The sequence below is a fragment of the Serratia marcescens genome (genome assembly GCF_001902635.1).
Lineage (GTDB): Bacteria > Pseudomonadota > Gammaproteobacteria > Enterobacterales > Enterobacteriaceae > Serratia > Serratia marcescens_F.
This window is the reverse complement of record NZ_MJAO01000015.1, coordinates 1-55597: the sequence shown is the minus strand read 5'-3', so window position 1 is coordinate 55597 and position 55597 is coordinate 1. Positions and strand designations below refer to the sequence as shown.

The 55597-nt window shown below is 59.5% G+C and carries 59 protein-coding genes and 3 tRNA genes (1 of these 62 cut by a window edge); 29 read left to right on the top strand and 33 right to left on the bottom strand.

Annotation, left to right across the window (positions count from 1 at the left end; genetic code table 11):
* Nucleotides 1-2783 carry the 3' portion of an FAD-binding and (Fe-S)-binding domain-containing protein gene (locus tag BHU62_RS15855; protein WP_073532861.1) on the top strand. Its footprint begins 274 nt before the window's first position, so only the last 2783 of its 3057 coding nucleotides appear in the window; its start codon lies off the left edge, out of view; it ends in the stop codon at nt 2781-2783.
* On the top strand, nt 2780-3196 hold the full coding sequence (menI, locus tag BHU62_RS15850) for a 1,4-dihydroxy-2-naphthoyl-CoA hydrolase (protein WP_016927938.1): 417 nt from the start codon (nt 2780-2782) through the stop codon (nt 3194-3196). The genes BHU62_RS15855 and menI overlap by 4 nt, the downstream gene beginning before the upstream one ends.
* A 45-nt stretch (nt 3197-3241) precedes the next feature.
* Here the strand turns inward: menI and BHU62_RS15845 are convergent, their stop codons facing one another.
* The gene (locus tag BHU62_RS15845; protein ID WP_073532860.1) at nt 3242-3646 is read right to left on the bottom strand and encodes a hypothetical protein; all 405 of its coding nucleotides are present in this window, start codon (nt 3644-3646) and stop codon (nt 3242-3244) included.
* 528 nt (nt 3647-4174) lie between these two features.
* On the opposite strand from BHU62_RS15845, the gene sufA reads away from it, so the two are divergent.
* The 7 genes from sufA (at nt 4175) to BHU62_RS15810 (ending at nt 11092) form a co-directional block, all read left to right on the top strand.
* On the top strand, nt 4175-4546 hold the full coding sequence (gene sufA / locus BHU62_RS15840) for a Fe-S cluster assembly scaffold SufA (RefSeq protein WP_073532859.1): 372 nt from the start codon (nt 4175-4177) through the stop codon (nt 4544-4546).
* Between the two features lie 14 nt (nt 4547-4560).
* On the top strand, nt 4561-6057 hold the full coding sequence (gene sufB, locus BHU62_RS15835) for a Fe-S cluster assembly protein SufB (protein WP_073532858.1): 1497 nt from the start codon (nt 4561-4563) through the stop codon (nt 6055-6057).
* A gap of 43 nt (nt 6058-6100) precedes the next feature.
* Nucleotides 6101-6847, top strand: coding sequence for a Fe-S cluster assembly ATPase SufC (gene sufC, locus BHU62_RS15830; RefSeq protein ID WP_073532857.1), 747 nt, complete (start codon nt 6101-6103; stop codon nt 6845-6847).
* Nucleotides 6822-8108 carry a Fe-S cluster assembly protein SufD gene (sufD, locus tag BHU62_RS15825; RefSeq protein ID WP_073532856.1) on the top strand — a complete coding sequence of 429 codons (1287 nt, stop codon included), beginning with the start codon at nt 6822-6824 and terminating at the stop codon, nt 8106-8108. Before sufC ends, sufD begins: the two co-directional genes overlap by 26 nt.
* Nucleotides 8105-9331, top strand: coding sequence for a cysteine desulfurase SufS (gene sufS, locus BHU62_RS15820; protein ID WP_073532855.1), 1227 nt, complete (start codon nt 8105-8107; stop codon nt 9329-9331). Before sufD ends, sufS begins: the two co-directional genes overlap by 4 nt.
* A gap of 36 nt (nt 9332-9367) precedes the next feature.
* Nucleotides 9368-9784: a cysteine desulfuration protein SufE gene (gene sufE, locus BHU62_RS15815; protein ID WP_073532854.1), complete on the top strand. Its 417-nt coding sequence runs from the start codon at nt 9368-9370 to the stop codon at nt 9782-9784.
* A 294-nt stretch (nt 9785-10078) separates the two neighbouring features.
* Nucleotides 10079-11092, top strand: a complete 1014-nt coding sequence (locus BHU62_RS15810; RefSeq protein ID WP_073532853.1) for a L,D-transpeptidase family protein — start codon at nt 10079-10081, stop codon at nt 11090-11092.
* Between the two features lie 140 nt (nt 11093-11232).
* On the opposite strand, the gene BHU62_RS15805 is transcribed toward BHU62_RS15810, so the two are convergent.
* From BHU62_RS15805 to BHU62_RS15775, 7 genes are all read right to left on the bottom strand, one after another.
* On the bottom strand, nt 11233-11469 hold the full coding sequence (locus BHU62_RS15805; RefSeq protein WP_004931354.1) for a major outer membrane lipoprotein: 237 nt from the start codon (nt 11467-11469) through the stop codon (nt 11233-11235).
* Nucleotides 11470-11777: 308 nt separating this feature from the next.
* On the bottom strand, nt 11778-13190 hold the full coding sequence (gene pykF / locus BHU62_RS15800) for a pyruvate kinase PykF (protein WP_073532852.1): 1413 nt from the start codon (nt 13188-13190) through the stop codon (nt 11778-11780).
* A gap of 394 nt (nt 13191-13584) precedes the next feature.
* Nucleotides 13585-13890, bottom strand: a complete 306-nt coding sequence (locus tag BHU62_RS15795) for a cupin domain-containing protein (RefSeq protein ID WP_073532851.1) — start codon at nt 13888-13890, stop codon at nt 13585-13587.
* A 113-nt stretch (nt 13891-14003) separates the two neighbouring features.
* A tRNA-Val gene (locus tag BHU62_RS15790) sits at nt 14004-14080 on the bottom strand.
* Between the two features lie 20 nt (nt 14081-14100).
* A tRNA-Val gene (locus tag BHU62_RS15785) sits at nt 14101-14177 on the bottom strand.
* A 20-nt stretch (nt 14178-14197) separates the two neighbouring features.
* A tRNA-Val gene (locus tag BHU62_RS15780) sits at nt 14198-14274 on the bottom strand.
* Nucleotides 14275-14465: 191 nt separating this feature from the next.
* Nucleotides 14466-15842 (bottom strand): MATE family efflux transporter, encoded by a 1377-nt coding sequence (locus tag BHU62_RS15775; RefSeq protein ID WP_073532850.1) that lies wholly within the window; start codon nt 15840-15842, stop codon nt 14466-14468.
* Nucleotides 15843-16080: 238 nt separating this feature from the next.
* On the opposite strand from BHU62_RS15775, the gene BHU62_RS15770 reads away from it, so the two are divergent.
* Both BHU62_RS15770 and BHU62_RS15765 read left to right on the top strand, forming a co-directional pair.
* Nucleotides 16081-16731 (top strand): riboflavin synthase subunit alpha, encoded by a 651-nt coding sequence (locus tag BHU62_RS15770; RefSeq protein ID WP_073532849.1) that lies wholly within the window; start codon nt 16081-16083, stop codon nt 16729-16731.
* Between the two features lie 54 nt (nt 16732-16785).
* The gene (locus BHU62_RS15765; protein WP_073532848.1) at nt 16786-17079 is read left to right on the top strand and encodes an I78 family peptidase inhibitor; all 294 of its coding nucleotides are present in this window, start codon (nt 16786-16788) and stop codon (nt 17077-17079) included.
* A 72-nt stretch (nt 17080-17151) separates the two neighbouring features.
* Here the strand turns inward: BHU62_RS15765 and cfa are convergent, their stop codons facing one another.
* Nucleotides 17152-18303: a cyclopropane fatty acyl phospholipid synthase gene (gene cfa, locus BHU62_RS15760; protein WP_073532847.1), complete on the bottom strand. Its 1152-nt coding sequence runs from the start codon at nt 18301-18303 to the stop codon at nt 17152-17154.
* Between the two features lie 342 nt (nt 18304-18645).
* Nucleotides 18646-19857, bottom strand: a complete 1212-nt coding sequence (gene punC, locus BHU62_RS15755; RefSeq protein WP_073532846.1) for a purine nucleoside transporter PunC — start codon at nt 19855-19857, stop codon at nt 18646-18648.
* A gap of 123 nt (nt 19858-19980) precedes the next feature.
* Between punC and punR the strand changes: the two genes are divergently transcribed.
* A complete protein-coding gene (gene punR / locus BHU62_RS15750) occupies nt 19981-20925 on the top strand; it encodes a DNA-binding transcriptional activator PunR (protein WP_073532845.1) in 945 nt (314 codons plus the stop codon).
* On the opposite strand, the gene purR is transcribed toward punR, so the two are convergent.
* Entirely contained in the window at nt 20922-21947 is a 1026-nt protein-coding gene (purR, locus tag BHU62_RS15745; protein WP_004931336.1) for an HTH-type transcriptional repressor PurR, read from the bottom strand. The genes punR and purR overlap by 4 nt on opposite strands.
* Before the next feature lie 324 nt (nt 21948-22271).
* Between purR and BHU62_RS25005 the strand changes: the two genes are divergently transcribed.
* The gene (locus tag BHU62_RS25005) at nt 22272-22361 is read left to right on the top strand and encodes a YnhF family membrane protein (protein ID WP_019455989.1); all 90 of its coding nucleotides are present in this window, start codon (nt 22272-22274) and stop codon (nt 22359-22361) included.
* 61 nt (nt 22362-22422) lie between these two features.
* On the opposite strand, the gene sodB is transcribed toward BHU62_RS25005, so the two are convergent.
* Together sodB and BHU62_RS15735 are read right to left on the bottom strand one after the other, a co-directional pair.
* Nucleotides 22423-23001: a superoxide dismutase [Fe] gene (gene sodB / locus BHU62_RS15740; protein WP_073532844.1), complete on the bottom strand. Its 579-nt coding sequence runs from the start codon at nt 22999-23001 to the stop codon at nt 22423-22425.
* A 199-nt stretch (nt 23002-23200) separates the two neighbouring features.
* Entirely contained in the window at nt 23201-24019 is an 819-nt protein-coding gene (locus BHU62_RS15735) for a C40 family peptidase (RefSeq protein WP_073532843.1), read from the bottom strand.
* Between the two features lie 416 nt (nt 24020-24435).
* On the opposite strand from BHU62_RS15735, the gene BHU62_RS15730 reads away from it, so the two are divergent.
* Nucleotides 24436-24783, top strand: coding sequence for a Grx4 family monothiol glutaredoxin (locus BHU62_RS15730; protein WP_019455987.1), 348 nt, complete (start codon nt 24436-24438; stop codon nt 24781-24783).
* A 69-nt stretch (nt 24784-24852) separates the two neighbouring features.
* On the opposite strand, the gene rnt is transcribed toward BHU62_RS15730, so the two are convergent.
* The 6 genes from rnt to BHU62_RS15700 form a co-directional block, all read right to left on the bottom strand.
* Nucleotides 24853-25536, bottom strand: coding sequence for a ribonuclease T (gene rnt / locus BHU62_RS15725; protein ID WP_073532842.1), 684 nt, complete (start codon nt 25534-25536; stop codon nt 24853-24855).
* A gap of 78 nt (nt 25537-25614) precedes the next feature.
* Nucleotides 25615-26022 carry a lactoylglutathione lyase gene (gloA, locus tag BHU62_RS15720; RefSeq protein ID WP_004931325.1) on the bottom strand — a complete coding sequence of 136 codons (408 nt, stop codon included), beginning with the start codon at nt 26020-26022 and terminating at the stop codon, nt 25615-25617.
* Nucleotides 26023-26358: 336 nt separating this feature from the next.
* Entirely contained in the window at nt 26359-27462 is a 1104-nt protein-coding gene (locus BHU62_RS15715) for an alkene reductase (RefSeq protein WP_073532841.1), read from the bottom strand.
* A gap of 90 nt (nt 27463-27552) precedes the next feature.
* A complete protein-coding gene (locus tag BHU62_RS15710; protein ID WP_073532840.1) occupies nt 27553-28173 on the bottom strand; it encodes a TetR/AcrR family transcriptional regulator in 621 nt (206 codons plus the stop codon).
* A gap of 103 nt (nt 28174-28276) precedes the next feature.
* A complete protein-coding gene (gene eptA, locus BHU62_RS15705) occupies nt 28277-29914 on the bottom strand; it encodes a phosphoethanolamine transferase EptA (RefSeq protein WP_073532839.1) in 1638 nt (545 codons plus the stop codon).
* Between the two features lie 137 nt (nt 29915-30051).
* A complete protein-coding gene (locus tag BHU62_RS15700) occupies nt 30052-30693 on the bottom strand; it encodes an NAD(P)-dependent oxidoreductase (RefSeq protein ID WP_073532838.1) in 642 nt (213 codons plus the stop codon).
* 140 nt (nt 30694-30833) lie between these two features.
* Between BHU62_RS15700 and BHU62_RS15695 the strand changes: the two genes are divergently transcribed.
* The 3 genes from BHU62_RS15695 to BHU62_RS15685 all read left to right on the top strand — a co-directional run bounded on the left by BHU62_RS15695 (nt 30834) and on the right by BHU62_RS15685 (nt 33020).
* A complete protein-coding gene (locus BHU62_RS15695) occupies nt 30834-31763 on the top strand; it encodes a LysR substrate-binding domain-containing protein (protein ID WP_201788372.1) in 930 nt (309 codons plus the stop codon).
* 21 nt (nt 31764-31784) lie between these two features.
* Complete coding sequence (locus BHU62_RS15690; protein ID WP_049240184.1) at nt 31785-32024, top strand: DUF1289 domain-containing protein; 240 nt, start codon at nt 31785-31787, stop codon at nt 32022-32024.
* Nucleotides 32025-32123: 99 nt separating this feature from the next.
* A complete protein-coding gene (locus BHU62_RS15685) occupies nt 32124-33020 on the top strand; it encodes an aldo/keto reductase (RefSeq protein ID WP_073532836.1) in 897 nt (298 codons plus the stop codon).
* A gap of 57 nt (nt 33021-33077) precedes the next feature.
* Here the strand turns inward: BHU62_RS15685 and BHU62_RS15680 are convergent, their stop codons facing one another.
* The gene (locus tag BHU62_RS15680) at nt 33078-34922 is read right to left on the bottom strand and encodes a polyurethanase (protein WP_073532835.1); all 1845 of its coding nucleotides are present in this window, start codon (nt 34920-34922) and stop codon (nt 33078-33080) included.
* A 242-nt stretch (nt 34923-35164) separates the two neighbouring features.
* Between BHU62_RS15680 and sodC the strand changes: the two genes are divergently transcribed.
* Nucleotides 35165-35686, top strand: a complete 522-nt coding sequence (gene sodC, locus BHU62_RS15675; RefSeq protein WP_073532834.1) for a superoxide dismutase family protein — start codon at nt 35165-35167, stop codon at nt 35684-35686.
* On the opposite strand, the gene BHU62_RS15670 is transcribed toward sodC, so the two are convergent.
* Genes BHU62_RS15670 through BHU62_RS15660 form a run of 3 tightly spaced genes read right to left on the bottom strand, consistent with a single transcriptional unit; the run spans nt 35687 to nt 38824 of the window.
* Complete coding sequence (locus BHU62_RS15670; RefSeq protein WP_073532833.1) at nt 35687-37717, bottom strand: FUSC family protein; 2031 nt, start codon at nt 37715-37717, stop codon at nt 35687-35689. It lies immediately after the preceding gene.
* A gap of 3 nt (nt 37718-37720) precedes the next feature.
* Nucleotides 37721-38584, bottom strand: coding sequence for an HlyD family secretion protein (locus BHU62_RS15665; RefSeq protein WP_073532832.1), 864 nt, complete (start codon nt 38582-38584; stop codon nt 37721-37723).
* A 3-nt stretch (nt 38585-38587) separates the two neighbouring features.
* The gene (locus tag BHU62_RS15660) at nt 38588-38824 is read right to left on the bottom strand and encodes a DUF1656 domain-containing protein (RefSeq protein ID WP_073532831.1); all 237 of its coding nucleotides are present in this window, start codon (nt 38822-38824) and stop codon (nt 38588-38590) included.
* 180 nt (nt 38825-39004) lie between these two features.
* Here BHU62_RS15660 and slyA point away from each other — a divergent pair, with 180 nt between their 5' ends.
* Complete coding sequence (slyA, locus tag BHU62_RS15655; RefSeq protein ID WP_073532830.1) at nt 39005-39436, top strand: transcriptional regulator SlyA; 432 nt, start codon at nt 39005-39007, stop codon at nt 39434-39436.
* A gap of 89 nt (nt 39437-39525) precedes the next feature.
* Here the strand turns inward: slyA and BHU62_RS15650 are convergent, their stop codons facing one another.
* Nucleotides 39526-39990 carry a glycine zipper 2TM domain-containing protein gene (locus BHU62_RS15650; RefSeq protein WP_073532829.1) on the bottom strand — a complete coding sequence of 155 codons (465 nt, stop codon included), beginning with the start codon at nt 39988-39990 and terminating at the stop codon, nt 39526-39528.
* Between the two features lie 365 nt (nt 39991-40355).
* On the opposite strand from BHU62_RS15650, the gene anmK reads away from it, so the two are divergent.
* The 5 genes from anmK (at nt 40356) to pdxY (ending at nt 44935) form a co-directional block, all read left to right on the top strand.
* Entirely contained in the window at nt 40356-41477 is a 1122-nt protein-coding gene (anmK, locus tag BHU62_RS15645; protein ID WP_073532828.1) for an anhydro-N-acetylmuramic acid kinase, read from the top strand.
* Nucleotides 41478-41522: 45 nt separating this feature from the next.
* The gene (locus tag BHU62_RS15640; RefSeq protein WP_004931294.1) at nt 41523-41825 is read left to right on the top strand and encodes an MliC family protein; all 303 of its coding nucleotides are present in this window, start codon (nt 41523-41525) and stop codon (nt 41823-41825) included.
* Between the two features lie 89 nt (nt 41826-41914).
* On the top strand, nt 41915-42568 hold the full coding sequence (pdxH, locus tag BHU62_RS15635; RefSeq protein ID WP_073532827.1) for a pyridoxamine 5'-phosphate oxidase: 654 nt from the start codon (nt 41915-41917) through the stop codon (nt 42566-42568).
* Nucleotides 42569-42706: 138 nt separating this feature from the next.
* Nucleotides 42707-43981: a tyrosine--tRNA ligase gene (tyrS, locus tag BHU62_RS15630; protein ID WP_073532826.1), complete on the top strand. Its 1275-nt coding sequence runs from the start codon at nt 42707-42709 to the stop codon at nt 43979-43981.
* A gap of 93 nt (nt 43982-44074) precedes the next feature.
* Entirely contained in the window at nt 44075-44935 is an 861-nt protein-coding gene (gene pdxY / locus BHU62_RS15625) for a pyridoxal kinase PdxY (protein WP_073532825.1), read from the top strand.
* Between the two features lie 40 nt (nt 44936-44975).
* Here the strand turns inward: pdxY and gstA are convergent, their stop codons facing one another.
* The 5 genes from gstA to BHU62_RS15605 form a co-directional block, all read right to left on the bottom strand.
* On the bottom strand, nt 44976-45581 hold the full coding sequence (gene gstA, locus BHU62_RS15620) for a glutathione transferase GstA (RefSeq protein WP_073532824.1): 606 nt from the start codon (nt 45579-45581) through the stop codon (nt 44976-44978).
* Between the two features lie 92 nt (nt 45582-45673).
* The gene (gene dapA / locus BHU62_RS15615) at nt 45674-46558 is read right to left on the bottom strand and encodes a 4-hydroxy-tetrahydrodipicolinate synthase (RefSeq protein WP_073532823.1); all 885 of its coding nucleotides are present in this window, start codon (nt 46556-46558) and stop codon (nt 45674-45676) included.
* Between the two features lie 105 nt (nt 46559-46663).
* Entirely contained in the window at nt 46664-46807 is a 144-nt protein-coding gene (locus BHU62_RS25265) for a hypothetical protein (protein WP_171971325.1), read from the bottom strand.
* Between the two features lie 110 nt (nt 46808-46917).
* Complete coding sequence (locus tag BHU62_RS15610; RefSeq protein WP_073532822.1) at nt 46918-47181, bottom strand: DUF3811 domain-containing protein; 264 nt, start codon at nt 47179-47181, stop codon at nt 46918-46920.
* Nucleotides 47182-47266: 85 nt separating this feature from the next.
* Nucleotides 47267-47959: an HD domain-containing protein gene (locus BHU62_RS15605; RefSeq protein WP_073532821.1), complete on the bottom strand. Its 693-nt coding sequence runs from the start codon at nt 47957-47959 to the stop codon at nt 47267-47269.
* A gap of 204 nt (nt 47960-48163) precedes the next feature.
* On the opposite strand from BHU62_RS15605, the gene BHU62_RS15600 reads away from it, so the two are divergent.
* Nucleotides 48164-48556 carry a nuclear transport factor 2 family protein gene (locus tag BHU62_RS15600; protein ID WP_073532820.1) on the top strand — a complete coding sequence of 131 codons (393 nt, stop codon included), beginning with the start codon at nt 48164-48166 and terminating at the stop codon, nt 48554-48556.
* Here BHU62_RS15600 and BHU62_RS15595 read toward each other — a convergent pair.
* Entirely contained in the window at nt 48553-48822 is a 270-nt protein-coding gene (locus BHU62_RS15595) for a hypothetical protein (RefSeq protein WP_073532819.1), read from the bottom strand. The genes BHU62_RS15600 and BHU62_RS15595 overlap by 4 nt on opposite strands.
* 230 nt (nt 48823-49052) lie before the next feature.
* Between BHU62_RS15595 and BHU62_RS15590 the strand changes: the two genes are divergently transcribed.
* Entirely contained in the window at nt 49053-49433 is a 381-nt protein-coding gene (locus tag BHU62_RS15590; protein ID WP_073532818.1) for a nuclear transport factor 2 family protein, read from the top strand.
* Nucleotides 49434-49440: 7 nt separating this feature from the next.
* Here BHU62_RS15590 and BHU62_RS15585 read toward each other — a convergent pair whose 3' ends face one another.
* Nucleotides 49441-49821, bottom strand: coding sequence for a RidA family protein (locus tag BHU62_RS15585; RefSeq protein WP_073532817.1), 381 nt, complete (start codon nt 49819-49821; stop codon nt 49441-49443).
* A gap of 184 nt (nt 49822-50005) precedes the next feature.
* On the opposite strand from BHU62_RS15585, the gene BHU62_RS15580 reads away from it, so the two are divergent.
* Nucleotides 50006-50860 (top strand): aminoglycoside phosphotransferase family protein, encoded by an 855-nt coding sequence (locus tag BHU62_RS15580; RefSeq protein WP_073532816.1) that lies wholly within the window; start codon nt 50006-50008, stop codon nt 50858-50860.
* Here the strand turns inward: BHU62_RS15580 and BHU62_RS15575 are convergent.
* The gene (locus BHU62_RS15575) at nt 50825-51328 is read right to left on the bottom strand and encodes a cupin domain-containing protein (protein WP_073532815.1); all 504 of its coding nucleotides are present in this window, start codon (nt 51326-51328) and stop codon (nt 50825-50827) included. The two genes, BHU62_RS15580 and BHU62_RS15575, sit on opposite strands and share 36 nt — an antisense overlap.
* A 100-nt stretch (nt 51329-51428) precedes the next feature.
* Nucleotides 51429-52616: a benzoate/H(+) symporter BenE family transporter gene (locus tag BHU62_RS15570; RefSeq protein WP_073532814.1), complete on the bottom strand. Its 1188-nt coding sequence runs from the start codon at nt 52614-52616 to the stop codon at nt 51429-51431.
* Between the two features lie 114 nt (nt 52617-52730).
* Between BHU62_RS15570 and BHU62_RS15565 the strand changes: the two genes are divergently transcribed.
* Nucleotides 52731-53294 (top strand): helix-turn-helix domain-containing protein, encoded by a 564-nt coding sequence (locus tag BHU62_RS15565; protein ID WP_073532813.1) that lies wholly within the window; start codon nt 52731-52733, stop codon nt 53292-53294.
* Nucleotides 53295-53465: 171 nt separating this feature from the next.
* Nucleotides 53466-55553: a prolyl oligopeptidase family serine peptidase gene (locus BHU62_RS15560; protein ID WP_073532812.1), complete on the top strand. Its 2088-nt coding sequence runs from the start codon at nt 53466-53468 to the stop codon at nt 55551-55553.
* Nucleotides 55554-55597: the final 44 nt, after the last annotated feature.

Genomic DNA, 55597 nt, shown 5'->3' with positions numbered 1-55597 from the left:
GCCAGGCGCTCAATACCGGCATCGTGGTCGATATGTCGCGTCATATGAACCGCATCCTGGAAATCAACGTCGAGCAGGGCTGGGTGAAAGTCGAAGCCGGGGTGATCAAGGATCAGCTTAATCAATACCTGCGGCCGTTCGGCTACTTCTTTTCGCCGGAACTGTCCACCAGCAACCGCGCCACGTTGGGTGGCATGATCAACACGGACGCCTCTGGCCAGGGCTCGCTGGTGTACGGCAAAACCTCCGATCACGTGTTGGGCCTGCGGGCGGTGCTGCTGGGCGGCGAGATGATCGACACCCGCGCCATGCCGACGGCGCTGGCGGAAACGATTGCTCTGGAAGAGACCGCCGAAGGGCGTATCTACCGCACGGTGCTGCACCGTTGCCGCGACCGGCGCGCGCTGATCCTGGAAAAATTCCCCAAGCTCAACCGTTTCCTCACCGGTTACGATCTGCGCCACGTGCTGAGCGACGATCTGCAAACCTTCGATCTGACGCGCATCCTGACCGGCGCCGAGGGCACGTTGGCGTTTATCACCGAAGCGCGGCTGGATATCACGCCGCTGCCGCAGGTACGCCGCCTGGTCAATGTGAAGTACGACTCCTTCGACTCGGCGCTGCGCAATGCGCCCTTTATGGTCGAAGCCAAGGCGCTGTCGGTGGAAACCATCGATTCCAAGGTGCTGAACTTGGCGCGTGAAGACATCGTCTGGCACTCGGTGAACGAACTGATTGCCGACGTGCCGGATAAAGAAATGCTCGGGCTGAATATCGTCGAGTTCGCCGGCGACGACCGGGCGCTGATCGACGGCCAGATGGAGGCCCTGTGCCAACGGCTGGACGAATTGATTGCACAGCGGCAGGGCGGCGTAATCGGTTATCAGATCTGCGGCGATATGGCGGGCATTGAACGCATTTACAACATGCGCAAGAAGGCGGTCGGGCTGCTGGGCAATGCCAAAGGGCGCGCCAAGCCGATCCCGTTCGCCGAAGACACCTGCGTGCCGCCGCAGCACCTGGCGGACTATATCGTCGAGTTCCGTCAACTGCTCGACGACCATAACCTGAGCTACGGCATGTTCGGCCACGTCGATGCCGGGGTGCTGCATGTGCGCCCGGCGCTCGACATGTGCGATCCCCAGCAGGAAATGCTGATGAAGCAGATTTCCGATCAGGTGGTGGCGCTGACCGCCAAATATGGTGGCCTGCTGTGGGGTGAACACGGCAAGGGCTTCCGCGCCGAATACAGCCCCGAATTTTTTGGGGAAACGCTGTACGAGGAGCTGCGCCGTATCAAGGCGGCGTTCGATCCGGATAACCGTTTGAACCCAGGCAAGATCTGTGCGCCGCTGGCGGTGGATGCTCCGATGATGCAGGTGGACGCGGTCAAGCGCGGCACCTTCGATCGCCAAATCCCGGTCGAGGTGCGTACCGCGTTCCGCGGCGCGCTGGAGTGTAACGGCAACGGCCTGTGCTTCAACTTCGACGTGCGTAGCCCGATGTGCCCGTCGATGAAGATCAGCGGCAACCGCATTCATTCACCGAAAGGGCGGGCGACGCTGGTGCGCGAGTGGCTGCGTCTGTTGGCCGAGCAGGGCGTCGATCCGCTGGCGCTGGAGAAACAGCTGCCGCAGCAGCGCCTCAGCTTGCGCGGTGTGATCGAGAAGACCCGCAACAGCTGGCACGCCGGTAAGGGCGAGTACGACTTCTCGCACGAAGTGAAAGAGGCGATGTCCGGCTGCCTGGCCTGCAAAGCCTGCTCCACCCAGTGCCCGATCAAGATTGACGTGCCGGGGTTCCGTTCGCGCTTCCTGCAGCTCTACCACACCCGCTATCTGCGCCCGGTGAGCGACTATATGGTCGCCGGCGTGGAGAGCTATACCCCGTTGATGGCACGCGCGCCGAAGGTGTTCAACTTCTTCTTCCGCCAGCCGTGGCTGCGGGAGATGAGCCGCAACACCATCGGCATGGTCGACCTGCCGCTGTTGTCCAGCCCGACGCTGCGCCAGCAGCTGTCCGGCCACCGTGCAACCACCCTGACGCTTGAACAGTTGGAAGGGTTGAGTGCCGAGCAGCGTGAAGAACACGTGTTGATCGTCCAGGATCCGTTCACCAGCTATTACGACGCCAAAGTGGTGGCGGACTTTGTTCGGCTGGTGGAGAAGCTCGGCTATAAACCGGTGCTGCTGCCGTTCTCGCCGAACGGCAAGGCGCAGCATGTGAAAGGTTTCCTGACGCGTTTCGCCCGCACCGCGCGCAAGACCGCCGATTTCCTCAATCGCGTGGCGCAGCTCGGCATGCCGCTGGTGGGGGTCGATCCGGCGCTGGTGTTGTGTTACCGCGACGAATACCGCGAGATCCTCGGCACCGAGCGCGGCGATTTCCAGGTGCAGCTGGTGCATGAGTGGTTGCAACAGCGGATCGGGGAGCGCGCCGAACAGCCGGCGACCGGCGAGCCGTGGTATCTGTTCGGCCACTGCACCGAAACCACCGCGCTGCCAGCCAGTGGTCAACAGTGGGCGGCGATCTTCGCCCGCTTCGGCGCCAAACTGGAGAACGTCAGCGTCGGCTGCTGCGGCATGGCCGGCACGTACGGCCATGAAGCCAAGAACCTGCAAAACTCGCTTGGCATTTATGAGCTATCATGGCATCCGACGCTGCAGCGTTTGCCGCGGCAGCGCTGCCTGGCGACCGGCTATTCCTGCCGCAGCCAGGTGAAACGCATCGAGGGCAATGGCGTGCGCCACCCATTACAGGCACTTCTGGAGATGATTGAGTGAAATTGTGGAAACGTGAAACATCGCTGGAGCAGCTGAACCGCGCCGGTGACGGCTGCATGGTCAGCCATGTAGGCATCGAGTTTACCCAGCTGGGCGAAGATTTCCTGGAGGCCACCATGCCGGTGGACGGCCGCACTCGGCAACCGTTCGGGCTGCTGCACGGCGGGGCGTCGGTGGTGCTGGCGGAGTCGATGGGCTCGATGGCCGGTTACCTGTGCAGCGAGGGCGAGCAGAAAGTGGTGGGGCTGGAAATTAACGCCAACCATCTGCGCGCGGTGTTCGATGGCCAGGTACGCGGGGTATGCCGTGCGCTGCACGTTGGCCGCCGTCACCAGGTGTGGCAGATCGAAATCTTCGACGCGCGCGATCGGCTGTGCTGCACCTCGCGTCTGACCACGGCGGTCATCGACTGATTCTTGCCGGTTTCCGCAGGCCGTCGGCCTGCGGAGCGCTTCGCTTTACAGTTGAAACGGCACGCGTTTGACGAAGTCTTTCTGAAACGCGTTCGCCTTCTCCCAGATGCCTTCCATCGCGTATTTTTGGCAGATCAGCGTCAGCGTGTGGCGTGCAAAGTGGTAGCTTTGCACCCGAAACAGCTGGCAGCGCTGCGGGTTGTTGATCTCGACGATCAGCCGGTTATGCAGCTTGCTGAGCGCGTGCAGGTAGCTGTCGTCATCGCCGTTCTCCAGACACAGGTTGGCCATGGTGAGGCTGACGCTGTTGTACCGCTTCAGATGATCAATATTGCACTCCGGCCGCCGCAGCGCCGCTTCGGCCATATAAAAGTCCACCGTGGCGTCGCGCACGCTGAATTTGTATTCATCAATCTTGCCCAGCAACCATGCGTTGATCGAAAGAGTCATTGGCTTCGTGCCTACATTGAAATTGAATGATAATCATTATCATATAAACTGCCGCGCTACCAATCAATCCCCGGCGCGACGTTTTTTATTCGCACGGGGCGGCAATGGGCCGCCGCCGGCCCAACCTCATACAGAGCGACTAAACTTTAAACTGAAGGCCGTGTGTTCACTCAGCGGGGAGAAATGCCGATAAACGCACATTTACGACAGACAGAATGCAGAAATAGGTATTTTCTATGAATGTTTAGATCGGCAATGCACCGCGGCGCTGTAACGCTGGCGGGCCACCGGGAAACACGGTGCGGTGATGAAAAATGTAAAACAAATTCATATGGATGGAATAAATGTCTGGCCGCCTGACACCGCAAGCCGCCGCGGGTGTCCCGTTGGCTTGCCGCACGCCGCAGCGAAAAACCGCGCTCGCGGCGCATACCCCCGCAAAACAAACGGTTGAAGTGATAATCGTTATCACTAACATATAAGCAACCCAGAATGGCTGTGGCTAAACACGAGTGTGAGGTAGACCCTATGCAAACGGAAAATGTCGGCACTTTTTCTCTGGACGACCATGTCTGGCAAGGCATTTCGCTCAGCGACAGCGCCGTAAGACAAATAAGCAAACTGATGCAGCAGGATCCGCAGGTGAAAGGGCTGCAGCTAGGGGTGAAACAATCCGGCTGCGCCGGCTTTGCCTATGTGCTGGATCTCGCGCGCGAACCTGCCGATGACGATCTGCTGTTTGAACGCGACGGCGCCAAACTCTATGTGCCGCTGAAGGCCATGCCGTTTATCGATGGCACCACGGTAGATTATGTCCGCGAAGGGCTGAATCAGATATTCAAATTCAACAATCCTAAAGCTCAGCATGCCTGCGGGTGTGGCGAAAGCTTTGGCGTTTGAGCGATGCAATCAACATGACACGAAGCAATGTAGAAATGCCTAATGAAGTGCAGGCTTGGGTCAGCGAAGGTCGCTATAAAGAAGGTTTCTTCACCCAGCTGGCTACCGATGAGTTGGCCAAGGGCATCAACGAAGAGGTGGTGCGCGCCATCTCGGCCAAGCGCAATGAACCGGCGTGGATGTTGGAATTCCGCCTCGAGGCTTATCGCGCCTGGTTGCAGATGGAAGAACCACACTGGCTGAAGGCCAATTATGAACGCCTGAACTACCAGGACTACAGTTACTATTCGGCGCCGTCCTGCGGCAGCTGCGACGATGCCTGCGGTTCGCAACCCGGCGCCGAGCAGCAACCGGGCGCGGCGACGGAAAAAGATTACCTGACCAGTGAAGTTGAGCTGGCGTTCAACCAGCTCGGCGTGCCGGTGCGTGAGGGCAGCGAGGTGGCGGTGGACGCCATCTTCGACTCGGTCTCGGTCGCCACCACTTACCGCGAAAAACTGGCGGAGAGCGGGGTGATCTTCTGCTCGTTCGGCGAAGCTATCCAGGAATACCCGGATCTGGTGCGCCAGTATCTGGGGCGCGTAGTGCCGTCCAACGATAACTTCTTCGCCGCGCTGAACGCCGCGGTGGCCTCCGACGGCACTTTCGTCTATGTGCCGAAGGGCGTGCGCTGCCCGATGGAGCTGTCGACCTACTTCCGCATCAACGCCGCCAAAACCGGCCAGTTCGAGCGCACCATTCTGATCGCCGACGAAGGCAGCTATGTCAGCTACATCGAAGGCTGCTCCGCCCCGGTGCGCGACAGCTACCAGCTGCACGCGGCGGTGGTGGAAGTGATCCTGCATAAAGACGCCGAAGTGAAATACTCGACGGTGCAGAACTGGTTCTCCGGCGGCGACAGCCAGGGCGGCATTCTCAACTTTGTCACCAAGCGCGCGCTGTGCGAAGGCGCCGGCTCGAAAATGTCCTGGACCCAGTCGGAAACCGGCTCAGCCATCACCTGGAAATACCCGAGCGTGATCCTGCAGGGCGATAACTCGATCGGTGAATTCTTCTCGGTGGCGCTGACCAACGGCCATCAACAGGCGGATACCGGCACCAAGATGATCCACATCGGCAAAAACACCCGTTCGACCATCATCGCCAAAGGCATCTCCGCCGGCCACAGTGAGAACACCTATCGCGGCCTGGTGAAAATTCTGCCGGGGGCGGAAAACGCCCGCAACTTTACCCAGTGCGACTCGATGCTGATCGGGCCGGACAGCGGCGCCCACACGTTCCCTTACGTCGAAGCGCGCAACAACAGCGCACAGCTGGAGCACGAAGCCACCACCTCGAAGATCGGCGACGACCAGCTGTTCTACTGCCTGCAACGCGGCATCAGCGAGGATGACGCCATTTCGATGATCGTCAACGGTTTCTGTAAGGACGTTTTCTCCGAGTTGCCGCTGGAGTTCGCCGTTGAGGCGCAAAAACTTCTGGCCATCAGCCTGGAACACAGCGTGGGTTAATCGCCGCATTTTAAGCGCAGCCGGCGCTATTTGAGGACACAGCATGTTAAGCATCAAGAATTTGAAAGTCAGCGTGGAAGGCAACGAGATCCTCAAGGGATTGGATCTGGAGATCAAACCGGGCGAAGTGCACGCCATCATGGGGCCGAACGGCTCGGGCAAGAGCACGCTGTCCGCCACGCTGGCCGGGCGTGAAGAGTACGAAGTGACCGAGGGTGATGTCACCTTCAAAGGCAAGGATCTGCTGGCGTTGGATCCGGAAGATCGCGCCGGTGAAGGCGTGTTCCTGGCCTTCCAGTATCCGGTGGAGATCCCTGGCGTCAGCAACCACTTCTTCCTGCAAACCTCGGTCAACGCGGTGCGCAAATACCGCGAGCAAGAGCCGCTGGATCGTTTCGATTTCGCCGATTTCATCGAAGAGAAAATCGCGCTGCTGGATATGCCGGCCGACCTGCTGACCCGTTCGGTCAACGTCGGCTTCTCCGGCGGCGAGAAAAAGCGCAACGACATTTTGCAGATGGCGGCGCTGGAGCCGGATCTGTGCATTCTCGACGAAACCGACTCCGGTCTGGACATTGACGCGTTGAAGATCGTCGCCAACGGCGTCAATTCGCTGCGGGACGGCAAGCGCGCCTTTATCATCGTGACCCACTACCAACGCATTCTGGACTACATCAAACCGGATTACGTGCACGTGCTGTCGCAGGGGCGCATCGTCAAATCCGGCGATTTCTCGCTGGTGAAACAGTTGGAGGAGCAGGGCTATGGCTGGCTTACCGACCAACAGTAACTCAAACGCGCTGCAGCAGCTGTATCGCCTGTTTGAAGGCCGCGGCGGCGAGCGTTCGCCACATGCGCTGGCGCACTGGCAGCAGGCGCTGCGTCTCGGCTGGCCGACGCGCAAGCATGAGAACTGGAAATACACGCCGCTGGAAGGGCTGCTGGAGCAGCAGTTCCTCGAGCCGCAGCCCGCGCCGGTGAGCGCAGAGCAGCGCGATGCGTTGGCGCTCGGCATCGACGCCTGCCGGCTGGTGTTTATCGACGGCCGCTACAGCGCCGCGCTCAGCGATAGCGATCTGGGCGACTACCAGTTCGAGTTGACCGCCTACGGCATGCCGCAGGCGCTGCCGGAGCCGATCCAGCCGGAGATCTTCCTGCACCTGACTGAAAGCCTGGCACAGGAAACCAGCCTGATTCGCCTGCCGGCCGGCAAGGCACCCGCTCGGCCGCTCTATTTGCTGCATATCAGCAGCGGACGCGGCGCCGTAGGGGAAGTGAACACCGTGCATCATCGCCACCATTTGGAGGTCGAGCGCGGGGCGGAGGCGGAGGTGATCGAACACTACGTCAGCCTCGGCGAGGCAGCGCACTTCACCGGCGCGCGCCTGACCGCCAACGTAGCGGACAACGCCGGGCTGTTGCACTGCAAACTGGCGTTTGAAAGCCGGCCGAGCTATCACTTTGCCCATAACGATCTGGTTATCGGCCGCGACGCGCGGGTAAAAAGCGACAGCTTCCTGCTGGGCGCCGGCCTGACGCGCCACAACACCAGCGCGCAGCTGAACGGCGAAGGCGCCAACCTGGTGATCAACAGCCTGGTGTTGCCGGTGGGCAAAGAGATCTGCGATACCCGCACCTATCTGGAGCATAACAAGGGGTATTGCGAAAGCCGCCAGCTGCATAAAACCGTGGTCAGCGATCGCGGCAAGGCGGTGTTTAACGGCATGATCAAAGTGGCTAAATACGCGATTAAAACCGACGGCCAGATGACCAACCACAACCTGCTGCTGGGGCAGGTGGCGGAGGTGGATACCAAGCCGCAGCTGGAGATCTACGCCGATGACGTCAAATGCAGCCACGGCGCCACCGTGGGGCGCATCGATGAAGAGCAGCTGTTCTATCTGCAGTCGCGCGGCATCGACAAGCACGCGGCGCAGCAGATGATCATCTTCGCCTTCGCTGCCGAGCTGACCGAAGGCATCGCCAACGACACCATCCGGGAACGGGTGCTGGCGCGCATCGCCCAGCGCCTGCCGGGGGAGGCTGCATGAGTTATCCGATTGAACGTGTGCGCAGCGAATTCCCGCTGCTGGCGCGTGAGGTGAACGGTCAACCGCTGGCCTATCTCGACAGCGCCGCCAGCGCGCAAAAACCGCAGGCGGTGATCGACCGCGAACTGGAGTTCTACCGTCACGGCTATGCGGCGGTGCATCGCGGCATCCATACCCTGAGCGCCGAGGCGACTCAGCAGATGGAAGCGGTGCGGGAACAGGCGGCACGCTTTATCAACGCCGCGTCGGCAGAGGAGATGGTGTTCGTCAAGGGCACCACCGAAGGCATCAACCTGGTGGCCAACAGCTTCGGCCGCCACCTGTTGCAACCGGGCGACGCCATTCTCATCACCGAGATGGAGCACCATGCCAACATCGTGCCGTGGCAGATGCTGGCGCAGGAGCGCGGGCTGCAGCTGCGGGTGTGGCCGCTGCAGCCGGACGGTACGCTGGATCTGGCGCGGCTGCCGGAGCTGGTCGACGCGTCCTGCAAACTGCTGGCGTTGGCCGAAGTGTCCAACGTGCTGGGTACCGTTAACCCGGTGCGCGACATCATCGCTCGCGCTAAAGCCTTGTCGCCGGAACTGAGGGTGCTGGTGGACGGCGCGCAGGCGGTGATGCACCAGCGGGTTGACGTGCAGGCGCTGGACTGCGATTTCTACGTGTTTTCCGGTCACAAGCTGTATGGCCCTTCCGGCATCGGCATGTTGTATGGCCGCCAGGCGCTGTTGCAGCAGATGCCGCCGTGGGAAGGGGGCGGCTCGATGATCCGTCAGGTCAGCCTGACGGCGGGCACCACCTTTGCCGATCCGCCGTGGCGCTTCGAGGCCGGTTCGCCGAACACCGCCGGCATCATGGGGTTGGGGGCGGCGATCGATTACGTCGAAACCCTGGGATTGAACGCGATCCACGATTATGAACAGTCGCTGATGCACTACGCGTTGGCGGCGCTCAAGCAGGTGCCGACGCTGAAAATTTACGGCCCGGCTCACCGCGCCGGGGTGATCGCCTTCAACCTGGGGGAGCACCACGCCTATGACGTCGGCAGCTTCCTCGACCAGTATGGCATCGCCATTCGCACCGGCCACCACTGTGCGATGCCGCTGATGGCGTTTTATCAGGTGCCGAGCATGTGCCGCGCTTCGCTGGCGTTATATAATACCCGCGAAGAGGTGGACCGGCTGGTGGCCGGGCTGCGACGCATTCATCAGCTGTTAGGTTAGGCCGGGGCGCGTCCCCGGTGGTACAAAAGGATCCCCATGGCGAATTTGCCGGACAAAGATAAATTGGTGCGTAATTTCTCCCGCTGTTTGAACTGGGAGGAGAAATACCTGTATGTGATTGAACTCGGCGCCAAATTGCCGCCGTTGGACGAGGCCGAGCGGCAGGCCGGCAACCAGATCTCCGGCTGCCAGAGCCAGGTGTGGATCGTGATGCGTCTCGATGAGCAGGGGCAGATCGAGTTCCACGGCGACAGCGATGCGGCGATCGTCAAAGGGCTGCTGGCGGTGGTGTTTATTCTTTATCGTCAATTAACGCCGCAGCAGATTGTCGATCTCGACGTGCGGCCGTTTTTCGCCGAGCTGGCGCTCAGCCAACACTTGACGCCTTCGCGCTCGCAGGGGCTGGAGGCGATGATTCGCGCCATTCGCAGTAAAGCCGCACAGCTGGCCTGACCCTTTACCCTCGTGCTTAAAGGCTCATTGATTATTCACTTTGTCAATGAGTCTTTACAATCCCTCCGTTTCTCCCAGGCAACGTCGCCAATTCAGTGATATTTCAGCAGCTTATCCGTTGACGTTTCGTTGACAATCAACGACGTTGACTACGTTATAACATGTTGATTTTTAGAGAACTTATTGCCTTTGATGCCAGCGTTGCTAGTATTAATCAGGTATTGTCTGATTTACCCACCGCCAGGCGCCCGTTAGCCTTGGGGGCGAACCGTCATAAAAAATATAGGGATGATAATGAAACGTGCGTTGAGTTTAATGGGCATGGTCTTCGCCACCGTGCTGGCCGGCACCCAGGCCGCCAGTGCGACCGAGTACCCGCTGCCGCCGCCGGACAGCCGTCTGATCGGTGAAAATACCACATATACCGTGCCAAACGACGGTCGCCCGCTGGAGGCGATCGCCGCCGACTACAAGATCGGCCTGCTGGGCATGCTGGAAGCCAACCCCGGCACCGATCCGTTCCTGCCTAAGCCGGGCACGGTGCTGACCATTCCGACCCAAATGCTGTTGCCCGACACCAAACGTGAAGGGATCATCGTCAACCTGGCCGAGCTGCGCCTGTACTACTATCCGAAAGGCGAGAACAAGGTGATCGTCTATCCGATCGGTATCGGCCAGACCGGGATGCACACGCCGCTGGAAGTGACCTCCATTAGCCAGAAGATCCCTAACCCGACCTGGACGCCAACGACCAACATCCGCAAACGCTATCAGTCCCAGGGCGTGACGCTGCCTGCGGTAGTGCCGGCCGGCCCTGAGAACCCGATGGGGCTGTTCGCCCTGCGTCTGGCGATGGGGCGCGGTGAATACTTGATCCACGGCACCAACGCCAACTTCGGCATCGGCATGCGCGTCAGCTCCGGCTGTATTCGCCTGCGTCCGACGGACATCGAAGCGCTGTTCAATCAGGTGCCGCGCGGCACGCGGGTGCAGGTGATCAACGATCCGGTGAAGATTTCGGTTGAGCCGGACGGCAAACGCTATGTGGAAGTGCACCAGCCGTTGTCGCGGGTAGAAAGCGACGATCCGCAGACCATGCCGATCGCGCTGTCGAAAGCGGAGAAAGCTTTCGTTGCGGATGGGCAAACCGATCGTGCCGTGTTCGATAGCGCGGTTGTACGCCGCTCTGGCATGCCGGTACTGGTCAATGTGGGGGAGAGTCCGTCTGCGCTGAGTTTAACGCCTGTAGCGGCGCCTGCGGCGAATAAGAGCCCATTCAAGGGCGCACCGATCAGTTCGGTGAACTAAGTTTGCGGGATTGAACAGATGAAGTGGGGGTTCAGCGTGCTGAGCCCTTTTTTTTGCTCGCGACGGGTCAAGCAAGGGGCAATGGGCCGGCAAAAAAAAACGGCGCACAATGTGCGCCGTTTTCAATAACCAAAGCTATCTTACTTTTTGTAAGCGTGAGCTTGGTTGTCCAGACGCTGGTTAGCGCGTGCTGCGTCGTCTTTAGCTGCCTGAACGTCAGAACGCATTGCGTTCACGTCGTTGCTCAGCTGATCAACTTTAGCGTTCAGAGTCTGAACGTCAGAAGACAGTTGATCGATTTTAGCGTTGCTAGAGCAGCCAGCCAGCAGAGTGGAACCCAGGATTACCGCGCCCAGTACCAGTTTAGTACGATTCATTATAACACCCTCTAGATTGAGTTAATCTCCATGTAGCGTTACAAGTATTACACAAACTTTTTTCGAAAGAGAATAATTTTTTAGTGTTGAGGTGCTTTATTTTGATCGTTCGCTCAAACTTGCATCTGGTTTTACAAATTAGTTAAAAAAACGAGGGAAAACAGCCGGCTTCCATGGGACTACTCCGATTTGTTATTAGCTAAATAATGAGCGGATCGCGGTTGCGTTTTGAGAAAAATAGTTTACTGCCGATAAAAAAAACGCCGCAAAGCGGCGTTTTCATCAAAACAATTATGTCACGTTTTATATTAAAGCACGTGTACCGAGGCGGTGTTGGTGGTGCCGCTCGGCACCAGCGCGCCGGAAACCATCACCACGACGTCGCCTTTTTGCGCCAGGCCGCTGGCCAGCGCGGCTTCTTTACCGATGCGGTAGAAATCGTCGGTGGAGGCGATTTCTTTGACCATCTGCGGAATGACGCCCTTGCTCAGCACCAGCTGATGCGCGGTGGTCTGGTTGGTGGTCAGCGCCAGGATCACTGCGTTCGGGAAGTATTTACGCACGGATTTCGCTGACTTGCCGCCGCTGGTGGCCACCACGATCAGTGGCGCGTCCAGTTTCTCGGCGGTTTCAACCGCACCGCGGCACACCGCTTCGGTGATGCGCAGTTTGCGGCGATCGTTCAGGGTGTCGATGCGGCTTGGCATCACGCGATCGGTGCGCTCACAGATGGTCGCCATGATGGTGACCGCTTCCAGCGGGTATTTGCCCTTGGCGCTCTCGCCGGACAGCATCACGGCGTCGGTACCGTCCAGAATGGCGTTGGCGACGTCGCCGGCTTCGGCACGGGTAGGGCGCGGGTTCTTGATCATGGAATCAAGCATCTGGGTGGCGGTGATCACCACTTTACGCGCGCGGTTGCATTTTTCGATCATCATCTTCTGGGCGAAGATCACTTCTTCCACCGGGATCTCCACGCCCAGATCGCCGCGGGCGACCATGATGCCGTCGGAAGCTTCGAGGATTTCGTCGAAGTTGTTCAGGCCTTCCTGGTTTTCGATCTTGGAGATGATCTGGATCTGCTCGCCGCCGTGGGCTTTCAGGTGCTCGCGGATCTCCAGCACGTCGGAACGTTTACGGATGAAGGATGCCGCCACGAAATCGACGCCTTGTTCGCAACCGAAGATCAGATCGCGTTTGTCTTTCTCGGCCAGCGCAGGCAGCTGGATGGAAACGCCTGGCAGGTTAACGCCTTTGTTCTCGCCCAGGTCGCCGTTGTTCAGTACCTTACAGATCACTTCGTTTTCAGTCACGTGGGTGACTTCCATGCCGATCAGACCGTCGTCAACCAGCACGGTGTTGCCGATTTTCAGGTCGGCGGCGAAGCCGGCGTAGGTGACTGCCACGCGCTCGGTGTTGCCGATCACGCTCTGGTCAGTGGTGAAGGTGAAAGTTTGGCCGGCGACCAGCGAGGCGTCTTTGCCGCCTTCCAGCTTCATGGTGCGAATTTCCGGGCCTTTGGTATCCAGCAGGATGCCGGCGTTAATGCCGGTTTTCGCCATTACGGCGCGCATGTTTTTGATGCGGTTGCCGTGCTCTTCATAGTCGCCGTGAGAGAAGTTGAGACGCATCACGTTCATGCCCGCGTTGAGCAGGTTGGTCAGCATTTCTTCCGATTCGGTTTTTGGACCGATGGTACAAACAATTTTGGTCTTTTTCATGGCGGAGTTTTCTACAAGTTGTGATGGATAAAAAAACGAATATGACCGGCGGTGGATTCGCCGGTAGGGAATTTGGGTCGTGCCTGGCGGTGAAAAACATAGTTAAGGATAGGTGACGACAGTTGAAGTGGGGCGGAAAAATTCAGCCCGCGCGGGGGCGCGGGGATGCTGCGCAACGGGGTAAGATCAAATCGTGTTGTTATTGCGTTTTCGCAGATCAAGGGCTGAAACCATTCAACTGATAGACGTTGCGCATTATAAAGGCTAAGCGGCGGGAAACAAACTAAAAAACCGCGACAGCGCGGCGGATATGACAAAACGGCGGCAAATGTGGCGCAAATGCAACGCGTTGCGGGCCGCTTGTTGCGCAAATAACCTTACTGTAAACGCAGGATTAGCGCGTTTGGGGAATTTCCAGTAACACGCCGGCGCTCAGACAGAAGCTGCCGCTGGCGACGTTGGCCGGAAGGGTCAGGCTCTCGCCAGCCCGCACCACCCGCGCGTCGCCGCCGAGGGTGAACTCGAATTCGCCGGATACCACCCGGGTTTGCAGCGCGTGCGGATGTTTTTGCAATTGACCGAAGGCGCCGGCCTCGAAACGCACTTCCGCCGCCGGTGCGCCGTCGCTCATCACGCCCTCACGGCGGGAAAGACCATTGTCGAGCGGCAAAAAGGCAGTTTTGGCGGTAAATGTGGTCATGTGGCGTTCCTGATTGGTGGTGGCAGTGGCGCGGTGTGTTCGCAACGAGCAAGCCTGGCGGAGAAATATCAACGAAGATTATAACGCGATGGGAAGAGAGATGTTCAGCAATATGGTGCGTCCGAGTGGACTCGAACCACCGACCCCCACCATGTCAAGGTGGTGCTCTAACCAACTGAGCTACGGACGCACTGCGCTGCTTCTGAAATTTGGTGCGTCCGAGTGGACTCGAACCACCGACCCCCACCATGTCAAGGTGGTGCTCTAACCAACTGAGCTACGGACGCACTGTACTGCTTCAGGAATTTGGTGCGTCCGAGTGGACTCGAACCACCGACCCCCACCATGTCAAGGTGGTGCTCTAACCAACTGAGCTACGGACGCATCTTTTCCTGTCTGTCATGGCTGACAGCGGGGACGAATATTAACGAGCTACCTGCGCGCTGGCAAGGGGAAAAACGCAATTTTATTCGGTATTTCACGCGATTGCTGAGGTTGTGCGCAGTCCGGCGTTTTTTTCCGCAAACCGTGCCGCGTCGGCCCCGGCCGGGGATGAAACCGGCCGGGGAGTGCGATCAGCGTGTGGAGCGCTGCAGGATGAGCGCGGTCGGCTGTTTCTGCAGCCAGCGCATGCGCAGTGCCATCATGATGGCGGCGAAGGTCAGGCCGATGATAAAGCCGATCCAGAAGCCGCTTGGCCCCATCGCCGGCACCACCACATCGGTCAATGCCAGCAGATAACCGCTCGGCAGACCCAACACCCAGTAAGCGATGAAGGTGATGAAGAAGATCGCGCGGGTGTCTTTATAACCGCGCAGTACGCCACTGCCGATCACTTGGATCGAATCCGAGATCTGGTACAGCGCCGCCAGCAGCATCAGCTGCGAGGCCATCGCCACCACCGCCGGGCTATCGTTGTACAGCAGGGCGATAGGTTCGCGGAAGGTGGCGGTGAACAGCGCGGTGCAGACGGCCATGGTGACGCCGACGCCGATGGCGGAATAGGCGGCCACGCGCGCGCCTTCCACCGATCCTTCGCCCAGGCGATAGCCGACGCGGATGGTGGCGCCGACGCCCAGCGACAGCGGCAGCACGAACATCAGCGCGCTGAAGTTGAGAGCGATCTGGTGGCCGGCGACCGCGACGATCCCCAGTGGTGAAACCAGCAGCGCCACCACGGCGAACAGGGTGACTTCAAAGAACAGCGCCAGCGCCACCGGCATGCCGATGCCGATCAGGCGTTTCAGCGCCGCCCAATCCGGGCCACCGAGATCGCTTTCCTGCCGTTTGATATCGCGCTGCGACGGTGCGCGCTTCACGTACCAACGCATCATCAGGAACATGATCCAGTAGACGCTGCCGGTGGCGACGCCACAGCCGACGCCGCCCAGTTCCGGCATGCCGAATTTGCCGTAAATAAAGATGTAGTTGATTGGGATATTGACCAGCAGGCCGAGGAAACCGATTACCATGCCGGGTTTGGTTTTGGACAGGCCTTCGCACTGGTTGCGCAGCACCTGGAAGAACAGGTAGCCCGGCGCGCCCCACATAATGGCGTGCAGATAACCGACGGCTTTGTCCGCCAGCTGCGGATCGATGTTGTGCATCATGTCGATGACGAACTTGCAGTTATACAGCACGACAATCAACAGTACGGACACGCCGGAAGCCAGCCAGAAACCCTGGCGCACCTGATGCGCGATGCGATCGCGGCGCCCGGCGCCGTTGAGTTGGGCGATAACTGGGGTCAGCGCCAGCAGCAGGCCGTGGCCGAACAGGATGGCCGGCAGCCAGATCGAGGTGCCGACCGCCACTGCCGCCATGTCGGTAGCGCTGTAGGCGCCGGCCATGATGGTATCTACCACGCCCATGGCGGTTTGCGATATTTGCGCGATGATGACCGGGATGGCGAGAGCCAATAAACTACGCGCTTCAATTAAGTACTTCTGCACGCATACACCTTTCTATTTATATATGTGGGAGGGAGGGCTGCCGCGAGAGGACAACAATTAAAAATAGCGGAATTTTGTCAAAAATATTGTACCTGCTCGGCGTCGTTAAGCAAACGCTGCGGATAAATAGTTATTAAATGCGCAGGCACGCGTTTTTTGCCGTCGCGGATTTGGTTTTCCGCGCCAACTGGGGCACACTGCCGGAAGCGTTTTTACCTATCAGCAAGAAGAGGCACATATGTTCACCGGTATCGTACAAGGCACCGCGCCGCTGGTCGCCATTGATGAGAAACCCAATTTCCGCACCCACGTGATCGAGATGCCTGCCGAGCTGCTGCCGGGCCTGGAGCTGGGGGCGTCGGTGGCCCACAACGGCTGCTGCCTGACCGTCACCGCGGTGGAAGGCAACCGCGTCAGCTTCGATTTGATCAAGGAAACGCTGCGCCTGACCAACCTTGGCGATCTGGGGCTGGGCGATATCGTCAATATCGAGCGCGCGGCGAAATTCAATGACGAAATTGGCGGTCATTTGATGTCCGGCCATATTATCTGCACGGCGGAAGTGGCCAAAATTTATACGTCGGAGAATAACCGGCAGGTATGGCTGCGCATGCCGAACGCGGAATTGATGAAATATGTGCTGCATAAAGGTTTTATCGGCATCGACGGCATTAGCCTGACCATCGGTGAAGTGGTGAATAACCGTTTCTGCGTGCATTTGATCCCGGAAACGCTGGAGCGTACCACGCTGGGTAAAAAGCGTTTGGGCGACAAGGTGAACATCGAGATCGATCCGCAAACGCAGGCGGTGGTGGATACCGTCGAGCGCGTGCTGGCCAACCGTGAAGCGACGCTGGCGGCGGCGATGCCCCCGGCGCACAAAGACTGACAGCGATTCGGGCGCTGCCGCCGGAATCGAATCATAACCAGAGAGGAGAAACGCGTGAAGTTTTATGGGAAAACGTTGCTGTTAACCGCGTTGCTGGCGCTGAGTGCCTGCAGCAGTTCACCTGAGCAGGGCGCCGGTGCACAAACGGCCGATGCGGACGACACTTGCGGTGCTTCGCAGTATCAAAGCTATGTCGGCAAGCCGATGACCGCGCTGGAAGGCGTGCGGATCGATTCTCAGGTGCGGGCCATTCCGTACAACTCGGCGGTGACTATGGATTTCAACCTGCGCCGCCTGAATTTCCTCGGCGATAGCAACGATAAGATCATTCGCGTTTACTGCGGCTAAGCCGCATGCTTCGAACGAGCGAAAAAAAGCCCCGGCGATGTAGTTGCCGGGGCTTTTTTGTCCGTAAAGCACTTAGCGTGCGACGCGGATACCGCCCTCAACGCCTTTCGGGCTGAACATCACCTGCCACAGCTGCAGATCGCGTGCGCGGAACGCGCCGGCACAGGCGTTCAGGTAATAGCTGAACATTCGCTCGAAGCGTTCGGAATAGCGCGGAGCGAGCTGTGGCCAGGCCTGCTTGAAACGTTCGAACCAGGCCATCAGCGTGCGATCGTAATCGGCGCCGATGTTGTGCCAATCTTCCATCACGAAACGGCCTTCGCTGGCCTGGGCGATATGGATCGTCGACGGCAGGCAGCCGTTCGGGAAGATGTATTTGTTGATCCACGGGTCGACGTTCATGTCGGTCTTGTTGGAGCCGATGGTGTGCAGCAGGAACAGGCCATGCGGCACCAGGTTGCGCTCTACCACGTTGAAATAGGTGCGGTAGTTTTTCGGCCCGACGTGTTCGAACATGCCGACGGAGACGATGCGATCGAACTGCTGATGCAGATCGCGGTAATCTTGCAGGAGGATCTGCACATCCAGCCCGGCGCAGCGCGCCTGGGCCAACTTCTGTTGTTCGGCGGAAATGGTGACGCCGACCACCGAAACGCCGTAATTTTTCGCCGCATAGGCGGAGAGCCCGCCCCAGCCGCAGCCGATGTCCAGCAGGCGCATGCCCGGCTGTAGCTGCAGTTTTTCGCAGATCATCCGCAGCTTGGCTTCCTGCGCCGCTTCCAGCGTGGTGGCCTCTTTCCAGTAGCCGCAGGAGTATTGCATGTAAGGATCGAGCATCAGCGTAAACAGATCGTTACCCAGATCGTAATGCTCTTTGCCGACGATCCAGGCGCGCTTTTTCGATTGCAGATTGGTCAGGCGCGCGGCGGCGATGCGCAGCGTATCTTTCAGATGGTGGGGGAGTTTCTTCTCCAGCCCGGCGCTGACCACGCGCTGAAAGAACATATCCAGCCGTTCGCATTCCCACCAGCCGTCCATATAGCTTTCGCCCAGACCCAGCGAACCTTGCTGCAAAACGCGTTTAAAGAAATCGGGGTTTTTAACCTGAATATCGAAGGGGCGCGATCCGTTGATTTCAATACCGGCCAGGCCGAGCATTTCGTGAGCGATACGGTACCACTGATTGTCCTGGATGCTCAGATCTTCTATACACGATGAACTCATAGCTTCTCCATCACCTTCTTCTGACTGATGACCCGTTAGGAAACAGCTTAGACAATTTCTGCGGGTGCATGCGTTTACCGGCGGAAAATAGGCCCGCGGCGTCTGATATCCGACTATGAACAGAGGTAATTTTAAGGCGCTATCCGGTGCAAACGAGGCGGGATAAACGCGTCCTAAAAAAGAGTGTGACGCAATGCGCGTACACAATAGCTAATTGAGATATAGGGATTATAAAGTGTTACTTTAAAAGGTTGTTTTTGAGTATAGGCGTGCCGAGGCGCTTACTCAACCGTAAATCGCACTCGGCACGAACATTATTTAAGTGATTATTAATATTGATAATTATGACGCAGTGTTAGCATGTTCCCGCTGCGTTTCTTGCCGCGTATCGGCCGTTTTTCCCCGCTGCAGGAAATAGCCCAGCGCGGCCAGAATCACCGTAGAAACCATTACCGTCACCGTCGCCAACAGCGGCTGGGCGATAAACACCGACACCAGCATGCTGGCGACAAAACACAGCCCGAGCTGCAGCGTATTTTGCAGCGCGGCGGCCTTGCCGCTACTTTCCGGGAAGGGCATCAGCGCGTTCGCCACCATGATCGGGTAGCCGGCGCCGTTGACCAGCGCCATCACGCAGAATGGGACCAGCAGCGTGGTGAGCGTTGGGGCGGTCAACGTCGCCACCAGATACAGCGCCACCATACTGGCGCCATAAGCGGCCAGCAGCCACGGCAGCAGCGCTTTGCCATCGATGCGCTTGAGCGCGGCGCGGCAGCCGTAACCGCCCAGCAGGAAGGCCAGCGTCTGCGGCACATAACTCAGGCCGATGTCGCTCGGGCTGTAACCCATATCACCGAGGATGAACGGCGAGCCGGTCAGCCAGGCGAAGAAACCGGCCGAGCAGGCGGCGTACATGGCGACGTTGCCGCTGAACACCGGCGACTTCAACAGTTGCCAGAAGCTGACGCCGTTTTTCGGTGCGTCGGCGGTGGATTGCGTTTTGGCGCGCTCTTTGAGCATCAGCGTCGGCAGCAGCAACAGGATGGTGATAGCCAGCAGCGCGGCGAAGATCGCACGCCAGCTGGCGTGGTTCAGCAGCCAGGCACCGAGCAACGGCGCCAGCGCCGGCGACAGCGCCACCAGCGGCATGATAGTGGCGAACACGCGATTGGCCTGGCCTTCACGGTAGCGATCGACCACCAGCGCTTGCCAGATGGCGGCGGCGGAACAGACGCCGACGGCTTGAATAAAGCGCAACGTCCAGAGTTGCACGGCGTTTTCTACCCACAGCATGCCCAGGCAGCCGAGCGCGAACAGCGTCAGGCCGATCAACAGCACCGGTTTGCGGCCCAGACGGTCGGAGAGCGGCCCCCACAGCAGCTGCGCGAAGGCGAAGCCGGCCAGGAAGATACTCAGGCTGGCGCTGACTGCGCCGGCGGAAATTTGCAGCTCCTCCCGCATGGCGCCGAAGGCGGGCAGGTACATATCGGTCGCCAGATAACCCAGCATGCTCAGGCCGGCGAGATAGAACATAAAGCCAAAGGAATTTCGCATGGTATTTCTCGTTAATATTTTAATGTCGCAGGTTTTTAGCGCCGGCCAGTGTATCCGGCTGGATCTCTGCTTGTGAAACGGTAATATTTGCAAAGTGCTGTTAAAAAAATTGAAGGCAAAGCGATGTGGTCTGAATATTCTCTTGAAGTCGTCGACGCAGTGGCGCGCACCGGCAGTTTCAGCGCGGCGGCGCAGGAGTTGCACCGGGTGCCGTCGGCGGTAAGCTACACGGTGCGGCAACTGGAGCAATGGCTGGCGGTGCCGCTGTTTGAGCGGCGCCACCGCGACGTGGAGTTGACGCCGGCCGGCGCGCTGTTTATCAAGGACGCGCGAGTTGTTATCAAAAAAATGCTCGACACCCGCCGCCACTGTCAGCAGGTGGCCAACGGTTGGCGCGGCCAGCTGAATATTGCGGTGGATATCATCGTCAAACCGCAGCGCAGCCGCCAGCTGGTGCTGGATTTCTACCGTCATTTCCCCGACGTCGAACTGATGCTGCAACCCGAGGTGTTCAACGGCGTGTGGGATGCATTGGTGGACGGCAGGGCGGACATGGCGATCGGCGCCACGCGCGCGGTGCCGGTCGGCGGCGGCTTTGCCTTCCGTGATATGGGCTATATGAACTGGCTGTGCGTGGTCAGCCCGCAACACCCGCTGGCGCTGTTGGCGGGGCCGCTGCATGACGATCAATTGCGGCCTTATCCGTCGCTCTGCCTGGAGGACACCTCGCGCAATCTGCCTAAGCGCGTCACCTGGACATTGGATAACCAGCGGCGGCTGGTGGTGCCGGACTGGATCTCGGCGCTCGATTGCTTGTGTGCCGGGCTGTGCGTCGGCATGATGCCGGCGCATCGGGCGTTGCCGCTGGTGCAACGCGGCGAACTGAAGGCATTGCAGTTGCAGCAGCCGTTTCCCGCCAGCCCGTGCTGCCTGACCTGGCAACAGGATAAGCCGTCGCCGGCGATGAGCTGGCTACTGGCGTATCTGGGCGATGGGGAGACGTTGAACCAGGAATGGCTGAGCGAGGCAGAACCGGAAGCCATGCCGGCTTCCGGCGCGAGGGATTAGCGGCGGTAGTCGATGAACGGGCCGTCGGCGACCGAGCGGCGCTCGACCAGTTTCGGATGCACTTCGATCACCTGCGACTCTTCGCGTTTGCTGATGATGCGATCCAGCAGCATGGTGAAGGCCATTTCGCCCAGGCGTTCTTTCGGCTGGTGAATCGTGGTCAGCGCCGGGGTGAAGTAGCGAGCGTTGCGCACGTTGTCGTAGCCGATCACCGAAATATCTTGTGGCACCCGTAGCCCCAGCTCGTCGGCGGCGCAGATGGCGCCCATCGCCATGATGTCGCCGCCGCAGAACACCGCGGTCGGCCGCTGTTTCTGCGACAGGATCTGGTGCATCGCCTTGTAACCGGACTCCGGCTCGAAGTCGCCTTGAACGATCCACTCTTCGCGAATGTCGATATGCGCTTCTTGCAGCGCTTTCATAAAGCCCTGATGGCGGCCGCCGCCGGTGTTGCGCGACAGCTGGCCCGGAATGGCGCCGATATCGCGATGGCCACGTTCGATCAGGTAACGGCCGGCCAGATAGCCGCCTTCGAACGCGTTATCGATAATGGTGTCGGTGAAGTCGCCGCGGGCCGCGCCCCAGTCCATCACCACCATCGGGATGTTGCGGTAGTCTTCCAGCATGCCCAACAGCTGATCCGGGTATTCGGAACACATGACCAGCAGGCCGTCGACGCGCTTTTGCGCCAGCATCGCCAGGTAGGCGCGCTGCTTGTCCAGATTGTTGTGCGAGTTGCACAGGATCAATGTGTAGCCTTTGCTGTAGCAGCTGTTTTCTACCGCCTCGATCACTTCGGCGAAGTAGGGCGCTTCGCTCGAGGTGGCCAGTAGGCCGATCGACTTGGTGTGATTGACTTTCAGGCTGCGTGCCACGGCGCTCGGCGAGTAGTGCAGCTCTTTGATGGCGGCCCACACGGCCGCTTTGGTCTCTTCGGCGACGAAACGAGTCTTATTGATGACGTGCGAAACGGTGGTGGTGGAAACGCCAGCGCGTTTGGCCACATCTTTAATCGTTGCCATGTAAGGAATGACTCCTGAACTCACATGTTTACAGCATGTAAGTGTGATGTTAATCGTTTGCCTACGTAGATCCTTCTCCAGAGAAGCGAAAACTGAGTTTTTAGTGTGTTGAAGTCTTCAGCGCTTAATCAGGAGGGGCATGGATGCCGGTACGCAGTTGTGAACTGCGAATTTTGTCGCATATTGAGCAAAAGTGGAAGAGCTAATCGATATTATAAACCGGGAAATGATAACAAGATTTTATCGGCGAACTGTGGGAAAATGATTTGACGCACTAATTGTGCGCCTTTTATCCTTAGGAAAGCCCATTTGAAAGGAGTTGTCATGGATACTGAACTGAAGATGTCGCTGTTCACCACCGTCTGCGCTTTGGCAGTGATTATCGCTTTCAGCTTTGTCGCCGCGTTGAACTGATTTCCCGCCGGTTATAAAAAAGGCGCAGCCTGGCTGCGCCTCGTCACGTCAGGGTCTGCGCTTACGCCAGATTTTCCGCAGCGAAGTTCCAGTTGACCAACGCCCAGAAGTTTTCCAGGTATTTTGGCCGCGCATTGCGGTAATCGATGTAATAGGCGTGTTCCCACACGTCAACGGTCAGCAGCGGTTTGTCTTCACCGGTCAGCGGGGTCGCCGCGTTGGAGGTGTTGACGATCGCCAGCGCGCCGTCTGGTTTTTTCACCAGCCAGGTCCAGCCGGCGCCGAAGTTTTTCACTGCGGCATCGGTGAACTGCTCTTTGAAGGCAGCGAAAGAGCCGAAGGATTTGACGATCGCCGCCGCCAGTTCGCCCTGCGGCTCACCGCCACCCTGAGGCGACAGGCAGTGCCAGTAGAAGGTGTGGTTCCACACCTGCGCGGCGTTGTTGAAGACGCCGCCGTTGGAGGTCTTGATGATCTCCTCGAGCGATTTGCCCTCGAACTCGCTGCCTTTCACCAGGTTGTTCAGGTTAACCACGTAGGTGTTGTGGTGTTTGCCGTAGTGGTATTCCAGGGTCTCGGCGGAGATGTGCGGCTCGAGCGCGTTTTTCTCATACGGTAATGCAGGTAATTCAAACGACATTGCTTCCTCCTTTACAGCGCCATTCGCTTCCCGCCAGGGCGAGAACCGGGTGGGCCGTTTTTTATTGTGGTCGTTCAATCTTAACAATTTTCATCATAAAAAACAGGATGAAAAGCGATAAATGCGCGCGGGGGAGTGCGATGGGCGATAGCTTGAGCAGGCGGTTGCGACGAACGCCGCAACCGCGCAAAGACGGGAATTAACGAATGGTTTTCGGGGTGACCACGCGGCGTGCGCCGATGTAGTGGTTCTGCCAGTAATCGTTGTCGAGCTGGCTGATGCGGATCTCTTCGCCGGTGCGCGGCGACTGGATGAATTTGCCGTTGCCGAGGTAGACCCCGACATGATCTGCTACGCCGCGGTTGTTGATGCGGAAGAACACCAAATCGCCACTTTCCAGTTCATTTTTCTTGATCGGCGCCGCGTCACGCAGGTGGTACATCTCGTTGGCGGTGCGCGGCATCTTGATCTTCACCACGTCTTTATACGCGTAATAGATCAAACCGCTGCAATCGAAACCGGTGCGCGGCGAACTGCCGCCCCAGCGGTAAGGCTTGCCCATTTGGCCCATCAGTTTGGCCATCGCGGTCTGCTTGGCGTGCTGGTAGCGCTTTTTGTGCGCCGGGCTGAGTTTCAACGGTTTTTCATCGCGCGCCAGTTTGGCGGTGGCCATGCCGGCTTCGCGGTGGCGGCCGTAACCTTTCTTGTAGCCCTTTTTCGGCGGGGTGACAGTTATTTTGGCGGTTTTCTGCGCTTTGGCCTTCGGTTTGGCGCCGGCGATCTTTTTCGCGCTTTTCTCGCTTTTGGCCTTGGCGGTCTTGGTTTTTTTCTCAGGAGCCGTCACTTTGGCTTTTTTGGCGGTTTTGTCCGCTTTCTTTTTCCTGCGGTCATCGGGCCGCGCTTCATTAGCATGGCTTTTGCGCTGTTCGGCGGCAACACGCGCCTGCGGCGCCGCATGCGCCAAATTGAAGAAGAGCTGCGTAAACAGCAGCGCAAAGAGCGTAAGAATTAAACGCATGTCGACGTCACCAACCTTGGCCCCGAAACGGATATCGAAAGAGTTACAGTATTCCCGAATTTCGCCATATAAAACAGCGAAGAACTCATAAATAATAATCCATATTGTGAGAAAACGTTAATGGCCTTTTTTTTGGTTTAAAATCAGCCCATTGATGTATGAAAAAACGCCAGGCGGCGGTGGCGGATATAATTAAACCGCGCCGTCATCACGGCGCAATATATTAGTGAAATGGTCGGATTAAAAATGTTATTCTCAACGTATGTTTTGACCGGAATGACGTGGCCGGTGAAACGCGATCGGGGGCGGGCGAATATCCTTGCAAAAGATGGCGTTTTCTTGCGACTGTTCCAGCCGCTACAATAGCCCGCGTGATGCATGTTGTAGCCATGAAATGTGGCTTGAGGAAGCAATAAATGACGACGACAATTGAAAAAATTCAGCACCAGATCGCTGAAAACCCGATTTTGCTGTACATGAAGGGTTCACCGAAGCTGCCGAGCTGCGGCTTCTCCGCACAGGCGGTGCAAGCGCTGTCCGCCTGCGGCGAGCGTTTCGCCTACGTGGATATTCTGCAGAACCCGGACATCCGCGCCGAGCTGCCTAAATACGCCAACTGGCCGACCTTCCCGCAGCTGTGGGTTGACGGTGAGCTGGTCGGTGGTTGCGATATCATCATTGAAATGTATCAGCGTGGCGAACTGCAGCAGCTGATCAAAGAAACTGCGGAAAAATATAAAGCGCAGGAAGACCAGCAGTCATAATCGACAGACTTGCGGTTATCGCGTAATGGGGCGGCGCCAGTGCAAACTGGGCCGCCTTTTTTGTTGGGGTTATTCGTCGGGATCGACGGCGGGCAGCGGCCAGCCGCCGAGACGTTTCCAGCGGTTGACCAGCTCGCAAAACAACAGGGCGGTTTGCTCGGTGTCGTACAGTGCGGAGTGCGCCTGGCTGCTGTCGAACGGCATGCCGGCGGCGATGCAGGCTTTCGCCAACACCGTTTGCCCCAGCACCAGGCCGCTCAGCGCCGCGGTGTCGAAGGTGGCGAACGGATGGAACGGGTTGCGCTTCAGGCCGGCGCGTTCAGCCGCGGCCATCAGGAAGCTGTGATCGAAATTGGCGTTGTGCGCCACGATAATGGCCCGGTTGCAGCCGCGATCCTTGAGCCCTTTGCGCACCGCTTTGAAAATGGCATGCAGCGCGTCGTATTCGCTGACCGCGCCGCGCAGCGGGTTGTGCGGGTCGATGCCGTTAAACGCCAGCGCTTCCGGCTGCAGGTTGGCGCCTTCGAAAGGCTCCACGTGGAAGTGCAGGGTTTCGTCCTGCTGCAGCCAGCCGTCTTCATCCATTTTCAGCGTCACGGCGGCGATCTCCAGCAACGCATCGGTATTGGCGTTGAAGCCGGCGGTTTCAACATCTATTACTACGGGATAAAACCCACGAAAACGACCACTCAGGGCGTTAAGATCACTTTTCTCGGCCATCAGTTTCTTATCTTCATCGAATGCAGCGCGCATTATGGCAAATTTTGCGCCCGGTTGCAGGCGCTATCGCGCGGAGAATCAGCAGGGCGCAGTGCGCCCTGAGGGGGAGGCTTAGTGGCCGAGGCCCTGACCGGCGTGTTTGTTTTCGATCAGTTCGATTTTGTAACCGTCCGGATCTTCGACGAAAGCGATCACCGTGGTGCCGCCTTTCACCGGTCCGGCTTCGCGGGTGACCTTGCCGCCCGCGCGGCGGATGCTGTCGCAGGTGGCGGCAACGTCGTCTACGCCCAGCGCCAGGTGGCCGAAGGCGGTGCCCATGTCGTAGCTGTCGGTGCCCCAGTTATAGGTCAGTTCGATAACCGCGCCTTCGCTCTCTTCCGTATAACCGACGAAGGCCAGCGAGTATTTGTACTCCGGGTTTTCGCTGGTGCGCAGCAGGCGCATGCCTAATACCTTGGTGTAGAAGTCGATGGCGCGTTGCAGGTCACCGACGCGGATCATGGTATGGAGTAAGCGCATAATTCCTCTGAATTGACTGTGCCGTGGCAGACGGCGGGTGGATTGAAGCACAAGCGAGTATAGCCTTGTCCCGCAAGGGAATTCAATGTGACGAATGAGTGACAATGTCACTTATGGGTCTCGCGACGGTGGTGTCTAAATATTGATCGGGCGTAACGATCAATACGAAGTAATTGATCTGCACAATCAATTATCTATTTCGACGGCAAGCGTGTAAAAATTGAACGGCAGTAGAGCACAACACCAGGGAACACCGGCCCGCCCCGTGCGGGCTTTTTTGCGTGTGACATAAAAAAACGGCCAGCTTGCTGCGTGGCCGTTCAGGGTCAGGAGGGGTTATTTCGCCAGAAACGGATAGTCGGTATAGCCTTCGGCACCGCCGCCGTAGAAGCTTTCCGGCTTAGGTTCGTTCAGCGGCGCGTGCTGCTGGAAGCGCTCCACCAGATCCGGGTTGGCGATGTAGCTGCGGCCGAAGGCCACGGCGTCGATGAAGCCTTTTTCGATCAACGCTTCGGCTTTCTCGGCGGTGTAGGCACCGGCACCGACGATCACCCCTTTAAAGTGGGCGCGCACCGAATCGCGGAAGGCGTCGGAATACGGTTTGCCACCGGCCCAGTCCGGTTCGGAGATGTGCAGGTAGGCGATGTTGCGCTTGTTCAGCTCTTCCACCAGATACAGCGCCGCTTCTTCCTGGTCTTCGCCGTTGTCCAGGCCGTTAAACGGCCCCAGCGGCGAGATGCGGATGCCGATGTGCTCGGCGCCCCATTCGGCGGCGGCCGCGTCGACCACTTCCAGCGTCAGGCGAGTGCGATTCTCGATGCTGCCGCCGTATTGATCGGTTCGTTGGTTGGAGGCTGGCGACATGAACTGATGCAGCAGATAGCCGTGGGCCGCATGCAGTTCGATGAAGTCGAAGCCGGCTTCCCGCGCGTTGGCGGTCGCCTGGCGGAAATCGTTGACGATGCCCGGGATCTCGCTGGTTTCCAGCGCGCGCGGCGTGGAGGTTGGCACGCGCACCCAGGCGCCGGTTTCATCACGCACGGTGGTGCGGGTTTCGGCGTTGATCGCTGAAGGCGCGACCGGCGCTTGCCCGCCCGGCTGCAGGCTGGCGTGGGAGATACGCCCTACGTGCCACAGCTGCACGGCAATATGGCCGTTTTTATCATGCACCGCCTGCGTGATGTTTTTCCATGCGGCGATCTGCTCCGGCGTATGCAGCCCCGGCGCACCGGCGTAGCCTTTGGCCTGGAAGGAGATCTGCGTCGCTTCGGTCACGATCAGGCCGGCGCTGGCGCGCTGCGCGTAATATTCCGCCATCAGCGGCGTGGGAATGTCGCCCGGTTCGATGCTGCGCAGACGCGTCAGCGGAGCCATAAACACACGGTTGGGCAGAGTGGTGGTGCCAACCTTCAGCGGAGAAAGCAATTTTTCAGTCTTCATAGTGCATCCTGTATTTAATAGACCGGTCGTCTAGTAATGAGCGATAAAAAACCACGAACTGCATTTTTCAATAAAAAGAGAATGTTATCGTTACGGTTGCGGCGGGCGCAGCAGCAACTCGATGCTTTCCAGCGCGCAGGTCAACGGCGCCAAAGAGTGGCGGATCTTGGCGCGCAGCGAGGCGCCGAGCCACAATGAATACAACGTCTCTGCGGTCGCTGCCGGGCTCATGGCTACCGACAGCGAACCCTCGGCGATACCGCGTTCGATGGCCTCCTGCAGATGGCCAATCACGCGAGCGGTGCCTGTTTCCAGCGCGTGGCGCATCGGTTCCGACAGATCGCTCACCTCGGCGGAAAGCTTCACCGCCAGGCAGGCGTTATGGCATTCGCTGCGGCAGTGGTAGCTGATAGCCTGGGCATAATAACCGAGCAGTTGGTGGCGGGCATCGCCGCGCTCGTCGGCAAACAGCGCCTGCATTTCTGCATCATAATGCGCGAAATAGCGCTGCAACATCGCTTCGCCGAAGGCTTCCTTCGAGCGGAAATAGTGGTAGAACGAACCTTTCGGCACGCCCGCGGTGGCCAGCAGTTCGCTCAGCCCCATGCCGGTAAAGCCCAGGCGCAGGCTGAGGGTTTCGCCGGTGGCGAGCAGATGTTCACGTGTATCCACGGTGCAATGCGTTGATTTGGTCATAGTGGGGGTGAGCATAATAGACCGATTGGTCTAGGTCAATAGGGATAAAAAAACCGGCGCACAAAACGCCGGTTGTCTGCAAGCTATTGTGCCTCAGCGGCACGCGGAAGTTAAGCGCTTACGCCGCGCCGCGGCAACGCTGCAGAATGTCCAACTGGGATTGGTATTCGCGGGTCTGTACGTTCAGCATGCCCAGCAGGGTGTGGAACAGGTTGTCCTGCGAGACGTCGTCCTTTTCCGCCAGCGTGTTCAGGCACTGGCGATCGACGCCGAAGTTGCGCTGATAGTCGGCCGACATCCACATCAGGAAAGGCACGTGCGTTTGCTGGCTCGGCGCGAAGACATAAGGCGTGCCGTGCAGATACATGCCGTTTTCCCCCAGCGACTCGCCGTGATCGGACAGGTAGACCAGTGCGGTATTGAACCGGTCGTCATACTGTTGCAGCAGTTTGATGGTGGCATCCAGCATCGCGTCGGTGTACAGAATCGAGTTGTCGTAGGTGTTCACCAGCTGTTCATGGCTGCAATCCTGGATCTGATTGCTGTTGCAGGTCGGCGAAAACGTCTGGAACTCCGACGTGCTGCGGCGGTAGTAAGCCGGGCCGTGGCTGCCCATCTGATGCAACACGATCACGCCGTCGTCTTTCAGGCTATTGATATAGTCATTCAGCTTGTACAGCAGCACGTTGTCCATGCAAACCTCGCCGTCGCAGTCCTGCGGCAGTTTCAGCTTGGTCATGTCGATGTGCGGCACCCGATCGCAGGCGCCTTTGCAGCCGCCGTCGTTATCGCGCCACAGCACGTTGACGCCGGCATGCGCCAGCACGTCCAACACCCCTTCCTGATGCGCTGCCTGAGTCGCGTCGTATTCTCGGCGCGGCATATTGGAGAACATGCAGGGGACGGAGATCGCCGTTTCAGTGCCACAAGAACTGGCGTTCTTGAAATAGACCACGTCGTCCTGTTTCAGGCGCGGATTGGTTTCGCGCTCGTAGCCCCCGAGGGAGAAGTTTTCGGCGCGGGCGGTTTCGCCCACCACCAGGATCACCAGCGTTTTCTTGGTCTGACCGGCGATCAGCGGCCCTTTGCGCGCATCTTCACCGATCTTCACCAGCGGCAGATTGCGGGTGAAGTAACGCTGCTCGGTAAACTTGATGGTACCGGCGACGAAGTTGGACGGCGTCAACATCTTCACCACGCTTTTATTGTTGCGGATCAGCGAGGCGTAGTCTTTGTAGAACAGCGCGGCGACGATCAGGATCACCACCAGCGACAGCATGACGTTGGCGGCCCGCAGCCCGACCATGTACCACCAGGGGCGGGTTTGGCGAATATGGGTGAAGCAGACCGCCACCGCCGGCAGAATGCCGAGCAGCGTCAGCCACAGCCCCATGCGCGGCGTCAGCAGCGCCGTCGCCTCCTGGGTATTGGTTTCGAAGGCGTTTTGCATCATGTTGCCGTCGATCACCACGCCATAGCTGTACATGAAATAGTTGGCTGCCGCGCTGCCGAGCAAGAAAAAGATGATCAGCGGCTTGCGCAGGAAGGGCACGGTCAACACGCTGAAGATGATGTTCAGCGCGCAGAAGATCACCACCGGCATGCTGGCGGCGAAAATCACGCTGTGGACGCTATCGAAGGTGATATACGACCAGGCGCGATGCAGGAATAACGCGTTTTGAAACAGAGTGAAGAACAGGGCGGTGGCGAGGATGAAACCGAGGCTGTTGCACTGTAAGCGTTGACGTAACCACATTGCCAAATCTGGATCCTGAGAGTAGATAATGCCTTGAAATCTACCGGATGAAACTTAAGAAAACCTTAGAAATTCAGAATACTGGCGGCGGATGGCGCGGGGAAAAGGCCAGGCCGGGCGGCCTGGCGGAGGGCGGTTTAGTAGGCTGCGGTGAACTGAGCGCGAATAAACTGAGGTTTTTCAATCTCATCGACGATAGCGACCGCCAAATCTTCCACCGAAATGCTGGCTGGGGCTTCGCCGTTCATCAACAGCTGCGTGGTGCCGAGGCGGAACTGGCCGGTGCGTTTGCCCGGTTCCAGCAGGGCAGCCGGCGAGAGATAGGTCCAGTCTAGCGCCGATTCACCGCGCAGTGTGTTGCGCAGATCGCGCACCGCCTGCGCGCCGGGGCGGATATTTTCCGGGAACTGCGGCGTATCTACCAATTCAACACCCGGCGCCACTTCCAGGCTGCCGGCGCCGCCGACCACCAGCAGGCGTTTGACGCCGGCTTGTTCGACCGCGGTGAGGATCTGCTGGGCACCGCGGGTGGTTTTCTCATACAGGTTGTCTTCGCCCCAACCGGGGTTGTAGGCGCTGATCACCGCATCCTGGCCGCGCAGTTGCCCCGCCAGCCAGGCGGTATCGGCAACGTCGCCCAGCGCAACGGTCAGATTGGCGTGTTCCGGCAACTCTTTTTTCTGGCGGGCGATCGCCGTCACCTGAATGCCGCGAGCCAGCGCTTCATCCACCACGCGGCGGCCCACAAAACCGGTTGCTCCAATAATGGCTACTTTCATCTGTATGCTCCTTCAGGAATAGGGTCAGTATTGTGAAGCAGACCGAGGCGGCCTGCTGCGTGGGATCTACTCTAGTCCTTAACAATAGTCGTGATTAGTGCCATATTCATGCTTTCTTGATTAAGTAAAACTTCATAATCGTGGACAAACTCAATCGAATGGCGGTGTTCGCCACCGTGGTGGCGGAGGGATCGCTGGCCGGCGCGGCACGGCGGCTGGGCATGACGCCGTCGGCGGTCAGCCAGCATATGCGCTCGCTGGAGAAAGCGCTCGGGGTGCCGCTGCTGCACCGTTCCACCCGCCGTCTGGCGCTGACCGAGGCGGGGGCGGCGTTTTACCCCGGCTGCGAGGCGATGCTGCAACAGGCGCAGCAGGCGGAACAACGGCTGGCCGAGTTGCGGGATACGCTGGTGGGCGAGCTGCGCATCGCCACCCCGGTCGGTATCGGTGGTCGCTCGCTGGCGGAAGCGTTGTCGCCGTTGTTGCAGGCGCACCCCAAGCTGACGCTGCGGGTGCTGGCGGACGATCGCATCGTCGATATGATCGAACAGCGGGTCGACATTGCGCTGCGGGCCAACCGTCAACTGGCGGACGCCAATATGATCGCCCACCCGCTGACGGCGTGGCCGATGGTGCTGTGCGCCGCGCCGCGTTACCTCAGCCAGCACGGGGTGCCGGAAAAACCGCAGGATTTGGTGCAGCACCGCTGGATCTCCAGCGGCTACAGCGGGGCGCATCTGGAGTTGCGGCATCAGTCCGGCCAGCAGGTTAAGCTGCGGCTGGCGGAAGGGCAGATCGTCAGCGAGAGCATGAATGTGATGCGCGCCTTTACCCGCGCCGGGCTGGGCATTTCCATTCAGCCGTTGTATGAAATCGGCGACGAGCTGCAGCGTGGCGAGCTGTTACTGCTGTTGCCGGAGTGGCGACCGGCGGCGCTGCGGCTGCACGCGCTGACGCTGGAACGCAACGTGCCGGAGAAAAGCCGCCAGGCGCTGCGCTATTTGCGCGACTATTTTCGCCGCAATGGCGAAAAGGGACTTGCCAGCGGCGGCGATGGCGTCTTCAATTAGCAAGAGAACGCAGGAGGCCCCGTGGCGCAGCAGCTTGAATTTTTCGACATCCCCAGCCCGTGTCGCGGCATTTGCCAGGCCGACGATCGCGGCTTTTGCCGTGGCTGCCTGCGCAGCCGCGAGGAGCGCTTCGGCTGGATGACCATGAGCGACGCGCAAAAGCGCGAGGTGCTGCGCCTGTGCCGTCAACGTTTCCTGCGCCTGCAGCGCGCCAATAAAGCCCCCGACGAGCCGCTGCCGGAACAGCCGTCGTTGTTTTAACCTTTCCTGATCTGCCGCACGTTCATGCGGCTTACCGCTTCCCTGCGCCTTACCGGCTTGTGTATGCTGGCGGGTAATTAACGTCATGAGGTTTTCGCAATGGTAGAACGTATTCGTCTTGCGCCGCAGGGGCCTGAGTTTTCCCGCATGATTTGCGGTTACTGGCGGTTGATGGAGTGGGGCATGTCGCCGCAGCAGCTGCTGGCGTTTATCGAACAGCATGTCGAACTGGGCGTCACCACCGCCGATCATGCGGACATCTATGGCGGCTATGCCTGCGAACAGGCGTTTGGCGACGCGCTGCGCCTGAAGCCTGCGCTGCGCCAGTCGCTGGAACTGGTGACCAAGTGCGGCATCGCCACCACCGCCAAGCCCGGCAACCCGATCGGCCACTACATCACCGACCGCGATCATATCGTACAAAGCGCGGAACAATCGCTACGCCATCTGCATACCGACTATCTTGACCTGTTGTTGATCCACCGACCGGATCCGCTGATGGACGCCGACGACGTGGCCGAAGCCTTTGTCGCGCTGCACAAAAGCGGCAAGGTGCGCCATTTCGGCGTGTCCAACTTTACGCCCGCACAGTTCCAGCTGTTGCAGTCGCGCCTGCCGTTCTCGTTGGTGACCAATCAGGTGGAAATTTCGCCGATTCACCAACCGGCGATCCTCGACGGCACGCTCGACCAGTGTCAACAGCTGCGCATCAAACCGATGGCCTGGTCCTGCCTGGGCGGCGGGCGCCTGTTCAACGATGCCGAGTTCCAGCCGCTGCGCGACGAGCTGCAGCGGGTGGCGCAGGAAATCGGCGCCGACACCATCGAGCAGGTGGTGTACGCCTGGGTGATGCGTCTGCCGTCGTCGCCGCTGCCGATTATCGGCTCCGGCAAGATTGAACGGGTGCGTTCGGCGCTGAAGGCGCAAAACCTGGTGCTGAATCGCCAGCAGTGGTTCCGTATTCGCAAGGCGGCGTTGGGGTACGACGTGCCTTAACGCGAGGGGGGAAGAGAGCCGGGCGGCGAAAGCGCCCGGCTTTTTTTACGCCGCGCTTTAGGCCAACACCACCTGATCGGTGTCGAAGTGATCGAGCGAGACGCCGATCAACGTGACCTGGCTGTGGCCGAAAGCCAGCACCAAGTCGTCGTTTTGCTGCGTGGCGTAGTCGCGGATATTCCCGCTGGCGCCTTCGGTGCCGATAAACACCAGCTTATCGGTAGCGTTGAAACCATACAGCCGGTCATGGCCAAAATCGCCGCTGAACAGGAAGGTATTGCCGTTGCCGACGCCCTTCAGGATGTCATCACCGCTGCCGCCGACAAAGGTCAGGTTGCCGCCGGCGCGGCCGATCAGCGTGTCGTTGCCGGCATTGCCGAACAGCCAGGCGTCGTGGTTGCGGGCCTGCAGAACGTCATCGCCGTCGCCGCCGGTGGTGGCGGCGGCGTAGGCCTGGAGGCCCGAATCCGATTTCAGTCCTGCAGCGGTCACCTGATGGTCCACCTCTTTGCTGAAAATCAGCCAGGAGGTCTCTTTGCTGCGCAGGGCGCCGATATCGTCCGCCAGCGTAATGCCGCCCTTGGCATCGCGCAGGTAGAGCGTATTGCCGTCGTAGGCGACTTCGGTGTTTTTCAACGCCTGTTGGGTATCGAAAATATTGTGGCCTTTGCCGCCGACGATCAGGTTATAGCCGCCGGCGTCGCGGAAGATATCGTCGCCGTCGCGGCCCTCCAGATAGTCGTTGCCTTTGCCGCCCCGAATCAGGTCATTGCCGTCGCTGCCGATGATAAACGTCGGCCCGCTGTGCGTTTCCGCGTTGCGGTTCAGGTCTTCCACCCAGGTATTGCCACGGGTCACGTTCGACAGGTTGGAAACGACGATGGTCGAGTCTTTGTCGGTCAGCGAATAAAACTCGGAGTTCAGCACCCGCATCAAACCGTCCTGATAAAAGAACGGCAGGTGCGACAGCCAGGTCGGCACGTTGAGAAGGGAAAACGGCAGCAGATTCCAGGCGTCCGACGCATAGTGGTCGTTGAAGTTGACGATATTGTTGGTGGCTGAGGTATGCGGCGCATCGTGTACGCCCAACGATGCCCCGGTCAGCGTGGTGCCGTCGAGCACGCGGAACACCGGGTCGTTCTCATAGCCGATGTTGATCACCTTACTGCCGGTTTCGTACTGGGTCGGTGAGGCGAAGGCGAGATAGTTGGATTGCGCGTAGAAGCCGCCCCAGTTGGCGTCGCTTTGCGCCGCCATGCTGTTGACCGCCAGGCCGCCGAGGCTGTGGCCGCTGACCACCACGTCTTTGCCGCTCAGCCCGTGCGCCTGGGCGAACTTCGCCACGTCGCCCAGCAGCTGGCTGAAGGCGTTCAGGGTGTAACCGTCGGCATAGCCTTTCGGCCCGATACCCGCCAACAGATCGTTAATCGCATCGCCGATGGTATCGGTGATTAACGACTCGCGCGGGCCGCTGGTGCCGCGAAAGGCAATGCCGATGGCGGTGAGATTGCCTGCGCTGTCATATTTGCCCAGCACTTCGGCCTGTGCGGTCGTGTAACCGGCGGTCTCGCCGTAGTAGGTGCCGCGTGCATCGGTTTTGCCGGCGTAACCCAGCTGCGCGGCGTTGATGACCGACCAACCGGCCTGGTTCACCGCGTCCCGCGCGGCCTGTTCGGAATCGGGGTTCCAGGGAATGCCGGGCAGACCGCCCTGCGACTGGGTGCTGCCGATCAACGCGGTGATCAGCGTCAGCGGCAGGCCCAGCCCGAAACCGCTCTGGTGGTAGCCTTCGTCGAAGCCGTTATCGATATTGTGGTAAGCGTAGGTAGAGATGGCCAAGGCGTCGGAAAACAGCGCTTTTGACGCGTTTTCGTCCTGATCCTTATAGCTAAAGATGCCCATATCAGTTCCTTATGAAGTATGCCGCCGGGCCTGGAAGTGAACTCTCATGCGTCGGCGGTAGAAACAGGGGAAACAACGTTAGCCGAACGACAGCTGGTCAGAGGACCAACATCGGTAAAATAATTATTAGCGCCAAGTATTAAGAATGCGAATCAAACTGACGAGATTGTGCGTTGGCTAACAGCGTCGCTGCGGGGTCTCCTATACTGAAAGCTCCATATAGTCATTAAGGAGACTGATTGATGAAACGTTATTGGTATGCGGCGCTCGGCCTGATGGTATGCGGCGCGGCTCAGGCGGCGACGGTCGACGTCGAGATGCACCAGGTGACCGGGCAGGGAATCGGTCAGGACATCGGCAAGGTGGTTATCAGCGAAACGCCGTATGGCTTACTGTTTACGCCGGATTTGAAAGCGTTGCCGGCCGGGGTGCACGGGTTCCACGTGCATGAGAATGGCAGCTGCGAGCCGGGGATGAAGGACGGCAAGGCGGTGGCGGCGCTGGCGGCCGGCGGGCATTTCGATCCGCAAAAAACCGGGAAACACCTCGGGCCGTATGCCGACGGGCACCTGGGCGATCTGCCGGCCATCTATGTGACCGCCGACGGCATGGCGAACTACCCGGTGTTGGCACCGCGGCTGAAAAAAATCAGCGAAATCGAAGGCAAAGCGCTGATGGTGCACGCCGGCGGCGATAACCACTCGGATCATCCGCTGCCACTGGGCGGTGGCGGCGAGCGCTTCGCCTGCGGTGTGATCAAGTGATCATCCACCGCTAGCGGCCGGCGCAACGGCGGGCAGGCCAATCGCCTGCTGCAACTGCTGCAGCGAGCAATAAAGCCGCCAAATCAGACCGGCCAGATCGCGCGCCGCCTGTTCCGGGTGGTGCGCCAGCGCATTGCTCATGCGCAGCAACTCCTGCAAAGTGGCGTCCAGCGAACTGTGCTGCACGCCTTTCTCCGTCATGATGCCGCGCAGGCAGTGAATGCAGACGTCGCGTACCGCCGACAGCGGATCGGAACGGGTCTGCCAGTCGCGCAGTTGCCAGACGATATGGCTGCAGTTGAGCAGCACCACACCCCAGCGCAGCAGCCAGGCGCGCGCCTCCTGATCCTGACTCTGATTGAGTTGACTGATGCGATGGTAGATCAGCGATTCAAACTGGTTTTCGCTCTGCTGCGGCCTTTTGCTCAACTGATCGATAAAGTCGCGCCGCAGCGCGCGAATAATGCGGCGGCTTTTGCGTTTGTCGGAGCTGGGACGCAGGATCTGAAACGCCAAGCCGGCCAACAGCACGCCGACGACTTTACCGATGTTGTCATTGATAAAGGCTTGATAGTCGTAGCTCGGCGGGTTGCTGACGGTCAGGAACGAGCCCATGAAAACGATCAGCTGCCCCCAGAGTGCGGCGTAAGGCGGGTTCTGCAGCTTGAGCATCTGCATGGTCACCAGGATCGGGAACAGGAAGGCGCAGAACACCCAAAAGTCATCAATCTGGATCATCAAACCGAATTTCACCACGAAGCAGGCGACCGAGAGCAGCAGCACCGCCTTGAGCAAGGTGCTGACGCTGTTGATCGGCGAAGGCGTGGAGGAGTAAAGCACGCAGCTGATGGCGGTGAGCGTCAGCGCCGAACTGCCGGCGTCCCACTGCGTGTTGATCCAGTAGGCGCAGCCGATCACGATGCATAAAAAGGTGCGCAGGCCGTTATAGGCGGCTTCGTAGCTGTCGGTATGACGCGCCAGCGAGGTGACGCGCGGCGGCTGGAGATCGCTGACCGCCGTAGCGCTTTCCAATCGCAACAGCCAGCGGTTGCAGCGCAGGTAAAGCCAGCAGAAATGGCGCAGGCGCAGCCAGAAGGCGCGGTGGCGGTAATCTGCAGGATCTTGTGGGGCGATCTGCTGCAGCAGATGCGCCAAACGGTATTTGTCGGCGGCGGGATCGCGCAGTTCATCCAGCAGTTGTGTCAGCACCGGCATCAGGTTGGCGGGGCGATCCGGCCAGTTCAGCAGCATGCGGCGCAGGCTGGAAATGACGCTGGTCATACGCAACTGCTGGTGCAGCAGATAGTTGAGCAGGTTATTTTGCCGCCGCAGCCGGTAGTGGCTCCAAAATGCCTGAATGCGCAACAGATTCATGGTCAGGATCTGGCCGATGACCCCCTCGTGCGAGGCGCGCATCTGTGCGGTGGCTTCCGGCTGCCACAGCATGGCGGCGTGTTCCAACAGCCGCAGCTGCATGCGCCGCAACGACGTCAGCAGGGCTTCGCCGTCGGAGGTGCTGGGCAGGATCATCATCATCAACCCGCCGCACAGAATGCCGGTGATCACTTCGCATACCCGCGCCTGCGCGATATCGAAGATCTGCTGGGTATCGGTGACGTTAACCGTACTGAAAGCGATGATGGCGGCGGTATAGCCCGCCAGCGCGAACGCATAAGAGACGTTGTTTTGGTAATGGTTGGAGATGTAGGTGCATAGCCCAATCCAACTGGCGATGAACAGCGTAAACAGCCAGGGATCGTTCAAACAGTGGCCGGCGATCGCCACCGAGGCGGCGGCGCCGATCAGGCTGCCGAAGACGCGGCCGATGCTTTTGCTGATTACGCCGCCGATGGTGGGGAAACTCACCACCGCGGCGGAGGTGAGCGCCCAGGAGGGTTCGTCGAGTTCGAGCACGAACGCCACCCACAGCGCCAGGCACATCGCCAGCGAGTTGCGCAGCGCATAACGCCATTGGCCGCCGGTCGCTTTACCCCAGGGGGTGCGGTTCCACTCCAGAAAAGGCAGGTTCACACTTTAATCCTGCTGATGAATCGAAATGGTGCAGGTGGTGCCGGCAACCAGCGTCAAATCGGCGGGCGTGTTAAGCAGTTTTATCCGCACCGGTACGCGCTGGGCCAAACGTACCCAGGGAACATTAGGTTTGACGTCCATTAATAGATCGTTGCTGCTGTCGACGCTCTGATCGTAAATGGCGCGGCCGATACTCTCGACTTCACCCTGCAGCGGCGTGTTGCCGTTATATAAAACGATGTCCGCTTTATTGCCTTCTTTTATATGTTTCAACTTGGTTTCTTCGAAATAACCAAGCACATAAAACGAGTGTACGTCCACCAACGCCACCAACGGCGTGCCGGCATTGGCGTAGTTTCCGACCCGTGCCTGCAGGTTGGTGATATAACCGTCGGTCGGCGCATAAATTTTGGTTTTGCTCAAATTCCATTTGGCCTGTTCCAGGTTGGCCAACGCGGCTTTATAGGCCGCTTTCATTGCCTGGGCGGCTAAATTGGACACGTCCAAATCCTCGGCGGAAATAACGTTGCGCGGCAAACTGCGGCGGCGGGCGGCTTCGTGGTCCGCCTTGGCCAGATCGGATTGCGCTTTTGCCACCGCGGCCTCAGCATTGTCCAGCGCGATCTGATAGGGGACAGGGTCGAGGGTAAAAATCAGACTTCCCGCAGGTACGAACTGATTGTCATTCGCGCTTATTTTCTCTAATCTTCCAGAAACTTCTGGGGTGATATTGACGAGTTCGGCGCGCACTTTTCCGTCACGAGTCCACGGGGATTGCATATAATAATTCCATAGCCACCATCCGGCGCAGACGGCAATGGCGCAGACGATCACTGTGGAAAAATATTTTAATGTTTTATGCTGCATGGGTTACCAACTCGCTAAAATCCATAGGGAACCGCTGACGGTCAGAACGAAAATGGACAGGTCCATCAACATGGGGTGCCAGATTTCGCCGGAATAAATCCAGTCTCTCAGCAGCTGATGAATCAGCAGCCATAAGACCAAGCCCAGCAAAAATGCTTTAAATATAGGTGGAAAATAAAGCGATGCCCCCAAGACCAAATCGGGTAGGGGGGATGAAGTGTGTAACCACGATGTATTCACATTAACAATCCCTAAGGGTGAACATGTTGAATATTTGCATAACGATTAAACAATAGCGGCTAAAAATAGTGGCTATTTCCACAATATACATTATATACATTTGTGTTTTTAATGTGAGTTACCCAAAATAGTGTAAACTCTGGGAGGTAATGTTAGCATGCTAATTATAAGGAGGGGGAAGTGGAGTCAACATTAGGTTCAGATTTAGCACGATTAGTTCGTGTTTGGCGCGCGCTCATCGATCATCGGCTCAAGCCGTTGGAGCTGACCCAAACGCATTGGGTCACCTTGCACAATATCAATCGTTTACCGCCGGAGCAGTCGCAAATCCAGCTGGCGAAGGCGATCGGTATCGAGCAACCGTCACTGGTTCGCACGTTGGACCAACTGGAGGAAAAAGGGCTGATTACGCGTCACACCTGTGCCAACGACCGCCGAGCGAAGCGCATCAAGCTGACCGATGCGGCCGATCCAATCATCAGGGAAGTGGACAGCGTGATCACCTCTACACGCAGTGAGATTTTAAGCGGCATCTCCACCGACGAAGTGCATCTGTTGGTAGGGCTGATTGGCAAGTTAGAACAAAATATCACCGAACTGCAGAACAAATAATAATATTCTTATTCTTCTACGATTACAGTTTCACAGCATCAGAAATAAAACCGGAGGCGATTGCCTCCGGTTTACCGTTTAGCGCCGACTTACAGCGGAGAAACGGTGATGGTGTCGCCCATGCGCGCCATGCGCACGCGCTGACCAGGGCTGAACTTGGTGTCGCCCGCTTTCTGCACCACAACGATGTTCTCTTTCTGATCGGTTTTGATTTCCAGCTCATAGCCTGAGGTGCGGCCGGCCACTTCGCCGATGCTGTTGCCTGCCGCGCCGCCGGCGATAGCGCCCGCTGCGGTGGCCAGCGTGCGGCCAGTACCGCCGCCGACGGTGTTACCCAGCAGCCCGCCAATTACCGCGCCGCCGATCATCCCCATGGTGTTGGAGCCTTCACCGCCCTGAATTTTCACCGGACGCACGGAAACCAGCGTGCCGTAGGTAACGGTTTGCACCTGCTTGGCCTGCGAGGACGAATAAACATCGCCGGACATCGATTCATTGGCGCACCCTGCCAGCGTAACGGCGGCAACGGCAACGACGAGAAGACGCTTGATCATATAAAACTCCTGATGGGTAGTAGTCCATAACCTGGTCATGCTTACCAGGCAAGATTCAGTGAAAATGATGGATAAAGTATGGCTGAAAGCGGGGCATATCACCATGCTCCATCGCTGCACGCAGCTTAACTTTTCTCTGTTCAACCAATAATAAACCGCGGTTTACCTTTATGACAGCCTCGGCGGCATTCCGTTGCCGGTTAAGGCACGGTTTAACACATAAAATGTGTCACAGCGGCGCCATGGCGCGGTATCTGGCTCACGGCCTGTAAAAAAAGCATCATAATTCATGGCGTTAATCCGGCAATTCTGGTTTATTTGTCAGGATTAAAATTTGCTTACCGCGCGGGTTGGAGGATGTTGCTATGAAGTCAGGCCGCTATATAGGTGTCATGTCCGGCACCAGTCTGGATGGAATCGATGTGGTATTGGCTGCGATCGACGATCGCATGGTGGCCCAGCAGGCCAGCTATAGCCATCCGATGCCGATCGCGCTGAAAAAAGAAATTCTGGGCATGTGTCAGGGGCAGCAGACTACGCTGGCCGCCGTCGGCCGGCTGGACGCACAGCTGGGCACGTTGTTCGGAGAGGCGGTGCTCGGCCTGCTGAAACAAACCGGCATCGAAGCGGAACACATTACCGCCATCGGTTGCCACGGCCAGACGGTGTGGCATGAGCCGGAAGGCGACGCGCGTTTCTCGATGCAGCTGGGCGACAGCAATCGCATCGCCGCGCTGACCAATATCACCACCGTCGGCGATTTCCGTCGGCGCGACATGGCCTACGGCGGGCAGGGCGCGCCGCTGGTGCCGGCGTTTCATCAGGCCCTGCTGGGGCACCCGGTCGAGCGGCGCATGGTGCTGAACGTTGGGGGCATCGCCAACCTTTCACTGTTGTTGCCCGGTACGCCGGTGCGCGGTTTCGACACCGGGCCGGGCAACATGCTGATGGACGCCTGGGTATGGCGCCATCGCGCGCAGCCTTACGATCAGGACGGCGGTTGGGCGATGCAGGGGCGAGTCTGCTTGCCGCTACTGCAGCAGATGCTGGCCGATCCCTACTTCGCGCTGCCGGCGCCGAAAAGCACCGGCCGCGAGTATTTCAACATCGCCTGGCTGGAACGTCAGTTGGCCGGTTTGCCGGGGATAGCGCCGGTTGACGTGCAGGCTACGCTGACGGAGCTGACCGCTGTCAGCATCAGCGAACAGGTGCTGTTGGCCGGCGGGTGTGAGCGCCTGCTGGTGTGCGGCGGTGGGGCACGCAATACGTTGCTGATGGCGCGCCTGTCTGCGCTGCTGCCGGGTACGGAAGTGGGGCTGACCGACGATTTCGGCGTCAGCGGCGATGATATGGAAGCGCTGGCCTTTGCCTGGCTGGCGTTTCGCACGCTGTCCGGCCAGGCCGGCAACCTGCCGTCGGTGACCGGCGCCAGCCGCGAAACGGTGCTGGGTGGGATTTATCCGGTTTTGCCATTGGGGGGGCGTTAGCTCTGTTAGGATAGCCGGTGAAGGATTTCCCTAAGGAGCAACAGCATGAAAAAAGTCATTTTCGTCGCCGGCGCGCTGGCGCTGTCCGGCTGCAGCTACATTCTGCCGCAGAGCAGCCAGACCATGCACTATCAGTGCGGCACCACGCCGCTGACGGTGGCGCTGGACGGCAAGGCGAGCGAAGTCAGCCTGCTGATGGACGGCGAGCAGCTGCATCTGAAACAGGTGCTCGCGCTGACCGGTGCCAAATACAGTGACGGTAAGTACACGTTCTGGTCGAAAGACCGCAATGCTTACCTTGAGCGCAACGGCAAAGTAGTGATGAGCGACTGCGTGCTGACGGAGTAAAGGTCGGCGTCGGCGTCGGAGCGATTGAGTTCCTGGCGCCGCAGGCGCAGAATGTAACAACGGATTTTTTCAGTTGGTCGATAACCCAGATGATTGAAAAGAATGAGTTTGATGTTGCGGACCTGCGCCGTGAATACACCCGAGGCGGCCTGCGTCGCAACGATCTGACCGCCAATCCGCTCGCGCTGTTCGAGCGCTGGCTGAAACAGGCCTGCGACGCGCGCCTGGCCGATCCGACCGCCATGTGCGTCGCGACGGTCGACGAACAGGGGCAGCCTTATCAACGCATCGTGTTGCTGAAGCATTTCGATGACCAGGGGCTGGTGTTCTACACCAACCTCGGCAGCCGCAAGGCGCAGCAGCTGGCGCAAAACCCGCATATCAGCCTGCTGTTCCCCTGGCACATGCTCGATCGCCAGGTGATTTTCCTCGGCCAGGTAGAGCGTCTGTCGACCCTCGAAGTGCTGAAGTATTTCAACAGCCGACCGAAGGACAGCCAGATCGGCGCCTGGGTGTCACAGCAGTCGTCGCGCATTTCCGCACGCGGCGTGCTGGAAAGCAAATTCCTCGAGCTGAAGCAGAAGTTCCGGCAGGGCGAAGTGCCGTTGCCGAGTTTCTGGGGCGGATTCCGCGTGAAATTCGACTCCGTCGAGTTCTGGCAGGGCGGTGCCCATCGCCTGCATGACCGTTTCCTGTATCAGCGGGACGGGAATGACTGGAAAATTGACCGACTGGCACCCTGAAGACGGAAAATCCCCTCTAAGCGCTGGTGCTGACGCCGCCGGCGCTTTATTCTATGCGCTATCCCGAATTTTTATTTCGCCACTGGGCGAAAGGCCGTGTACCGGCAAAGGTGCATTCGTTTATACATGGAGTCATTGATGGCAAGCAGCAACTTGATTAAACAACTGCAAGAGCGGGGCCTCGTTGCCCAGGTTACGGATGAGGAAGCGTTAGCGGAGCGACTGGCGCAAGGGCCAATTGCACTGTATTGCGGTTTCGATCCGACCGCTGACAGCTTGCATTTGGGCCATCTGGTTCCTCTGTTGTGCCTGAAGCGCTTCCAGCTGGCCGGCCACAAGCCGGTAGCGCTGGTGGGCGGCGCCACCGGCCTGATCGGCGATCCGAGCTTCAAAGCGGCGGAACGCAAGCTGAACACCACCGAAACGGTGAACGAGTGGGTGGAGAAAATCCGCAAACAGGTTTCTCCGTTCCTCGATTTCGACTGCGGCAGCAACAGCGCCATCGCGGCCAACAACTACGACTGGTTCGGCGGCATGAACGTGCTGACCTTCCTGCGTGACATCGGCAAGCATTTCTCCGTCAACCAGATGATCAACAAGGAAGCGGTCAAGCAGCGCCTGAACCGCGACGACTCCGGCATCTCCTTCACCGAGTTCTCCTACAACCTGCTGCAGGGCTTCGATTTCTCCGAGCTGTACAACCGCCACCAGGTGGAGCTGCAGATCGGCGGCTCCGACCAGTGGGGCAACATCACCTCGGGTATCGATCTGACGCGTCGCCAGCACCAGAAGCAGGTGTTCGGCCTGACCGTGCCATTGATCACCAAAGCTGACGGCACCAAGTTCGGTAAAACCGAAGGTGGCGCGGTCTGGCTGGCGCCGGAAAAAACCAGCCCGTACAAGTTCTACCAGTTCTGGATCAACACCGCCGATGCCGACGTCTACCGCTTCCTGAAGTTCTTCACCTTCATGAGCCTGGAAGACATCAACGCGCTGGAAGAAGAAGACAAGAACAGCGGCAAAGCGCCGCGCGCCCAGTATGTGCTGGCGGAAGAAGTGACCCGCATGGTGCACGGCGAAGAGGGCCTGGCGGCCGCTCAGCGCATCACCCAGAGCCTGTTCTCCGGCGCGTTGCACGACATGACCGAAGCGGACTTCGCCCAGCTGGCGCAGGACGGCATGCCGACCATCAAACTGGATGGCGATGCCGATCTGCAGCAGGCGCTGGTCAATGCCGAACTGGTGCCGTCACGCGGCCAGGCGCGCACCATGATCGGTTCCAATGCAGTGACCATCAACGGCGAGAAACAGTCCGACGCCGAATACCGCTTCAGCGACGCGGACCGCCTGTTCGGCCGCTATACGCTGCTGCGCCGCGGCAAGAAACACTACTGCCTGGTGGATTGGCAGTAAGCGAATAATAATGGTAAGGGGCCCAGGCGGCCCCTTTATTTTTGGGCAGCCGCCGACTTCCTCCGGCTGCCGTATTCCGAATGAGTCCTGTTGATGAAAAACATTCTTTCTATCCAGTCGCACGTGGTGTTTGGTCACGCCGGCAACAGTGCGGCGGAGTTCCCGATGCGCCGTATGGGCGTCAACGTCTGGCCGCTGAACACGGTGCAGTTCTCCAATCATACGCAATATGGCCAGTGGACCGGCTGCGTCATGCCGGCCAGCCACCTGACCGAGATCGCTCAGGGTATCGCCAATATCGATCAGCTGCAGCGCTGCGATGCGGTGCTGAGCGGCTATATCGGTTCCCCGGAGCAGGGTGGCCACATTCTGGAGATCGTGCGCCAGGTGAAACAGGCCAATCCGAACGCCTGGTATTTCTGCGATCCGGTGATGGGCCATCCGGAGAAGGGCTGCATTGTGGCGCCGGGCGTGGCGGAGTTCCATTGTCGGCAGGCGTTGCCGTGCAGCGACATGATCGCGCCGAACCTGCTGGAACTGGAAATGCTGAGCCAGATGGCCGTCGCCAACGTGGATGACGCGGTGCAGGCCGCCCGCGCGCTGATCGCCAAGGGGCCGCGGCTGGTGCTGGTCAAGCACCTGGCCCGCGCCGGCTATCACCCCGACTGTTTCGAAATGCTGCTGGTGACGGCGGACGAGGCCTGGCACATCAGCCGCCCGCTGGTGGACTTCGGGGCGCGTCAGCCGGTCGGCGTCGGCGATTTGACCAGCGGTCTGCTGTTGGTGGATCTGTTGAAGGGCGAAGCGCTGGATAAGGCGCTGGAACACGTCACCGCCGCCGTGTACGAGGTGATGCTGACCACGCAAGAGATGGGTGAGTACGAACTGCAGGTGGTGGCGGCGCAGGATCGGATCGTGCAGCCGCGCAGCGAGTTCAGGGCGGTAAAACTGTAAGCTGCATTAGGCCCCGGCGATAGCCGCCGGGGCCTAACCGTTACTTCAATCCTTCGGCGTTCAGCGCCGCATCCACCGCCGGGCGCGCCGCAACGCGATCGAACCAGGCCGCCAGATGGGCGTGCTGGCGCACATCGAACTGCAAGGCGAACGCCCAACGCAGTACGGTGAACAGATAGGCGTCGGCTACGCTGAAACGGCTCCCCAACAGGAAGTGCTGCTTCGCCAGCACAGAATCCAGGTAACTGAACTGCTGCTCCAGCTTGGCGCGCGCGATGGCTTTGTATTCATCGGGCGTTTTCGGGTTGAACAGCGGGCTGAAGCCTTTGTGCACCTCGGTGGCGATGTAGTTCAGCCACTCAATGGCGTGGTAGCGCGACAGGGTACCCGACGTTGGGATCAGGTTGCGATCCGGCACGCGATCTGCCAGGTATTGCACGATCGCCACGCCTTCGGTCAGCAGGCTGCCGTCATCCAGCAGCAGCGCCGGCACCTGTCCCTTAGGGTTGATGGTGAGATAGTCGGCGCCGCTCTCGGTTTTTTTCTGCGCCAGATCGACCTTCTCCGCCGTAAAATCCAGCCCTGCCTCGCGCAGCACGATATGCGGGGACAGCGAACAGGCGCCGGCTTTATAGAACAGTTTCATCGGAAGCTCCTTGTAGGTGACGAATGTCGGGCATGCTTAACCTCTCATCCTAGTCCCATAACGCCAAAATTACAGCGGTTTAGCCGACAAATTTAACCGATGACCGCCTCGGCGGGCTGCAGCCGCGCCAGCGTCGTGGCGATCTGCTGTTGCAGCGCCTGCGGTGCCACCTGCATCGGCGAGCGCAGTTCGTTGGCGATCAGCCCCTGCTGAGCCAGTACCGTCTTGACCGGCGCCGGATTAGGGAAGCTGAACATCTGGTGGATCATCGGCAGCAGCGCATAGAAATTGCTGCGCGCGGCCGCCAGGTCGCCGGCCGCGACCTGCTGCACCAGCTGTACGAAGCGTTCCGGGTGAACATGCGCGGCGGCGGAGATGGCGCCGGTGCCGCCGAGGCACAGCGTGCTGAGGATCAGATTGTCTTCCCCGGTCATCACGTCGATTTCGCCGTCGGCGATCAGCGCCATAGTGGCGTCAGGGTTGCCGCCGCAGTCCTTGATGGCGGTGATGCGCGGGTGGCGCGCAAGATGGCGCAGCGTGGCCAGCTCCAGGGCGATGCCGGTGCGCTGCGGAATGTTGTACAGGATCACCGGCACGGTCGACGCGTCGGCCAACTGGGTGAAATAGTCTATCAGGCCGCACTGAGAAGGGCGGATATAGTAAGGTGCCGGGATCAGCACGCCGGCGATGTCGCGCAGTTGAATGGCCTGCTGCATCTGCAGCGTGGCGGCCATGTTATTGCCGGACAGGCCCATCACCACCTGATGGGCGGGCGCCTCTTCCAGCACCGCGTCGAGCACCGCCAGCTGTTCTTCTTTACTCAGCGCGGCGGCTTCGCCGGTGGAGCCGCACACCACCAGGCCGTTGACGCCGGCGTCGAGCAGATGCCGCGTCAGGCGTTTAACCGCCGGCAGATCGACGGCATTGTGATTGAAAGGGGTAACCATCGCCACCCAAATACCGGAAAATGAGGCCATAAAGTGTTCCTTCTGTGTGACCGACAGAGAAGCCAGATGAGAAAATTGAAGGCGGGGCGTTGCATGCCGTCCTGTCAGCTCATCTGACGGGACAGCCCGCCCCGGTCAAATGAGCGTCTGTTTCTTCGATTTAACCGCCGCCAAACCGCCAACAGGCAACGCCGGGGAAATCGGTGTGTCAGTGTTGCGCGGGTTGGTCATGGCAGTCTCGTGAAAAGGGGAAGTGGGGTGATAATGAATATTCTTCATCAGGCTGTCAATTTACAACAGATTGATAACATTGTTATTCATGATTCGTCAGGGAGGATGAGTTTGGCTAATAAACAAAAATCCCCGCGGCGGCGGGGATTTTTGTGCGCTCAGCGCGGTGGGCGGGAACCGATGGTGGCGGTCCAGCTGAAGGTTTCGCCGCTCGGCCGGTAGCGGTTGGCCTTGCGCTGCGCGCGTTCCGCTTTGGCGATTTTTTCTCTGGCGGCCATGATGCGCGCCACCACCTCGTCCTTGACCTTGTGCTGCTCGGCGTTGGTCAGCGGCCGGCCGTGGCTTTTGCGCGCCTTGTCCAGCTCGGTCTTGACTTCACGCTGCTCGCTTTCCGTCATCTCTCTCAACGTCAATTTTTTCATTTTTGCCGCCCGTTCGGTGAGGGGAGACTTCAGTGTAACGGCGTTATATGACCGAAAATGTTATGGACGTAACGAAAACGCCGCGCTACACCTCCTCCAGCAGCTCGTCGAGAAAGCGCCGCATGCGGGCGGTGCGTTGTTCGGCCATTTGCCGCCCGGCGGCGGTCTGGAAGCCTTCCTGCAGTTTGAACAGTTTGGTCTCGAAGTGATCGAGGATGAAGCGTTTGTCGTCGTATTGGCGATGCTCTGCCAGCGGGTCGGCGGCGTCGTATAACGCGCTGCGCATGCGGCCGCCGATGTAGAAGCAGCGTGCTACGCCGATCATGCCGATGGCGTCGAGACGATCGGCGTCCTGCAGAATTTTCGCCTCCAGCGTTTGCGGGGCGATACCGGCGGAAAAACTGTGCGCTTCGATGGCGTGCGCCACCGCCGCGATAGCCGTTGGCTCCCATTCCAGGCGCGCCAGCGTCTGCGTGGCTTGCTGCGCAGCCATGCGCGAGGCCAGGTGCCGCTGCGGCGAGTTTTTTTCTACCGCAACGGCGTCGTGCAATAACACCGCCGCACACAGAATGCGCCGGTCACCGCCTTCCAGCTTGCTGATTCGTCGGCAGTTCTTCCAGACCCGGTGCAGATGCGCCACGTCATGTGAGCCGTCGTCCGACTCAAGCGTGAGCGGCAGCAGCGTCTGCGCCAGTGCCTGATAGGGGGAAAAGGGTTGCAGCAACTCTTGCGAAAGCGGGGATAAAGGCACGTTCAGCTCCTGTAGGGTGGCAATCATCAATTATGTTAGCCGCGTTGGATGCCGGAAAAATGACGGCGAAACGGCTATTGTTTACTAAAATGCAACCAACAATTGTCATAACTGCGGTTTTTGCAGCGAAACGAGCAACCTAGAATAGCCGCATTCCGCCGTCTCCGCTTGGTGAGAGCCTGTGTCCGCGGAGATGGCCGGAATACCCCGATCAGCCATTGGAGAAGAGACATGCCAACCCCTCTTGAGATAGTGCGCGCGACTTATGAAGGCAGTTCTGAAGAAAACGGCCGCAATTTGCTGGCGGCGCTGGCCCCCGATGCGGAGTGGACCGAGGCCGCCGGTTTCCCTTACGCCGGCACCTATATCGGCCCGGAGAACATCATCAAGAACGTACATCAGCGTTTGGGCAGCGAATGGCGAGGCTACCGCGCCGACGTCGACCATTTCTACGACGCGGGCGAACATGTGATCGCCCAGGGTTTTTACCACGGCACCTACCGAGCCACCGGAAAATCCTTCAGCGCCTCCTTTGCGCATATCTATACGCTGCGCGGCGGCAAGATAGTGAAGTTTGTGCAAATCGTCGACAGCGCTAAAGTGTTGGCGGCGATGCAGCCCTAATCGCCGCTGCGTTTGCCGAATTTGCGGTCGTACTCGCGCCGGTAACCCCGGGCCTTGTTACGATCGCGGATCCATAAATAGCCGCACACCAGCGCAACCGCTCCCGAAAAGGTGACGTTGCGCATATCCCGGTCATACCAAAACACCAACAGGGCGTCCAGCGCCGCGATCAGGGCGATCCATTTGTACATATGGGATTGGCGCCGCGTGGCGGCGTTGAGTCGCTTTAACTGTCTGGCTTCGTCCAGCACCGGCTTTTGCTGCATAGCGCACCGTTATCATCATGCTCTTACTGATAAATTAGCAGAATCCTCCCAACCGCCGCAAAGATTAACGCGCGGCGTCATGCCGTTTTCACTGTCCCAGACGCGGTGCGGAAAATTTATGCGCGGGCGCTTGAATTGCCCGTTGGGCGTGCTAGGTTAATTATTCGCTATTTCGGGGTTTTTATTCATTGTTCGCCGCAAGCGGCGGTTAATTTCGGCAGGAGGATCTGATGAACGAAAAAACGGCACGCCCGCAGGATGTGGTTAAGCAACAGCTTGACGCCTATAACGCCCGCGACATCGACGCCTTTATGGCCTGTTGGGCGGACAACGCGCAGTATTACGAGCATCCCGACACGCTGTTAGCCAGCGGCAAGGCGGCGATCCGTGAACGGCATCTGGGGCGCTTCCAGGAACCGAGCCTGTACGGCGAGCTAATCAAACGCATGGCGGTGGGGAATATGGTGGTCGATCAGGAAGTGGTGACGCGTAACTTCCCGGAAGGGCGCGGCAAAATGGACGTAATCGCCATCTACGAAGTGGAACAGGGGCGGATCGCCAAAGCCTGGTTCAAGATCGGCCCCTGCGTGCCGGATGAGGGCGCGCTCTAGCCCCGCGTTATGGCAACGCCATCACTGCCTCTATCTCCACGCAAACCTGCGGTGAGAACAACGCGCTGACCGCCATAAGCGAACAGGCCGGCAGCGCGCCATCAAAGTAGTCAAACAGCACCGGGCGCACGCCCGCCAGATCGGCAATGTCGGTCAGGAACACGCTGATCTTGATCAATGCCTTAAGATTCACTCCTTCGCTGGCGGCGATGGTCGCCAGCTGCTCGAGGATCTCTTGCGTTTGCTCCGGTGCGCTCAACCCCTGAGCGTCGGTGGCGAACGCGGTCAATCCCGATACGTACAGGCGATCGCCGTGACGTACGGCATGCACATAGGGGCCACCCGGCGTAGGCAACTGCGGATAATTAATGCGTTTTAATGATGTCATGGTCAAACCCTATACAAGAGCGGTTAATAAAATGGGCAAACTTGGTTAGGATACCGGGGACAACGGCGGTAAGACGCTGCGAACCGGTGATATCTGATAGTATCACCCACCTTTAATTTTATACGTCGTATCTCACCCGAGTGTGACAGTGCGGCGCTGCTCGGCAACAAGGACGCATGAGACGATGAATCCGCTTTTTACTCCCTATCTGCAACGCTGGCGGTTGGAGCAGGACGGCAAAGCCTTCGAAACCCATAGCAGTCTGCTGATGCCGGTGCGCTACCGGGGCGAGGCCGCCATGCTGAAGATCGCCCGCGAGCAGGAGGAGCGTTTCGGCGGCCAGCTGATGTGCTGGTGGCGGGGGGAAGGCGCCGCGCGGGTGCTGGCGTGGCACGACGACGGCATTCTGTTGGAGCGTGCGCAGGGCGACGGTTCGTTGGCACAGCTGGTGCGCGACGGCGAGGATGAACGGGCCACGCAGATCCTGTGTCGCGCGATCGCCGCCTTGCATGCGCCGCGCGCGGCGCCGTTGCCCGATCTGATCCCGCTGCAGCAGTGGTTCAGTTCGCTTTGGCCGGCGGCGCAGGCGCACGGCGGCATGTTGCGCCTCAGCGCCACGGCGGCGGCGGAGCTGCTGAGCAGCCCGCGAGAAGAAAGCGTGTTGCACGGCGATATCCACCATGACAACGTGCTGGATTTCGGCGAACGCGGCTGGCTGGCGATCGATCCCAAGCGTTTGTACGGTGAGCGGGGATTCGATTACGCCAATATTTTTTGCAATCCCAACTACGGCGTTGCCACCGATCCGGCCATTTTCCATCGTCGGGTGGAACAGGTCTGCCGGTTGGCCGGGCTGGAGCGCCGGCGTCTGCTGCAGTGGATCCTGGCCTGGTCAGGGCTTTCCGCTGCCTGGTTCATGGAAGACGGACAGGCGGCGGACATCGACTTTCGCGTGGCCGAGCTGGCGGCACAGGCGCTGGATCTTACGCTGCCGGACGGCGATTCAGGGTTCATCCTGCCAGTAATCGAGCGAGGCTGAAGGGCGCTGCAGGTAGCGTACCGGCTCGCCGTCGGTGCCGCGCGCCATCGCCTGGTATTTGCCGGAGTCTGGGTACATCACCAATTCCGGCTGCTCGCGCGTGCTGACGGACAGATATTTCAGCGGCGCATCGGAGGTGTTGATGATCTGGTGCGGATATTCCGGGCCCGGCGGAATGAAGATGACATCTCCGCTGACGATCGGCAGCATTTCTCCATCTACCCGCAGCGTACCGCTGCCCTCCAGAATGATGAACATTTCCTCCTGAGCGTAGTGATAATGGTAGGGGCAGGAACGCATGCCCGGCGCCACACAATCGAAGGAGGCACCCAGCTTAGCGGCGGCGGTACCGGCACCGAGGCGAGCGCCGACGCTGTCGTACAGCGGCGGCCGCCGGTCATGTTGCTTATCTACCCGTTCGACATTGCGTATCAGGCGCTGAGCTAACAGCGCGGCTTTCTCAGTCATAGGCGTCCTTGGTGACAGCGTCACCTATTATGCGGATTGGTGTTAAGACGACAGAGAAAGTGAAGGCGCCACGGCGGCGCCTGTCAATGTCGTGCGCCCGTTACGCCTGGGGGGTTCGCCGCGGCAGCGACAGCAGCAGATGGGCGATGGCGCCGCCGACAATGCCCCAGAAGGCCGAGCCGATGCCCAGTAACGTAACGCCGGAGGCGGTGATGAGGAAGGCGATCAGCGCCGCGTCGCGCTGTTTTTCGTCATGCAGCGCGCGCTGCAGGCTGCCGCCGATGGTGCCGAGCAGCGCCAGCCCGGCGATGGTGTGGATCAGGGCCACGGGCAGTGCGCTGAACAGCAGGCCGATGGCGCCGCCGAACAGCCCGGCCAGCAGGTAAAAGCCGCCGGCGGCTACCGCGCCCATATAGCGTCGCTGCGGGTCGGGATGCACGTCCGGCCCCATACAGATGGCGGCGGTAATGGCGGCGATACACACCGAGAAGCCGCCAAACGGCGCCAGCAGCAGCGCGGTCAGCGCTGTCCAGGCGATCAGCGGTGACGTAGGCACGCGGTAGCCCGCCGCTTGCAGTGTGGCGATGCCGGGAGCGTTCTGCGAAGCCATCGTCACCACGAAGAACGGCACGCCGATGCCCAGCAGCGTCGGCCAGCTGAAGTGCGGCGCAATGAATTCCGGCATGGCGAACGCCGGTGCATGCTGCGCGAGCTGGATATTGCCCTGTAGCGCGGCGATCGCCAGCCCGGCCGCCAGCGTCAGCACGATGGCGTAGCGTGGTTGATAACGGCGGCTGAGCAGATAGGCCAGCCCCATGCCGGCGCTCAGGGGGAAATTGAGCTGCAGTGAGGCGAAGGCGTCCAGCCCGAAGCGCAGCAGGATCCCCGCCAGCATCGCCGCGGAAATCGCCTGCGGAATATAGTCCATCAGGCGCGCGAACAGCCCGGTGACGCCGCACAACAGGATCAGACCGGAAGCGAAGATAAACACCCCGATCGCCTCGTTGATCGGCGTGCCGGGCAGGCTGGTAACCAGCAGCGCCGCGCCGGGCGTCGACCAGGCGGTGAGGATCGGCGTGCGGTAGTAGAGCGACAGTCCCAGTGAGGTGACGCCCATCGCGATCCCCAAGGTGCTGAGCCAACCGCCGATCTGCGCCGGTGTGGCACCCGCGGCGGCGGCGGCCTGGAAAATGATCGCGGCGGAGCTGGTGTAACCCACCAGAACGGCGATAAAACCGGCCATAACGGCGGGCAGGGTCAGGTGACGCAGGGTAATGGCGGGACGCATGAGAAGCTCCAATTGGTAGCTGTGCGTTATAGCGCACGATGAGAAATCAGCATAGCACCGTGCGCTATAGCGTACAAGCGGGTATAATCGGGGCGATATGCAAAGGAGAACAAGATGCAGGAACTTGCCGGCCATTTGGCGCACACCCTTCGCACGTTGCGCGCGCAGCGCGGTTGGAGCCTGACGCAAGCGGCGGAATTTACCGGCGTCAGCAAGGCGATGCTCGGGCAGATCGAACGCGGCGAGTCCAGCCCGACGGTGGCGACGTTGTGGAAGATCGCCACCGGTTTCAACGTGGCATTCTCCGCGTTTCTCGAAGCGTCGCCCGCACAGCAACAGGCGACGCTGCACCGCTACGGCGATCTGCCGATCTATGATCAGGACAACGCCAACATGCGCGTAGTACCGCTGTTTCCCTACGATCGCCAGCTGGGTTTTGACATGTTCGTCATCGATCTCGCGCCGGGCGCGCTCAGCGAATCGTCGCCCCATGAACCGGGCGTGATCGAGCATGTGATCGTGATCAGCGGCCGGTTGGAGTTGGCGATAGACGGCGAATGGCACAGCCTGGCCGCCGGCGAGGCGATGCGCTTTCAGGCCGATCGGCCGCACGCTTACCGCAATGCCAGTTCACAAACGGTGCGCATCCACGATCTGATCCACTATCCTCAATCCTGACTCAACGCGGCGGCCGTGGGCTTTGACTCCGCGCCGCCTAACGCCTACCTTGTTGAAAATGACTCTTATTTCACAGGCTGTTGCCCACTTGAAAGGAGCTTGATTTTGCCGGTCACCAATCGACGTCAGTTTATTAAACTCAGTGCACAAACCGCAGGAGCCGTATTCGCGATGACTTCATTACCCAACAGTATCCGCCTGGCGATGGCGGCGGAGGGCGGCGCGGCCGCCGGCGATGAATTTCTGTGGCTGGAAGCGCTGCAGGGCAAAAAGGCGCTGCAGTGGGTGAAGCGGGAAAACCAGCGCACCGCGGCGCGCTTCGCCCAGGGCGAAGATTTTCAGCGGATTGAGCGCGAGGTATTGGATATCCTCAATAAAGACACCCAGATCCCGTGGGTGAGCAAACGCGGCGACTACTACTACAACTTCTGGCAGGATCAGGCCAACCCGCGCGGCCTGCTGCGGCGCACCACGCTGGACGAGTACCGCAAGGCCAAACCGGCCTGGGAGACGGTGCTGGATATCGACGCGCTGGGCAAGGCGGAGGGCAAGGACTGGGTCTATCAGGGTTCGCAGCCGCTGGCGCCGGAATACCGCTATTGCCTGATGCAACTGTCGCCGGACGGCGGTGACGCCACCGAAATCCGCGAGTTCGATCTGGTTGCCAAACGTTTCGTCACGGACGGCTTCAACGTGCCGGTGGCGAAAAGCCGGGTCTCCTGGGTTGATCAGAACACGCTGTTTATCGCCACCGATTTCGGTCCCGGTTCGATGACCCAGTCCGGTTACGCCCGCATCGCCAAACGCTGGCGGCGCGGCACGCCGCTGAGCGCCGCCGAAACGCTGTATGAAGCGCAACCCGAGGATATGGCGGTCTTCGCCTATCACGATCGCACGCCGGGTTTTGAGCGCGATTTTGTCGGCCGCAGCCTGGACTTCTATCGCCGCGATTACTTTCTGCTGTCTCAGGACGGCCGTCAGATCAAAATCGATATCCCGGCCGACGCCGAGTTGGATACGCATCGCGAATGGCTGCTGATCAAACCGAGCAGCGACTGGGAAGTGGGCGGTAAGCGCTACCCGTCCGGCGCGCTGCTGGCGGCCAACTTCAACGATTACCTGGCGGGCAAGCGCGAGCTGCAGCTGCTGTTCACCCCGACGGCGGAGCGGGCGCTGAGCGGCTACAGCGGCACCCGCGATCACCTGATCCTCAGCGTAATGGATAACGTGGTCAACCGCCTGGAAGTGTTGACGCCGCAAGGCGGCAGCTGGCAGCGCCGCCCGCTGGGCAACCCCGGTGCCATCAGCACGATTTCCGCCGGCGGCATCGACGAAGAAACCAACGACTATTTCCTGACCATCAGCGGGTTCCTGCAGCCGACTTCGCTGTATATGGGCAACCTCGACGGCGGTGAGGCGACGTTGTTGAGGCAGGCGCCGCAGGACTTCGACGCCAGCGGCTATCAGGTCAGCCAGCATTTCGCGCTCTCCAAGGACGGCACCCGCGTGCCGTATTTCCAGATCGCTGCCAAAGATCTCAAGCCGGACGGCAGCACACCGACGCTGTTGTATGGCTACGGCGGGTTTGAAGTACCGTTGCTGCCGGGCTATCTGGGCGGCAAGGCGCCGGCCTGGCTGGAGCGCGGCGGGGTGTACGTGGTGGCCAATATCCGCGGCGGTGGTGAATACGGCCCGGCTTGGCATCAGGCGGCGCTCAAGCAGAATCGTCACCGCGCCTACGAAGATTTCGCCGCGGTGGCGGAGGATCTGATCGCGCGCAAAGTGACCTCCGCGCCGCATCTGGGTGCCCGCGGCGGCAGCAACGGCGGCCTGCTGGTGGGCAACATGTTGACGCTGTATCCGCAGCTGTTCGGCTGCATCGTCTGCGAAGTGCCGCTGCTCGACATGCAGCGCTATACCCAGCTTTCCGCCGGCGCCTCATGGATCGCCGAGTATGGCGACCCGAGCCAGCCGGAACAGTGGGCCTATATCAAAACCTTCTCGCCGTACCACAATATCCAGGCGCAGACGGCTTATCCGCCGGTGCTGTTCTATACCGCCACCAGTGACGACCGGGTCAACCCGGCCCACGCGCGCAAAATGGCGGCGCGCATGCAGGCGATGGGCTATCAACAGGCTTACTTCTATGAGAATACCGAAGGTGGGCACAGCGCCGCCGCTGACAAGCAACAGGCGGCGTTTCACAGCGCGCTGGTCAGCGAGTTCATGTGGGCCAACCTGAGCGGCAAGCAAGCGTAAGCGCTTTTCTTCACGGGCATAAAAAAACACCGGGGCGTTAACCC

Coding starts and splice junctions, on each gene's coding strand:
- BHU62_RS15565 (WP_073532813.1), top strand. CDS start 52,731: ATGCAGGAACTTGCCGGCCATTTGGCGCACACCCTTCGCACGTTGCGC.
- sodB (WP_073532844.1), bottom strand. CDS start 23,001: ATGTCGTTTGAATTACCTGCATTACCGTATGAGAAAAACGCGCTCGAG.
- dapA (WP_073532823.1), bottom strand. CDS start 46,558: ATGGCCTCATTTTCCGGTATTTGGGTGGCGATGGTTACCCCTTTCAAT.
- sodC (WP_073532834.1), top strand. CDS start 35,165: ATGAAACGTTATTGGTATGCGGCGCTCGGCCTGATGGTATGCGGCGCG.
- BHU62_RS25005 (WP_019455989.1), top strand. CDS start 22,272: ATGGATACTGAACTGAAGATGTCGCTGTTCACCACCGTCTGCGCTTTG.
- eptA (WP_073532839.1), bottom strand. CDS start 29,914: ATGTGGTTACGTCAACGCTTACAGTGCAACAGCCTCGGTTTCATCCTC.
- pykF (WP_073532852.1), bottom strand. CDS start 13,190: ATGAAAAAGACCAAAATTGTTTGTACCATCGGTCCAAAAACCGAATCG.
- BHU62_RS15680 (WP_073532835.1), bottom strand. CDS start 34,922: ATGGGCATCTTTAGCTATAAGGATCAGGACGAAAACGCGTCAAAAGCG.
- BHU62_RS15560 (WP_073532812.1), top strand. CDS start 53,466: ATGACTTCATTACCCAACAGTATCCGCCTGGCGATGGCGGCGGAGGGC.
- BHU62_RS15575 (WP_073532815.1), bottom strand. CDS start 51,328: ATGACTGAGAAAGCCGCGCTGTTAGCTCAGCGCCTGATACGCAATGTC.
- BHU62_RS15770 (WP_073532849.1), top strand. CDS start 16,081: ATGTTCACCGGTATCGTACAAGGCACCGCGCCGCTGGTCGCCATTGAT.
- BHU62_RS15685 (WP_073532836.1), top strand. CDS start 32,124: ATGGTAGAACGTATTCGTCTTGCGCCGCAGGGGCCTGAGTTTTCCCGC.
- BHU62_RS15640 (WP_004931294.1), top strand. CDS start 41,523: ATGAAAAAAGTCATTTTCGTCGCCGGCGCGCTGGCGCTGTCCGGCTGC.
- BHU62_RS15795 (WP_073532851.1), bottom strand. CDS start 13,890: ATGACCACATTTACCGCCAAAACTGCCTTTTTGCCGCTCGACAATGGT.
- BHU62_RS15585 (WP_073532817.1), bottom strand. CDS start 49,821: ATGACATCATTAAAACGCATTAATTATCCGCAGTTGCCTACGCCGGGT.
- tyrS (WP_073532826.1), top strand. CDS start 42,707: ATGGCAAGCAGCAACTTGATTAAACAACTGCAAGAGCGGGGCCTCGTT.
- BHU62_RS15735 (WP_073532843.1), bottom strand. CDS start 24,019: ATGCGTTTAATTCTTACGCTCTTTGCGCTGCTGTTTACGCAGCTCTTC.
- BHU62_RS15600 (WP_073532820.1), top strand. CDS start 48,164: ATGCCAACCCCTCTTGAGATAGTGCGCGCGACTTATGAAGGCAGTTCT.
- pdxY (WP_073532825.1), top strand. CDS start 44,075: ATGAAAAACATTCTTTCTATCCAGTCGCACGTGGTGTTTGGTCACGCC.
- anmK (WP_073532828.1), top strand. CDS start 40,356: ATGAAGTCAGGCCGCTATATAGGTGTCATGTCCGGCACCAGTCTGGAT.
- BHU62_RS15710 (WP_073532840.1), bottom strand. CDS start 28,173: ATGCTCACCCCCACTATGACCAAATCAACGCATTGCACCGTGGATACA.
- BHU62_RS15570 (WP_073532814.1), bottom strand. CDS start 52,616: ATGCGTCCCGCCATTACCCTGCGTCACCTGACCCTGCCCGCCGTTATG.
- rnt (WP_073532842.1), bottom strand. CDS start 25,536: ATGCGCGCTGCATTCGATGAAGATAAGAAACTGATGGCCGAGAAAAGT.
- BHU62_RS15805 (WP_004931354.1), bottom strand. CDS start 11,469: ATGAATCGTACTAAACTGGTACTGGGCGCGGTAATCCTGGGTTCCACT.
- cfa (WP_073532847.1), bottom strand. CDS start 18,303: ATGAGTTCATCGTGTATAGAAGATCTGAGCATCCAGGACAATCAGTGG.
- BHU62_RS15595 (WP_073532819.1), bottom strand. CDS start 48,822: ATGCAGCAAAAGCCGGTGCTGGACGAAGCCAGACAGTTAAAGCGACTC.
- BHU62_RS15810 (WP_073532853.1), top strand. CDS start 10,079: ATGAAACGTGCGTTGAGTTTAATGGGCATGGTCTTCGCCACCGTGCTG.
- punR (WP_073532845.1), top strand. CDS start 19,981: ATGTGGTCTGAATATTCTCTTGAAGTCGTCGACGCAGTGGCGCGCACC.
- BHU62_RS15730 (WP_019455987.1), top strand. CDS start 24,436: ATGACGACGACAATTGAAAAAATTCAGCACCAGATCGCTGAAAACCCG.
- BHU62_RS15605 (WP_073532821.1), bottom strand. CDS start 47,959: ATGATTGCCACCCTACAGGAGCTGAACGTGCCTTTATCCCCGCTTTCG.
- sufS (WP_073532855.1), top strand. CDS start 8,105: ATGAGTTATCCGATTGAACGTGTGCGCAGCGAATTCCCGCTGCTGGCG.
- BHU62_RS15590 (WP_073532818.1), top strand. CDS start 49,053: ATGAACGAAAAAACGGCACGCCCGCAGGATGTGGTTAAGCAACAGCTT.
- punC (WP_073532846.1), bottom strand. CDS start 19,857: ATGCGAAATTCCTTTGGCTTTATGTTCTATCTCGCCGGCCTGAGCATG.
- BHU62_RS15580 (WP_073532816.1), top strand. CDS start 50,006: ATGAATCCGCTTTTTACTCCCTATCTGCAACGCTGGCGGTTGGAGCAG.
- sufE (WP_073532854.1), top strand. CDS start 9,368: ATGGCGAATTTGCCGGACAAAGATAAATTGGTGCGTAATTTCTCCCGC.
- BHU62_RS15700 (WP_073532838.1), bottom strand. CDS start 30,693: ATGAAAGTAGCCATTATTGGAGCAACCGGTTTTGTGGGCCGCCGCGTG.
- BHU62_RS15650 (WP_073532829.1), bottom strand. CDS start 39,990: ATGATCAAGCGTCTTCTCGTCGTTGCCGTTGCCGCCGTTACGCTGGCA.
- BHU62_RS15610 (WP_073532822.1), bottom strand. CDS start 47,181: ATGAAAAAATTGACGTTGAGAGAGATGACGGAAAGCGAGCAGCGTGAA.
- gloA (WP_004931325.1), bottom strand. CDS start 26,022: ATGCGCTTACTCCATACCATGATCCGCGTCGGTGACCTGCAACGCGCC.
- BHU62_RS15845 (WP_073532860.1), bottom strand. CDS start 3,646: ATGACTCTTTCGATCAACGCATGGTTGCTGGGCAAGATTGATGAATAC.
- BHU62_RS25265 (WP_171971325.1), bottom strand. CDS start 46,807: ATGAAGAATATTCATTATCACCCCACTTCCCCTTTTCACGAGACTGCC.
- BHU62_RS15665 (WP_073532832.1), bottom strand. CDS start 38,584: ATGCAGCATAAAACATTAAAATATTTTTCCACAGTGATCGTCTGCGCC.
- purR (WP_004931336.1), bottom strand. CDS start 21,947: ATGGCAACGATTAAAGATGTGGCCAAACGCGCTGGCGTTTCCACCACC.
- pdxH (WP_073532827.1), top strand. CDS start 41,915: ATGATTGAAAAGAATGAGTTTGATGTTGCGGACCTGCGCCGTGAATAC.
- sufD (WP_073532856.1), top strand. CDS start 6,822: ATGGCTGGCTTACCGACCAACAGTAACTCAAACGCGCTGCAGCAGCTG.
- BHU62_RS15715 (WP_073532841.1), bottom strand. CDS start 27,462: ATGAAGACTGAAAAATTGCTTTCTCCGCTGAAGGTTGGCACCACCACT.
- sufB (WP_073532858.1), top strand. CDS start 4,561: ATGACACGAAGCAATGTAGAAATGCCTAATGAAGTGCAGGCTTGGGTC.
- gstA (WP_073532824.1), bottom strand. CDS start 45,581: ATGAAACTGTTCTATAAAGCCGGCGCCTGTTCGCTGTCCCCGCATATC.
- sufC (WP_073532857.1), top strand. CDS start 6,101: ATGTTAAGCATCAAGAATTTGAAAGTCAGCGTGGAAGGCAACGAGATC.
- sufA (WP_073532859.1), top strand. CDS start 4,175: ATGCAAACGGAAAATGTCGGCACTTTTTCTCTGGACGACCATGTCTGG.